The organism is Variovorax cryoconiti (assembly GCF_051216395.1).
GTDB lineage: Bacteria > Pseudomonadota > Gammaproteobacteria > Burkholderiales > Burkholderiaceae_C > Variovorax.
Map to the genome: position 1 here is coordinate 838,549 of NZ_JBPJZI010000002.1, position 53,909 is coordinate 892,457.

At 69.0% G+C, this 53,909-nt stretch carries 59 protein-coding genes (2 of these 59 only partly in view); 36 read left to right on the forward strand and 23 right to left on the reverse strand.

Annotated features, from left to right (window positions below; all coding sequences use genetic code 11):
- A protein-coding gene (locus ACSFA2_RS08705; RefSeq protein WP_435454906.1) for a PAS-domain containing protein crosses the window boundary here: on the forward strand, window positions 1–448 show its end. 1,340 nt of this gene lie to the left of the window's left edge; 448 of the gene's 1,788 nt are visible here — the last part of the coding sequence; its start codon lies beyond the left edge, outside the window; it ends in the stop codon at window positions 446–448.
- A gap of 4 nt (window positions 449–452) precedes the next feature.
- On the opposite strand, the gene ACSFA2_RS08710 is transcribed toward ACSFA2_RS08705, so the two are convergent.
- A complete protein-coding gene (locus tag ACSFA2_RS08710) occupies window positions 453–893 on the reverse strand; it encodes an OsmC family peroxiredoxin (RefSeq protein ID WP_435454907.1) in 441 nt (146 codons plus the stop codon).
- A 204-nt stretch (window positions 894–1,097) separates the two neighbouring features.
- Between ACSFA2_RS08710 and ACSFA2_RS08715 the strand changes: the two genes are divergently transcribed.
- Both ACSFA2_RS08715 and ACSFA2_RS08720 read left to right on the forward strand, forming a co-directional pair.
- Window positions 1,098–2,792 (forward strand): long-chain fatty acid--CoA ligase, encoded by a 1,695-nt coding sequence (locus ACSFA2_RS08715; RefSeq protein WP_435454908.1) that lies wholly within the window; start codon window positions 1,098–1,100, stop codon window positions 2,790–2,792.
- Between the two features lie 62 nt (window positions 2,793–2,854).
- The gene (locus ACSFA2_RS08720) at window positions 2,855–3,112 is read left to right on the forward strand and encodes a hypothetical protein (protein ID WP_435454909.1); all 258 of its coding nucleotides are present in this window, start codon (window positions 2,855–2,857) and stop codon (window positions 3,110–3,112) included.
- A gap of 3 nt (window positions 3,113–3,115) precedes the next feature.
- On the opposite strand, the gene ACSFA2_RS08725 is transcribed toward ACSFA2_RS08720, so the two are convergent.
- Entirely contained in the window at window positions 3,116–4,027 is a 912-nt protein-coding gene (locus ACSFA2_RS08725; protein ID WP_435454910.1) for a LysR family transcriptional regulator, read from the reverse strand.
- A 152-nt stretch (window positions 4,028–4,179) separates the two neighbouring features.
- Here ACSFA2_RS08725 and ACSFA2_RS08730 point away from each other — a divergent pair, with 152 nt between their 5' ends.
- Window positions 4,180–5,265 carry an alkene reductase gene (locus ACSFA2_RS08730; RefSeq protein WP_435454911.1) on the forward strand — a complete coding sequence of 362 codons (1,086 nt, stop codon included), beginning with the start codon at window positions 4,180–4,182 and terminating at the stop codon, window positions 5,263–5,265.
- 34 nt (window positions 5,266–5,299) lie between these two features.
- A complete protein-coding gene (locus ACSFA2_RS08735) occupies window positions 5,300–6,313 on the forward strand; it encodes an aldo/keto reductase (protein WP_435454912.1) in 1,014 nt (337 codons plus the stop codon).
- A gap of 7 nt (window positions 6,314–6,320) precedes the next feature.
- On the opposite strand, the gene ACSFA2_RS08740 is transcribed toward ACSFA2_RS08735, so the two are convergent.
- Together ACSFA2_RS08740 and ACSFA2_RS08745 are read right to left on the reverse strand one after the other, a co-directional pair.
- Window positions 6,321–7,295, reverse strand: a complete 975-nt coding sequence (locus tag ACSFA2_RS08740) for a Bug family tripartite tricarboxylate transporter substrate binding protein (RefSeq protein WP_435454913.1) — start codon at window positions 7,293–7,295, stop codon at window positions 6,321–6,323.
- 86 nt (window positions 7,296–7,381) lie between these two features.
- Window positions 7,382–8,713, reverse strand: coding sequence for an NAD(P)/FAD-dependent oxidoreductase (locus tag ACSFA2_RS08745; RefSeq protein WP_435454914.1), 1,332 nt, complete (start codon window positions 8,711–8,713; stop codon window positions 7,382–7,384).
- 118 nt (window positions 8,714–8,831) lie between these two features.
- Between ACSFA2_RS08745 and egtB the strand changes: the two genes are divergently transcribed.
- The 5 genes from egtB to ACSFA2_RS08770 all read left to right on the forward strand — a co-directional run bounded on the left by egtB (window position 8,832) and on the right by ACSFA2_RS08770 (window position 12,740).
- The gene (gene egtB, locus ACSFA2_RS08750; protein ID WP_435454915.1) at window positions 8,832–10,082 is read left to right on the forward strand and encodes an ergothioneine biosynthesis protein EgtB; all 1,251 of its coding nucleotides are present in this window, start codon (window positions 8,832–8,834) and stop codon (window positions 10,080–10,082) included.
- Window positions 10,083–11,075, forward strand: a complete 993-nt coding sequence (gene egtD, locus ACSFA2_RS08755) for an L-histidine N(alpha)-methyltransferase (protein WP_435454916.1) — start codon at window positions 10,083–10,085, stop codon at window positions 11,073–11,075.
- 96 nt (window positions 11,076–11,171) lie between these two features.
- On the forward strand, window positions 11,172–11,453 hold the full coding sequence (locus ACSFA2_RS08760) for a DUF427 domain-containing protein (RefSeq protein WP_286648504.1): 282 nt from the start codon (window positions 11,172–11,174) through the stop codon (window positions 11,451–11,453).
- The gene (locus ACSFA2_RS08765) at window positions 11,450–12,190 is read left to right on the forward strand and encodes a 2OG-Fe dioxygenase family protein (protein WP_435454917.1); all 741 of its coding nucleotides are present in this window, start codon (window positions 11,450–11,452) and stop codon (window positions 12,188–12,190) included. Before ACSFA2_RS08760 ends, ACSFA2_RS08765 begins: the two co-directional genes overlap by 4 nt.
- A 109-nt stretch (window positions 12,191–12,299) precedes the next feature.
- A complete protein-coding gene (locus tag ACSFA2_RS08770; RefSeq protein WP_286648502.1) occupies window positions 12,300–12,740 on the forward strand; it encodes a universal stress protein in 441 nt (146 codons plus the stop codon).
- Here ACSFA2_RS08770 and ACSFA2_RS08775 read toward each other — a convergent pair whose 3' ends face one another.
- A complete protein-coding gene (locus ACSFA2_RS08775) occupies window positions 12,741–13,427 on the reverse strand; it encodes an RluA family pseudouridine synthase (protein ID WP_435454918.1) in 687 nt (228 codons plus the stop codon).
- Window positions 13,428–13,448: 21 nt separating this feature from the next.
- On the opposite strand from ACSFA2_RS08775, the gene ACSFA2_RS08780 reads away from it, so the two are divergent.
- Complete coding sequence (locus tag ACSFA2_RS08780) at window positions 13,449–14,690, forward strand: MFS transporter (protein ID WP_435454919.1); 1,242 nt, start codon at window positions 13,449–13,451, stop codon at window positions 14,688–14,690.
- On the opposite strand, the gene ACSFA2_RS08785 is transcribed toward ACSFA2_RS08780, so the two are convergent.
- Genes ACSFA2_RS08785 through ACSFA2_RS08795 form a run of 3 tightly spaced genes read right to left on the reverse strand, consistent with a single transcriptional unit; the run spans window position 14,687 to window position 15,413 of the window.
- Window positions 14,687–14,974: a 2Fe-2S iron-sulfur cluster-binding protein gene (locus ACSFA2_RS08785; protein ID WP_435454920.1), complete on the reverse strand. Its 288-nt coding sequence runs from the start codon at window positions 14,972–14,974 to the stop codon at window positions 14,687–14,689. The genes ACSFA2_RS08780 and ACSFA2_RS08785 overlap by 4 nt on opposite strands.
- Window positions 14,975–14,979: 5 nt before the next feature.
- Complete coding sequence (locus ACSFA2_RS08790) at window positions 14,980–15,267, reverse strand: VF530 family protein (protein ID WP_435454921.1); 288 nt, start codon at window positions 15,265–15,267, stop codon at window positions 14,980–14,982.
- Complete coding sequence (locus tag ACSFA2_RS08795; protein ID WP_435454922.1) at window positions 15,264–15,413, reverse strand: hypothetical protein; 150 nt, start codon at window positions 15,411–15,413, stop codon at window positions 15,264–15,266. The genes ACSFA2_RS08790 and ACSFA2_RS08795 overlap by 4 nt, the downstream gene beginning before the upstream one ends.
- Before the next feature lie 88 nt (window positions 15,414–15,501).
- On the opposite strand from ACSFA2_RS08795, the gene ACSFA2_RS08800 reads away from it, so the two are divergent.
- Complete coding sequence (locus ACSFA2_RS08800) at window positions 15,502–16,020, forward strand: GNAT family N-acetyltransferase (protein ID WP_435454923.1); 519 nt, start codon at window positions 15,502–15,504, stop codon at window positions 16,018–16,020.
- 112 nt (window positions 16,021–16,132) lie between these two features.
- A complete protein-coding gene (locus tag ACSFA2_RS08805; protein ID WP_435454924.1) occupies window positions 16,133–17,035 on the forward strand; it encodes a DUF808 domain-containing protein in 903 nt (300 codons plus the stop codon).
- Here ACSFA2_RS08805 and ACSFA2_RS08810 read toward each other — a convergent pair.
- The gene (locus ACSFA2_RS08810) at window positions 17,032–17,253 is read right to left on the reverse strand and encodes a hypothetical protein (protein ID WP_435454925.1); all 222 of its coding nucleotides are present in this window, start codon (window positions 17,251–17,253) and stop codon (window positions 17,032–17,034) included. The two genes, ACSFA2_RS08805 and ACSFA2_RS08810, sit on opposite strands and share 4 nt — an antisense overlap.
- A gap of 40 nt (window positions 17,254–17,293) precedes the next feature.
- Between ACSFA2_RS08810 and ACSFA2_RS08815 the strand changes: the two genes are divergently transcribed.
- Window positions 17,294–17,695, forward strand: coding sequence for a hypothetical protein (locus ACSFA2_RS08815; protein ID WP_435454926.1), 402 nt, complete (start codon window positions 17,294–17,296; stop codon window positions 17,693–17,695).
- A gap of 29 nt (window positions 17,696–17,724) precedes the next feature.
- Here ACSFA2_RS08815 and ACSFA2_RS08820 read toward each other — a convergent pair whose 3' ends face one another.
- Window positions 17,725–18,819 carry a M14 family metallopeptidase gene (locus ACSFA2_RS08820; RefSeq protein ID WP_435454927.1) on the reverse strand — a complete coding sequence of 365 codons (1,095 nt, stop codon included), beginning with the start codon at window positions 18,817–18,819 and terminating at the stop codon, window positions 17,725–17,727.
- 41 nt (window positions 18,820–18,860) lie between these two features.
- Complete coding sequence (locus ACSFA2_RS08825; RefSeq protein ID WP_435454928.1) at window positions 18,861–19,226, reverse strand: hypothetical protein; 366 nt, start codon at window positions 19,224–19,226, stop codon at window positions 18,861–18,863.
- A 92-nt stretch (window positions 19,227–19,318) separates the two neighbouring features.
- On the opposite strand from ACSFA2_RS08825, the gene ACSFA2_RS08830 reads away from it, so the two are divergent.
- From ACSFA2_RS08830 to ACSFA2_RS08845, 4 genes are all read left to right on the forward strand, one after another.
- A complete protein-coding gene (locus tag ACSFA2_RS08830; RefSeq protein WP_435454929.1) occupies window positions 19,319–19,984 on the forward strand; it encodes an alpha/beta hydrolase in 666 nt (221 codons plus the stop codon).
- Between the two features lie 95 nt (window positions 19,985–20,079).
- Window positions 20,080–21,636: a glutamate--cysteine ligase gene (gene gshA / locus ACSFA2_RS08835; RefSeq protein ID WP_435454930.1), complete on the forward strand. Its 1,557-nt coding sequence runs from the start codon at window positions 20,080–20,082 to the stop codon at window positions 21,634–21,636.
- A gap of 150 nt (window positions 21,637–21,786) precedes the next feature.
- Window positions 21,787–22,173 (forward strand): response regulator, encoded by a 387-nt coding sequence (locus ACSFA2_RS08840; protein WP_435454931.1) that lies wholly within the window; start codon window positions 21,787–21,789, stop codon window positions 22,171–22,173.
- Window positions 22,174–22,265: 92 nt separating this feature from the next.
- On the forward strand, window positions 22,266–23,183 hold the full coding sequence (locus ACSFA2_RS08845; protein ID WP_435454932.1) for an SDR family NAD(P)-dependent oxidoreductase: 918 nt from the start codon (window positions 22,266–22,268) through the stop codon (window positions 23,181–23,183).
- Here the strand turns inward: ACSFA2_RS08845 and ACSFA2_RS08850 are convergent.
- Window positions 23,180–25,366 (reverse strand): hypothetical protein, encoded by a 2,187-nt coding sequence (locus tag ACSFA2_RS08850; RefSeq protein WP_435454933.1) that lies wholly within the window; start codon window positions 25,364–25,366, stop codon window positions 23,180–23,182. The two genes, ACSFA2_RS08845 and ACSFA2_RS08850, sit on opposite strands and share 4 nt — an antisense overlap.
- A gap of 163 nt (window positions 25,367–25,529) precedes the next feature.
- Between ACSFA2_RS08850 and ACSFA2_RS08855 the strand changes: the two genes are divergently transcribed.
- The gene (locus ACSFA2_RS08855; RefSeq protein ID WP_435454934.1) at window positions 25,530–26,393 is read left to right on the forward strand and encodes a D-amino acid aminotransferase; all 864 of its coding nucleotides are present in this window, start codon (window positions 25,530–25,532) and stop codon (window positions 26,391–26,393) included.
- On the opposite strand, the gene ACSFA2_RS08860 is transcribed toward ACSFA2_RS08855, so the two are convergent.
- Window positions 26,394–26,825, reverse strand: coding sequence for a CBS domain-containing protein (locus tag ACSFA2_RS08860; RefSeq protein WP_435454935.1), 432 nt, complete (start codon window positions 26,823–26,825; stop codon window positions 26,394–26,396).
- Between the two features lie 187 nt (window positions 26,826–27,012).
- Between ACSFA2_RS08860 and ACSFA2_RS08865 the strand changes: the two genes are divergently transcribed.
- The 3 genes from ACSFA2_RS08865 (at window position 27,013) to ylqF (ending at window position 29,997) form a co-directional block, all read left to right on the forward strand.
- A complete protein-coding gene (locus ACSFA2_RS08865; RefSeq protein ID WP_435454936.1) occupies window positions 27,013–27,822 on the forward strand; it encodes an oxygen-binding di-iron domain-containing protein in 810 nt (269 codons plus the stop codon).
- Window positions 27,823–27,956: 134 nt separating this feature from the next.
- Window positions 27,957–28,928 (forward strand): OmpA family protein, encoded by a 972-nt coding sequence (locus tag ACSFA2_RS08870; protein ID WP_435454937.1) that lies wholly within the window; start codon window positions 27,957–27,959, stop codon window positions 28,926–28,928.
- Between the two features lie 115 nt (window positions 28,929–29,043).
- Window positions 29,044–29,997 carry a ribosome biogenesis GTPase YlqF gene (gene ylqF, locus ACSFA2_RS08875; protein WP_435454938.1) on the forward strand — a complete coding sequence of 318 codons (954 nt, stop codon included), beginning with the start codon at window positions 29,044–29,046 and terminating at the stop codon, window positions 29,995–29,997.
- 6 nt (window positions 29,998–30,003) lie between these two features.
- On the opposite strand, the gene ACSFA2_RS08880 is transcribed toward ylqF, so the two are convergent.
- Window positions 30,004–30,222 carry a hypothetical protein gene (locus ACSFA2_RS08880; RefSeq protein ID WP_435454939.1) on the reverse strand — a complete coding sequence of 73 codons (219 nt, stop codon included), beginning with the start codon at window positions 30,220–30,222 and terminating at the stop codon, window positions 30,004–30,006.
- 162 nt (window positions 30,223–30,384) lie between these two features.
- On the opposite strand from ACSFA2_RS08880, the gene ACSFA2_RS08885 reads away from it, so the two are divergent.
- From ACSFA2_RS08885 to ACSFA2_RS08920, 8 genes are all read left to right on the forward strand, one after another.
- Window positions 30,385–31,320: a M14 family metallopeptidase gene (locus ACSFA2_RS08885; RefSeq protein ID WP_435454940.1), complete on the forward strand. Its 936-nt coding sequence runs from the start codon at window positions 30,385–30,387 to the stop codon at window positions 31,318–31,320.
- Between the two features lie 169 nt (window positions 31,321–31,489).
- A complete protein-coding gene (locus tag ACSFA2_RS08890) occupies window positions 31,490–33,100 on the forward strand; it encodes an ABC transporter substrate-binding protein (protein ID WP_435454941.1) in 1,611 nt (536 codons plus the stop codon).
- 4 nt (window positions 33,101–33,104) lie between these two features.
- Window positions 33,105–34,082 (forward strand): ABC transporter permease, encoded by a 978-nt coding sequence (locus ACSFA2_RS08895; protein ID WP_435454942.1) that lies wholly within the window; start codon window positions 33,105–33,107, stop codon window positions 34,080–34,082.
- 53 nt (window positions 34,083–34,135) lie between these two features.
- Window positions 34,136–35,047, forward strand: a complete 912-nt coding sequence (locus ACSFA2_RS08900) for an ABC transporter permease (RefSeq protein ID WP_435455009.1) — start codon at window positions 34,136–34,138, stop codon at window positions 35,045–35,047.
- 8 nt (window positions 35,048–35,055) lie between these two features.
- The gene (locus ACSFA2_RS08905; protein WP_435454943.1) at window positions 35,056–36,051 is read left to right on the forward strand and encodes an ABC transporter ATP-binding protein; all 996 of its coding nucleotides are present in this window, start codon (window positions 35,056–35,058) and stop codon (window positions 36,049–36,051) included.
- 7 nt (window positions 36,052–36,058) lie between these two features.
- Window positions 36,059–37,096 carry an ABC transporter ATP-binding protein gene (locus ACSFA2_RS08910; RefSeq protein WP_435454944.1) on the forward strand — a complete coding sequence of 346 codons (1,038 nt, stop codon included), beginning with the start codon at window positions 36,059–36,061 and terminating at the stop codon, window positions 37,094–37,096.
- Window positions 37,093–37,986: an N-formylglutamate amidohydrolase gene (locus ACSFA2_RS08915; protein ID WP_435454945.1), complete on the forward strand. Its 894-nt coding sequence runs from the start codon at window positions 37,093–37,095 to the stop codon at window positions 37,984–37,986. The genes ACSFA2_RS08910 and ACSFA2_RS08915 overlap by 4 nt, the downstream gene beginning before the upstream one ends.
- Window positions 37,983–39,188: a M20 aminoacylase family protein gene (locus tag ACSFA2_RS08920; protein ID WP_435454946.1), complete on the forward strand. Its 1,206-nt coding sequence runs from the start codon at window positions 37,983–37,985 to the stop codon at window positions 39,186–39,188. Before ACSFA2_RS08915 ends, ACSFA2_RS08920 begins: the two co-directional genes overlap by 4 nt.
- 3 nt (window positions 39,189–39,191) lie before the next feature.
- Here ACSFA2_RS08920 and ACSFA2_RS08925 read toward each other — a convergent pair whose 3' ends face one another.
- From ACSFA2_RS08925 to ACSFA2_RS08940, 4 genes are all read right to left on the reverse strand, one after another.
- Window positions 39,192–41,489, reverse strand: a complete 2,298-nt coding sequence (locus ACSFA2_RS08925; RefSeq protein ID WP_435455010.1) for a TonB-dependent siderophore receptor — start codon at window positions 41,487–41,489, stop codon at window positions 39,192–39,194.
- A 232-nt stretch (window positions 41,490–41,721) separates the two neighbouring features.
- Complete coding sequence (locus tag ACSFA2_RS08930; protein ID WP_435454947.1) at window positions 41,722–42,858, reverse strand: FecR family protein; 1,137 nt, start codon at window positions 42,856–42,858, stop codon at window positions 41,722–41,724.
- Entirely contained in the window at window positions 42,855–43,448 is a 594-nt protein-coding gene (locus ACSFA2_RS08935; RefSeq protein WP_435454948.1) for an RNA polymerase sigma factor, read from the reverse strand. Before ACSFA2_RS08935 ends, ACSFA2_RS08930 begins: the two co-directional genes overlap by 4 nt.
- A gap of 168 nt (window positions 43,449–43,616) precedes the next feature.
- Window positions 43,617–44,609, reverse strand: a complete 993-nt coding sequence (locus ACSFA2_RS08940; RefSeq protein WP_435454949.1) for a LysR family transcriptional regulator — start codon at window positions 44,607–44,609, stop codon at window positions 43,617–43,619.
- Between the two features lie 114 nt (window positions 44,610–44,723).
- Here ACSFA2_RS08940 and ACSFA2_RS08945 point away from each other — a divergent pair, with 114 nt between their 5' ends.
- Window positions 44,724–45,950 carry an MFS transporter gene (locus ACSFA2_RS08945; protein ID WP_435454950.1) on the forward strand — a complete coding sequence of 409 codons (1,227 nt, stop codon included), beginning with the start codon at window positions 44,724–44,726 and terminating at the stop codon, window positions 45,948–45,950.
- A 13-nt stretch (window positions 45,951–45,963) separates the two neighbouring features.
- Here the strand turns inward: ACSFA2_RS08945 and ACSFA2_RS08950 are convergent, their stop codons facing one another.
- Both ACSFA2_RS08950 and ACSFA2_RS08955 read right to left on the reverse strand, forming a co-directional pair.
- Complete coding sequence (locus tag ACSFA2_RS08950) at window positions 45,964–47,097, reverse strand: NHL repeat-containing protein (protein ID WP_435454951.1); 1,134 nt, start codon at window positions 47,095–47,097, stop codon at window positions 45,964–45,966.
- Between the two features lie 103 nt (window positions 47,098–47,200).
- Window positions 47,201–48,088: a peptidoglycan DD-metalloendopeptidase family protein gene (locus tag ACSFA2_RS08955; protein ID WP_435454952.1), complete on the reverse strand. Its 888-nt coding sequence runs from the start codon at window positions 48,086–48,088 to the stop codon at window positions 47,201–47,203.
- Between the two features lie 75 nt (window positions 48,089–48,163).
- Here ACSFA2_RS08955 and ACSFA2_RS08960 point away from each other — a divergent pair, with 75 nt between their 5' ends.
- Window positions 48,164–48,748, forward strand: coding sequence for a hypothetical protein (locus ACSFA2_RS08960; protein WP_435454953.1), 585 nt, complete (start codon window positions 48,164–48,166; stop codon window positions 48,746–48,748).
- A 4-nt stretch (window positions 48,749–48,752) separates the two neighbouring features.
- Here ACSFA2_RS08960 and ACSFA2_RS08965 read toward each other — a convergent pair whose 3' ends face one another.
- From ACSFA2_RS08965 to ACSFA2_RS08975, 3 genes are all read right to left on the reverse strand, one after another.
- Entirely contained in the window at window positions 48,753–49,301 is a 549-nt protein-coding gene (locus tag ACSFA2_RS08965) for a pseudouridine synthase (protein WP_435454954.1), read from the reverse strand.
- A 28-nt stretch (window positions 49,302–49,329) separates the two neighbouring features.
- Window positions 49,330–49,830, reverse strand: a complete 501-nt coding sequence (locus ACSFA2_RS08970; RefSeq protein WP_435454955.1) for a hypothetical protein — start codon at window positions 49,828–49,830, stop codon at window positions 49,330–49,332.
- Window positions 49,831–49,925: 95 nt separating this feature from the next.
- Window positions 49,926–50,612, reverse strand: a complete 687-nt coding sequence (locus ACSFA2_RS08975) for a GntR family transcriptional regulator (RefSeq protein ID WP_435454956.1) — start codon at window positions 50,610–50,612, stop codon at window positions 49,926–49,928.
- Window positions 50,613–50,838: 226 nt separating this feature from the next.
- On the opposite strand from ACSFA2_RS08975, the gene ACSFA2_RS08980 reads away from it, so the two are divergent.
- The 4 genes in view from ACSFA2_RS08980 to ACSFA2_RS08995 are tightly spaced (at most 7 nt apart) and all read left to right on the forward strand, a layout consistent with a single transcriptional unit that may run on beyond the window.
- Window positions 50,839–51,582 (forward strand): DUF969 domain-containing protein, encoded by a 744-nt coding sequence (locus ACSFA2_RS08980; protein WP_435454957.1) that lies wholly within the window; start codon window positions 50,839–50,841, stop codon window positions 51,580–51,582.
- 2 nt (window positions 51,583–51,584) lie between these two features.
- Window positions 51,585–52,541 (forward strand): DUF979 domain-containing protein, encoded by a 957-nt coding sequence (locus ACSFA2_RS08985; protein WP_435454958.1) that lies wholly within the window; start codon window positions 51,585–51,587, stop codon window positions 52,539–52,541.
- 7 nt (window positions 52,542–52,548) lie between these two features.
- Window positions 52,549–53,316 carry a LamB/YcsF family protein gene (locus ACSFA2_RS08990; RefSeq protein WP_435454959.1) on the forward strand — a complete coding sequence of 256 codons (768 nt, stop codon included), beginning with the start codon at window positions 52,549–52,551 and terminating at the stop codon, window positions 53,314–53,316.
- Window positions 53,316–53,909, forward strand: the beginning of a protein-coding gene (locus tag ACSFA2_RS08995; RefSeq protein ID WP_435455011.1) for a 5-oxoprolinase subunit B/C family protein. 996 nt of this gene lie beyond the right edge of the window; 594 of the gene's 1,590 nt are visible here — the first part of the coding sequence; the start codon lies at window positions 53,316–53,318; its stop codon lies beyond the right edge, outside the window. The genes ACSFA2_RS08990 and ACSFA2_RS08995 overlap by 1 nt, the downstream gene beginning before the upstream one ends.

Below are 53,909 nucleotides of genomic sequence, written 5' to 3' on the forward strand. Positions count from 1 at the left end.
GCACGCAGGGCGCCTGGGCGCGGCACCCTTTGCGGTCCACTACATCGACATCGACAACTTCAAGCCGATCAACGACCGGTTCGGCCACGCCGTGGGTGACAAGGTGCTGGCGATGGTGGCCGACCGCATGCGGCAGAGCGCCGAGAACGGCGAGGTCCTGGCCCGCCTGGGAGGCGACGAGTTCGCGGTGCTGCAGTACTGCGTCCACGAAGCGCCGGCGGCGCGGGACCTGGCCGAGCGCCTGCTGACAGCGCTTGCGGTGCCGATGGAGGTCGAGGGCCATGCGCTGAGCCTTCGCGCATCGATCGGCATCGCGATGTTCCCCGAGGCGGGCGATGAGGCCGAACTGCTCATGCGGCACGCCGACAGCGCGATGTACGCCGCCAAGGCGAACGACGCGGCCAGCGTGCAGCTGTATGCGCGCGGCGCGCCGGTGGTCCGAGGCTGAGGACTCAGGTCTTCAGCGTCGCCTTCAGGGTGACTTCCGGCACGCTGGCCAGCGCCTTCGACAGGGGGCACCCGGCCTTGGCGGCGGCGGCGATGGCCTGGAACTTCGCCTCGTCGATGCCGGGAATGCTGGCGTCGAGTTCCAGCACGATGCGGTCGATCTTGAAGCCCGCGCCGTCCTTGGCCAGCCGCACGGCGGCGCGCGTGTCGATGGCCGTGGCGGCCAGGCCTTCAGCCTCCAGCGCGAAGGCGAAGGCCATGGTCAGGCAGGCGGCATGGGCCGCGCCCACGATCTCCTCCGGGTTGGTGCCGGTGCGGTCGTCGCCGAAGCGGCTCGCGAAGCCGTAAGGATAGTCCTTGAGCGCACCGGTCTCGGTGCTGATCTTGCCCTGGCCGGTCTTGCCGGCGCCTTCCCAGTGAACGCTTGCCTTTTTGTCTGCTGCCATGAGGAACTCCTTGGGTGTGATCCCGTGAAAAGGCCTTTCTTTTAGGGCGAAGCGGCCGCTCGGTCTGTCGGCCTGGGGCGCGAATCGGCTCCCCCGTTGGAGGCGGGGCTTGCGCTGCGTCGCCTGCGCGACGGCTTCGGGGCTTCCCCCATGAGCTTCCCCCTCCGCGCGTCGTACCCTTGGCGGCTCTCGTCTGGAGACTCCATGGACCGTCCGCATCACAAGTTCTGGCCCAAGCGCCTGCCCCATGCCATCACCGTGCCGGCGACCTCGCTGTGGCACAACCTCGCCACCACCGCCGCGCGCTATCCGGACAAGGCCGCGCTGGTCTTCTTCGGCACGGTCGTGAGCTACCGGGAGCTGGTGGCGCGCGCGGAACGCCTGGCGGGCACGCTGCATGCGCTGGGCGTGCAGCGCGGCGACCGGGTGGTGCTCGACATGCAGAACTGCCCGCAGCTGGTCATCGCCCATTTCGCGATCCTCCGTGCCAACGCTGTGGTCGTGCCGGTCAACCCGATGAATCGGGCCGAGGAGCTCAAGCACTACATCGTCGACCCCGACGCCAAGGTCGCCCTCACGACCGGCGACCTCGCGCCCGAGCTCGCCAAGGCCAGCGACGCGCTCGAGCCGGCGCAGCGGCTGTCGCACCTGATCGTCACGCAGTTCACCGATGCCTTCGACGCGGACGTGACCGGCGACGAATCGCCCGCGCCAGCCTGGCGCGACTGGCTGCTCACGCGCCACCCGTTGCCCACCCTGGCGGGCGGCAGCGTCATGCACTGGCAGGACGCGCTGGATGCGGGCCATGCGCCGCCCGACCACGTCGTGGGCGCCGACGACATGGCGCTGCTGCCCTACACCAGCGGCACCACCGGTCTGCCCAAGGGTTGCATCCATCACCATTCGAGCCTGATGCACAACGCGGTCGCGGGCCAGCTGTGGGGAGCGGTCTCGCAGGAGGCGGTGGTGCTGGCCGTGGTGCCGATGTTCCACATCACCGGCGTGGTGAGCATGATGCACACCTCGATCTATTCGGGCGCGACCATGGTCATCATGCCGCGCTGGGACCGCGAAGTGGCGGGGCGCCTGATCTCGCTGCGCAAGGTCACGAGCTGGACCAACATCCCGACGATGGTGATCGATCTGATGGGCAGCCCCAACTTCGCCAGCTTCGACCTCAGTAGCCTGACCTACATCGGTGGCGGCGGCGCGGCGATGCCGCAGGCGGTGGCGCAGCGCCTGTTCGAGCAATATGGCCTGCGCTACCAGGAAGGCTACGGCCTGACCGAAACCGCCGCGCCTTCGCATGCCCAGCCCTTCGACCACCCGAAGCAGCAGTGCCTGGGCATCCCCTACATGAGCAGCGATTCGCGCGTGGTCGACCCGGACACGCTCAAGGAACTGGCGGTGGGCGAATCCGGCGAGATCATCACCTGTGGCCCCGAGGTCTTCCAGGGCTACTGGAAGCGACCGGACGCCACGGCCGCGGCCTTCGTCGACTTCGACGGCAAGCGCTACTTCCGCACCGGCGACATGGGCCGGGTCGACGAGGACGGTTACTTCTTCATGACCGACCGGCTCAAGCGGATGATCAATGCCAGCGGCTTCAAGGTCTGGCCGGCCGAGGTCGAATTGCTGATGTTCAAGAACCCGGCGATCCAGGAAGCCTGCGTCATCGGCACCAAGGACGCGTACCGCGGCGAGTCGGTCAAGGCCGTGGTGGTGTTGCGGCCGACGCACCAGGACACGACCGAGCAGCAGATCATCGACTGGTGCCGCGAGAACATGGCGGTCTACAAGATCCCGCGCCAGGTGCAGTTCGTCGACGCACTGCCCAAGAGCGGCGCGGGCAAGGTGATGTGGCGGCTGCTGCAGGAGAAGGAAACGAGCGCGGCCTGAACGCGCCGCCCCGGCGGCGGGGCCGTTGTGCGCTGCGCCAGCCTGCGGAAGAATCGCCCGGCATGATGAAACTCAAGCACAAGACCCTGCGCACCAGGACCGCGCCCGCCGCCGCGACGGGTGCGCAGGCCATCGGCACCATGGCCCTCGGATCGCTCGGCATGGCGGCCCTGGCGGTCGGTGCCGTGGCCATCGGCGCCCTGGCCATCGGCCGACTCTCCATCGGCAGGGCCCGCATCCGGCGGCTGGAGATCGACGAACTCGTCGTGCGGCGGGTCCGGATCGTCGAGTCGAGCTCCGAGCCCGCCGCGGACGCCTAGACCCTAGGGCGCGGCGGCCGACACCTGCTGCGCCACCTCCGCGATCAGGGTGCGCAGCCAGCGGTGCGCCGGGTCGTGGCGATACCGCACGTGCCAGCCCATTTCCACGGGGAAGGTACCGAGGTCGACCGGCGCCGGCAGCACCTTCAGGCGCGGATCGCCGGCGAGGCGGCGGCAGATCAGGTTGGGCAGCGTGGCGCAGTAGTCCGTCACCGCGACCATTTCCGCGACGGCCAGGAAATGCGTCACCGACACCGCCACCTCCCGCCGCAGCCCCTGGCTTTCCAGCGCCTGGAACAGGCCCACGCGCAGGCGACCGGGCGGCAGCATGTTCACATGCCTGAGCTGCTCGTACTGCCGGCGCGAGATCTTCTCGCCGATCGTCGGATGGTCGGCCCGCACGATGCATGAGAGGCCGTCGTCCATCAGGTGCTGGACGATCAGGTTGTCCGGCGGATCGACGATGCGGCCGACCACCAGTGCCGTCGATCCGGACATCACGCCGGTTTCGACCACGTCCGAGCCATAGGGCGTGAGCCGAAGGCCGATGCCCGGCGCCTGTTCGCGCAGGCGCGCCACCAGGGCGGGCATGAGGACGAATTCGACATAGCTGTTGGGCGCCAGGGTGAGCCGCTGCGTCGCCTTCGCCGGGTCGAAGGCCTGCTGCCCGAGGATCAGGTCGTCCAGGCTCGCCAGCGCCGCGGCGATCGTCGGCGCCAGCTCCTGGGCCTTCTGCGTCGGCTGCATGCCGTAGCGCTCGCGGATGAAGAGCGGGTCCTGCAGCATCGTGCGCAGGCGCGTCAGCGCATTCGACAGCGCGGGCTGCGTGATGCCCAGCCGGGTGGCGGCCCGGGTCACGTTGCGCTCCTCCATCAGCGCCAGGAAAACGGGGAGCAGGTTCAGGTCGTAGCGCATCCAGTCATATTGCTGGATGCATATCTGAAATTCAACAAATAAATTTGATGAATGGATGCCGGGCGCCCAAACTCAGCCTCACCCCAGCAAGCCGTCGGGGGTCCGACGGCCTCCCGCTCCCCCTGCATCGCATCGAACGAAAGGAAATCGCCATGTCTACCGAAGCTCTCTTCTCGCCCACCCGACTGGGTGCCATCGACGTCAGGAACCGCATCGCCATGGCGCCGCTCACCCGGTCGCGCGCCGGCATGGACGGCGTGCAGTCGCCGCTGGCGATCGAGTACTACCGGCAGCGCGCATCGGCCGGCCTGATCATCGCGGAGGCGACCAACATCTCGCGCCAGGCGCGCGGCTACGCCTACACGCCCGGCATCCACACCGACGCCCAGGTGACGGCCTGGAAACAGGTCACCGATGCCGTGCACGACGCTGGCGGCCGGATCGTGCTGCAGCTGTGGCACGTCGGGCGCATGTCGCACGTCAGCCTGCAGGAGAACGGCGCCGCACCGGTCGCGCCTTCGGCGCTGCGTGCCGCCGGCAACGTGTTCACCGAGCAGGGCTTCGAGCCGCCGTCGATGCCGCGTGCGCTCGAAACCGCCGAGATCGCGGGCATCGTCGAGGACTACCGCCAGGCCGCCGTCAGGGCCCGGGACGCAGGCTTCGACGGCGTCGAGGTGCATGCCGCCAACGGCTACCTGCTAGAGCAATTCCTGCGCGACAGCACCAACCGTCGCGACGACCGGTACGGCGGCTCCATCGAGAACCGCGCCCGGCTGACGCTGGAGGTGGTCGAGGCGGTCGCCGGCGTGTGGGGCGCCGGCCGCGTGGGCGTGCGCCTCTCGCCGCTGTCCACCGCGATCGGCGACACGCCGCTGGACAGCACGCCGATGCAGACGCATGCCTACCTGGCCCGCCGGCTCGGCGAGATGGAGCTGGCCTACCTGCATGTGGTCGAGGGGCAGCTCCATGGCAACAACGGCGGCGGCGGCGACTTCGACGGCGACGCGCTGCGTACGGCCTTCGGCGGCGCCTACCTCGCGAACAACGGCTACGACCGCCGGAAGGCCCTCGACGCGACAGCCTCGGGCCGGGCTGACATGATCGCTTTCGGCAAGCCCTTCATCGGCAACCCGGACCTGGTCGAGCGCCTGCGCACCGATGCCCCGCTGTTCGACGCGCCCGCGTCGTCCTACTTCGGCGGCGGCGCGCAAGGCTATACCGAGTTCGCCCGCGCCTGACCGACCTTTCCACCCTCGACACAAGGAGCCCACCATGGCACTCAAGGATCTTCTCCCCGGCAAGCTGGGCTTCGGCACGGCGCCGCTGGGCAACATGTTCCGCGACATCCCCGAGGCCGAAGCCCGGGCGACCGTCGATGCCGCGTGGAACGACGGCATCCGCTACTTCGACAACGCGCCTTTCTACGGCGCCGGGCTGGCGGAGATCCGCATGGGCGAGGCGCTGGCCGATCGACCGCGCGACGACTACGTCATCAGCACCAAGGTCGGCCGCCTGATCCTCGACGAGGTGGAGGACGTGAGTGCACGCGACCTGGGCGAGAAGGACGAGGTCTTCAAGCACGGGCGCGCCAACAAGATCGTCAACGACTATTCGGCGGACGCGACGCTGCGATCGATCGAGGACAGTCTGAAGCGCCTGAAGACGGATCGCATCGAGATCGTCTGGGTCCATGACGTCGCCCAGGATTTCTACGGCGACGAATGGCTCAGCGCGTTCGAGAGCGCACGCAAGGGGGCGTTCAAGACGCTCGACCGGCTGCGCGACGAGGGCGTGATCAAGGCCTGGGGCCTGGGCGTCAACCGGGTGGAGCCCATCGAGCTGCTGCTGGCGCTGGACGCACCGCGCCCCGACGGTTTCCTGCTCGCCGGCCGCTACACCTTGCTCGACCACGAGCGCGCGCTGCAACGCGTGATGCCGCAGGTGGTGGAACGCGGGCTGGGCATCGTCGTGGGGGGCCCGTACAGCTCGGGCGCGCTGGTCGGCGGCCCGAACTTCGAATACGCGCCGGCCACGCCGGCCATCCTGGACAAGGTCGCGCGCATCAAGGCGATCGCCGATCGCCATGGCGTCAGCATGAAGGCGGCCGGCCTGCAGTTTTCGCTCGCCAATCCGGCCGTGGCAGCCGTCATTCCGGGGGCCAGCCAGCCGAGCCGCATCGCGGAAGACCGGTCGGCGCTGAACGAGGTGGTGCCGATCGATTTCTGGCGTGAGCTTCGGGCGGCAGGGCTGGTCCACCCGGACGCGCCGCTGCCCGGCAACGCCTGACGCGCGCTCAACTGGCGACGATGCCGGCGCTGCGCACCACCTCGCCGAGCCGGCGCGTCTCGTCGGCGATGAAGGCGCCGAAGTCCTTGCCGTTCAACGGGCGCGGGATGCAGCCGCTGTCGGCGATGCGGGCCGACACGGCGGGGTCGCCGATGGCCGCGAGCGCCTGCTTCTCGAGCAGCGCCTTGCGCGCGGCCGGCACGTTGGCCGGCACCAGCAGGCCGAACCAGCCGACAGTGACGAGGTCGACGCCGGCCTCGCGCAGCGTCGGCACGTTGGCGAAGGCCGCCACGCGCACGTCGCTGGTCACGGCCAGCGCCTTCACCTTGTTGCCGCGCACCAGGCCGGCGGCGGCGGAGATGGTCTGGAACATCACGTCGACGCGGCCGGCCATCAGGTCGGCGTTGGCGGTGCCGGTTTCCTTGTAGGGCACGTGCACCATGTCGAGCCGGGTCGTGTTGCTGAACTGCGCGCCGGCCAGGTGCAGCGAGGTGCCGTTGCCGATCGATGCGAAGTTGACCTGGCCCGGCCGCTTGCGCGCGTAGGCGATGAATTCGTCGACGGTATTCGCGGGCGAGTCGGCCGGCACGATCATCAGGTTGGGCACCGTGGCGATCAGCGCGACGGGCTCGAAGTCGCGCTCCGGCTCGAAGGGCAGCGTGCGAAAGAGAAAGCGGTTGACCGCGAAGGGCACGCCGGTCAGCAGCAGCGTGTAGCCCTCGCGGTCGCCTTGTGCCGCAACCTGCGTGCCGATGTTGCCGCCGGCGCCCGCGCGGTTTTCGACGAGCACCTGCTGCCCCAGCGACTGTGACAACCGTTCGCCGACCGTGCGACCCAGGAAATCGGCGGCACCGGCCGGCGGGAAGGGCACCACCATGCGCAGCGGCCGCGAGGGATAGGCATCCTGCGCGTGCAGCAGGGTCGGCACGGCCAGGGTGGCGGCGCCAGCGGCGAGGAACGAGCGGCGGGTCGAGGCGTGCATCAAGCGTCCTGCGGAGGCGTCAGTGGAGAAGGCCACCGTTCCGCAAGATCTGCGCCACACGCGTCAGCGCGTGGTCAGGTGCACGGCTACGACTCGCCCTTGCCCGCACCGTCCACGTCGGCCACCACGCGCGCATAGCGCCGGAAGCTCCAGTAGGCGCTGGCCCAGTCCATCAGCACGACCAGCCGGTTGCGAAAGCCGATGAGGAAGTAGACGTGCGCGAACAGCCAGAACAGCCACGCGAGCTTGCCGCTGAAGCGCAGCGGGCCGAAGGGCGTGCCCAGGTCGACCACTGCGGAGTTGCGGCCGATGGTCGCGAGATTGCCGTAGTCGGCATAGCGGAACGCCTGGGTCGGTGTGCCGGCGATGCGGTGCAGCACGTTGCTCGCCGCGGTGCGGCCCATCTGCTTGGCGCCGGGCGAGACGCCGGGCACGGGCTTCGGTTCCTGGCCCGGGGCGTGGCTCATGGCGGCGGCGAGGTCGCCCACCACGCTGATCTCCGGATGGCCGGCCAGGCTCAGGTCGGGTTCGACGCGCACGCGTCCGGCGCGGTCGGTTTCGGCGCCGGTGGCCGCGGCCAGCAGCTTGCCGAGGGGCGAGGCCGCCACGCCGGCGGCCCACACCACGCAATGGCTGGCGATGCGCTCGTTGCCGGCCGCGGTCGCGATGTCCAGCCCGGTCGCGTCGATGGCCGTCACTTTGGCACCAAGACGCACTTTGACGCCGAGCCGTTCGAGCTGCTCCTTCGCCTTCTGGCTCAGCCCCTCGGGCATGGCCTGCAGCACCCGTGGGCCGCCCTCGATCAGCAGCACCTCGGCGCTGGCCGGGTCGATGTGGCGGAACTCGCCTTCGAGCGTGTGGCGGGCGATCTCGGCCAGCGTGCCGGCCATCTCGACGCCGGTCGGCCCGCCGCCGATCACGGCGAAGGTCAGAAATGCGCGGCGGCGGGCCGGGTCGGGTTCCTTCTCGGCTGCTTCATACGACATCAGCACGTGCCGGCGGATCGCGAAGGCGTCGGCCAGCGTCTTGAGGCCCGGCGCATGGGCGGCCCAGGCGTCGTTGCCGAAATAGCTGTGGGTGGCGCCGGCCGCGACGATCAGGTGGTCGTAGCCGATGCGCAGGCCGTCGCGCAGCAGCACGGCACGTTCGGCCGGAAGGATGTCGGTCACCTCGCCCATCAGGGTGGTGATGTTGTGCTCCCCGCGGAAGAGCAGGCGCGTGGGCGCGGCGATCGACGGCGCCGCCAGGCCGGCGGTCGCGACCTGGTAGAGCAGCGGCTGGAACAGGTGGTGGTTGGTCTTTTCGATCACCGTCACGTCGACGTCTGCACGTTGTAATCGACGGGCGGCTTCGAGGCCGCCAAAACCACAGCCCACGATGAGGACATGGGGGCGGCGGGCGGGATCGGAAATGGGCATTCGCGCATTATGGTCAGCCGCCCGGCCGGTTGCGACGGGGGAACCGTCCGCGGGCTTGTCCTACGGACGCGGACCCGGCCCATCGACTACAACCACCGCTGCCAAATCTGGAGACCCCATGACGCTTTCCCGGCCGAACCCGCAGGCGCCTCACGCCTTGCGCGACGCCTTCCGGACCGTGCGCAGCGCCAGCCGCGAACTGGCCGCCCCGCTGTCGCCAGAAGACCAGTGCATCCAGTCGATGCCCGATGCCAGCCCGACCAAATGGCACCTGGCCCACACCACCTGGTTCTTCGAGACGGTGCTGTTGCAGCCGCATGCCGACGGCTACCGCGCCTTCGACCCGCGCTTCCAGTACCTGTTCAATTCCTATTACGAGGCGCTGGGCCCGCGCCATCCGCGGCCGCAGCGCGGGCTGCTCACGCGCCCGGCCATCGACGAAGTGCACGCCTATCGGGCACACGTGGATGCCGGGGTCGAGCGCCTGCTCGAGACGGTCGATGACGCGGCCTGGGCGATCATCGAACCCATCCTCACGCTGGGCCTGCATCATGAGCAGCAGCACCAGGAATTGCTGCTCACCGACATCCTGCATGCCTTCTCGTGCAACCCGCTGCTGCCGGCGTACCGTCCGACCGCCAACCCGGCCCTGCGCCTGGCCACGGTGCCACCGGCCATGCAGTGGCGCGCGCAGCCGGGCGGCCACGTGGAAGTCGGGCACGGCGGCGCCGGCTTCGCCTTCGACAACGAGACGCCGCGCCATCGTGCGTTGCTGCGTCCCTATGCCATCGCCGATCGCTTGGTGAGTTGCGGCGACTATGCGCAGTTCATCGCCGACGGCGGCTACCAGCGGCCCGAGCTGTGGCTGTCCGACGGCTGGGCCGCGGTGCAGTCGCAGGGCTGGCGGGCGCCGGCCTACTGGCTGGCGTCGGACGATCCGCGGCTTGCGTTCCAGGGCGGTGCCGCGGCGGGCTGGCAGGTCTTCGGCCTGCATGGCGTGCGGCCGATGGCGCCCGAGGCGCCGGTGTCGCAACTGAGCTTCTACGAAGCGGCGGCGTACGCCGAATGGGTCGGTGCACGCCTGCCGACCGAGTTCGAGTGGGAGGCCGCCTGCGCCGACGAGGGCATGACCGAGATGACCGGCCACGTGTGGCAATGGACGCGCTCCTCCTACGACCCGTACCCCGGCTTCCGCCCGCTGCCCGGCGTGGCCGCCGAGTACAACGGCAAGTTCATGGTCGGGCAGCTGGTGCTGCGCGGCGGCAGCGTCGCTACGCCGGACGGCCACACGCGGCCGAGCTACCGCAACTTCTTCCCGCCGGCCGCACGCTGGCAGTTTTCGGGGCTGCGGCTCGCGAAGGATCTCTGAATGCGCAATCCCGCTTCTCTCCCTGTCGGCCTTCAGCGCGACGACACGCGCACCGCGCCCGCGCTCAGCGAGTTCGGCCGCGAACTGCACGCCGGCCTGTCGCGCCGCGCGAAGAGCATCTCGCCCAAGTTCTTCTACGACGTGGAAGGCTCGGCGCTGTTCGACCGCATCTGCGACCTGCCCGAGTACTACCCGACGCGCACCGAGCTGCACATCCTCACCGAGCGCGCCGGCGACATCGCCGCGCAGATCGGGCCGAACGCCGAGATCATCGAGTTCGGGGCCGGCTCGCTCACCAAGGTGCGGCTGCTGCTCGACGCGCTCGAGACGCCGCGGCGCTACGTGCCCATCGACATTTCCGGCGAGCACCTGGGTGCCGCGGCCGAGCGGCTGCGTGCCGACTACCCGCAGCTCACGGTGCAGCCGGTCGCGGCCGACTACACGATGCCGCTGGTGCTGCCGGCGCCGGGCGAGGGCGCGGGCCGCCGGGTCGGCTTCTTTCCCGGCTCGACGCTCGGCAACTTCACGCCCGACGAGGCACTCGCCTTCCTGCAGCTGTCGGCCCGGCTGCTGCGCGGTGGCGGGCTGCTGCTCGGCGTCGACCTGGTGAAGGACCCGGCCGTGCTGCACGCCGCCTACAACGACGCGCAGGGCGTGACGGCCGCCTTCAACCTCAACCTGCTGCGCCGCGCCAATGCCGAGCTGCAGGCCGACTTCGACCTCGACGGCTTCTCGCACGCCGCCTTCTACAACGCGCCGCTGCAGCGCATCGAGATGCACCTGGTGAGCCGACGCGCGCAGAGCGTGACGCTCGACGGCCGGCGCTTCGACTTCGCCGAAGGCGAGACGATCCACACCGAGTACTCGCACAAGTTCACCGTCGACGGCCTGCGCGCGCTGGCCGAGAAGGCCGGCTTTGCGCCGACGGCCGTGTGGACCGACCCTGCGCGCCTGTTCAGCGTGCACTGGCTTCAGGCGCCGGCGGCACAATAGGGGCCTGCCGCCGCGCGAGGCGCCGGCGGCACCCTTGTAGCACCCTTGAGAAACGCCGACGCGCACCGCGCCGGCCTGGGCATCCGGAGATCTCCCATGAAAGCAACCTGGAACGGCGTCACCATCGCCGAGAGCGACGACACCGTGGTCGTCGAAGGCAACCACTACTTCCCGATGGATTCGCTCAAGCGCGAGCACGTCACCTTTAGCAACCACAAGACCACCTGCCCCTGGAAGGGCTCGGCCAGCTACTACTCGCTGCTGGTCAACGGCGAACTCAACGCCGACGCCGCCTGGTACTACGCCGACCCCAAGCCCGAAGCCGAAGAGGTGAAAGACCGCGTCGCCTTCTGGAAGGGCGTGAAGGTCGAGGCGTGAGCGCCGTTTTTGCGCCTTCGTTCGACCCACCTTCGCGACTCGTCGACGCCCTGCGCCTGCAGGGCTACGCCGTGCTCAGCCCCGAAGGTGTGGCCGAATGGCTCGGTGTGCCGCTCGACGCGCTGGAGGCCCTGCGCGCCGACTGGGACGGTCTCCCGCCCGACGAGTATCTCAAGGACGGCGGCCGCTACCGCCAGCGCCGGCATTCCTGCTTCACGGTCGATGGCGACGCGCTGGCCCCCGTGCCGCATCGCGCGCACTGGCAGCCGGTCGAATACAACGCCCTGCATGGCGGCATGCAGCGCTGGTTCGCGCCGATGGAGCAGGCGACCCTCGCCAACGCGGCCTGGCAGCGCCTGCTGGTGCGCATCGCCGATGCGGCCACGGGCCTGCGCGGCACGCAGCGCTGGTTCGTCGAAGCGCACCAGTTCCGCATCGACACCACGCACGGCATCGGCCGGCCGACGCCCGAGGGCGCGCACCGCGACGGCGTCGATCTGGTGGCGGTGATGCTGGTCGGGCGCCAGGGCATCAAGGGTGGCGAGACGCGCGTGTTCGAGGCCGACGGCCGCCGCGGCGAGCGCTTCACGCTGACCGAGCCCTGGACGCTGATGCTGGTCGACGACGCCCGGGTGATCCACGAGTCGACGCCGATCCAGCCGCTGGTCGAGGGGCAGAGCGGCCACCGCGATACGCTGGTCGTCACCTGCCGGGCCGGCGGCTTCCAGGGCGACTGAACGGGCCGCGCGGGGGCGCCCCCCCGCGTTCTACAACCGGTAACAGGCGGCCGGGTTAAATTGCAGCCCCGGCTCCAGCGCGAGCCCCGTGAACGCAGCGAGGACATCCATGTTCAATCACATCCTGGTGCCGATCGACGGTTCCGAAACGTCGATGTATGCGGTCAGCAAGGCCAGCGGGCTCGCGCTCGCCTTCGGCAGCCGCATCACGCTGATTCATGTGATCGACAACTACCCCTTCATCGGCGTCGGCGCGGACTACGCGCTAGGGCAGAACGAATACCTGGCCGCGGCCACCTCGAGTGCCAATGCCGCGCTCGCCCGCGGCGTGGCGGCACTCGCCGCGGAAGGCTTGCACAGCGACCAGCGTGTGATCGATGGCCACGTGGTGCACGAAGGCATCGTCGACACCGCGGTGGCGCTCGGCGTCGACCTGATCGTGATGGGCTCGCACGGCCGTGCCGGCATCGAGAAGCTGCTGCTCGGCAGCGTGACGCAGCGCGTGCTGCAGGACGCCACCATGCCGGTGATGGTGGTCAAGGGACTCTGATCACGCGGCTCGGGCGTCGTCCCCGAAGCCCGGCGCGCCGAAGCCCGGCGGGCTCTCGAAGCGCACCGCCTCGCCGGTGACCGGGTGGCGCAACTGCAGCACGCTGGCGTGCAACATCAGCCGCGGCGCCCGCCGCTGGTTGTCTTCGTCGCCATACAACGCATCGCCCAGGATCGTGTGGCCGATCGATGCGAGGTGCACGCGCAGCTGGTGCGAGCGCCCGGTGCGCGGCTCCAGCAGCAGCCGGCTGGCACCCAGTGAGCGCAGCGGTTCCAGCACCCGCCATCGCGTGAGGCTCGGCTTGCCGGCCGGGTCGACCTTCTGCAGCGGTCGGCGCGGCCAGTCGGCCATCAGCGGGGCGTCGATCACCGACCAGTGCAGGCTTTCGTCGAGCACGCCGTCGACCACCGCCTCGTAGCGCTTCCACACCTGCTGCGCGGCGAAGGCGTCGCCCAGCGCCCGCTGCACCTCGGGGCTGCGCGCCATCAGCACCAGGCCGCTGGTGGCCATGTCGAGCCGATGGACCACCAGCGCGTCGGGCCAGCGCGCCGCGGCACGCGCGCTCAGGCAGTCCTGCTTGTCCTCGCCGCGGCCCGGCACGCACAGCAGGCCGGCGGGTTTGTCGAGCACCAGCAGGTGGGCGTCCTGGTGGACGACGGTCAGGGCGGGCGCGAGCAGCGTGTTCATGGCTCGGCTATTCTCGACCGGATGTCCGCCGTTCCCGAAGCCTCGCCCACCGCCCCGAATTTTTCCGACCTGACGCGCGAGCGTCCCTTCATGCAGCTGTGGGTCGCACGGCTCTTCGGCACCGCCGCCAGCCAGATGCTGCTGGTGGCCATCGGCTGGCACATGTACGACCTGACCGGCAGCGCCTGGGACCTGGGCCTGGTCGGGCTGTACCAATTCGTGCCGGCGCTGGTGCTGGCGCTGTACGCGGGCCACGTGGTCGACCGGCACCACCGCGGGCGCATCGTCGCGGCCTGTTTCGCGGTGCAGGGCGTGGTCGGGCTGGCGCTGCTGACGGCACATGAACTGCACCACGACTCGCGCGCGCTGTTGCTGGGCCTGTCGGTGGTCCTGGGTGCCGTGCGGGCCTTCCAGATGCCGGCGCAGCAGTCGCTCACGCCGATGCTGGTGCCGCCGCTGATGCTGCCGCGCGCGATGGCCTTCAGCTCGGCCGGCATGCAGGGCGCCATCATCGGCGGCCCGGCGCTGGGCGGCCTGCTGTTCGCGGCCGGCACCGGCGTGGTCTACGGTGCGAGCGTGGCGCTGTTCGTGGTGGGCGGCGTGCTGGTGGCACGCCTGCGCTACCTGCAGCCGGCGCGGGTGCGCGAGCCGGTCACGCTGGCCACGGTGTTCGCGGGCGTGAACTTCATCTGGCGCCGCAAGCCGGTGCTCGGTGCCATCTCGCTCGACCTCTTCGCGGTGCTGCTCGGCGGCGCCGTGGCGCTGCTGCCGATCTACGCCAAGGACATCCTGCACACCGGCGCCTGGGGCATGGGGCTGCTGCGCAGCGCGCCGGCCGTGGGGGCGCTGCTCACGTCGATCTGGCTCACGCGCCAGCCGATCGAGCGGCATGTGGGCCGCACGCTGCTCATCGCGGTGGCCGCCTTCGGGCTGTGCATGGTGGTGTTCGGCGTCTCGCGCAGCTTCACGGTGTCGCTCATCGCGCTGGCGATTTCGGGCGGTGCGGACATGGTGAACGTGGTGATCCGGCAGACGCTGGTGCAGCTCGAGACGCCCGATGAGATGCGCGGCCGCGTGAGCGCGGTCAGCTCGATCTTCATCGGTGCGAGCAACCAACTGGGCGAGTTCGAATCGGGCGCCACCGCGGCGTTGCTGGGGCCGGTAGGCTCGGTGGTGCTGGGCGGTGTCGGCACCATGGCCGTGGCACTTGCTTGGTTCAAGCTCTTCCCGTCGCTGGCGCGACGCGATCGGATCGTCGGTTAGTCCTCGAAGACCGAGAAAGCCGCTGGCACGTCGAGCACGACGTCCGACAGCGGCTCCGCCACGCAGGGCAGGATCCAGCCTTCGGCCTTTTCCTCGGCACTGAGGCCGGGCCAGTCGATGGTGTGGTGCACCTGGCCCGTGCGCAGCCGGCAGAGGCAGGTGCGGCAGGTGCCGTTGCGGCAGGAACTGGGCAGTTCGATGCCGGCGGCGTCGGCGGCGCGCAGCAGCGTCTGGCCGGGGGCGGTGTCGAACTCGAAACCGCGGGGGTCGACGCGCACCCGCATCGGGCTCAACGCGGCGCCGCGCCCTGCGACTGGCGACGCTGGTCGCGCAGCATGAAGAGGTAGAGGCTCTCGACCTTCTCGCGCGCCCAGGGCGTCTTGCGCAGGAACTTCAGGCTCGAGCCCACGCTCGGGTCCTGCCCGAAGCAGCGCAGCGGAATGCGCTCGTTCAGGCCGGCCCAGCCGTATTCCGCCTCCAGCGCTCGCACGATGGCCTCGAGCGTCAGGCCGTGCAGCGGATTGCGCGGCTGGGGGGCTGGCGTCGGCGGGGTGGGCGGAGCGGCGTCGGTCGTCACTTGTTCTTGAGCTTGCCGCGCGGAATCACGGCGGTGGTCATGGTGCGGATCGGCTCGTCGGGGGTCGAAGACGGAACCTTCGGTGGCGAGGTGTCCTTCTTGGGCTTCTTCGTCTCTTTGTTGGCGCGCTGCTGACCTTTGGCCATGGTGGACTCTCCGAGGATGAATGATGAATGTGGCGGCGAGTTTAGCGGGCGGCGACAATACGCGGTTCCATCGAAGAACTCCGAATTCATGTCCCACTACGAAGTCCGTCCCGCCACGATGCGCGACGCCAAAGCCATCGCCGAAATCCACGCCGCCGCGGCCCGCGCGGCCTATGCGGAGATCCTGCCCGAGGACCAGCTCCTGGCCCTGGCGCCGGCCACCCGTGAAGCCAAGTGGCGCGAAGCCATCGAATTCAGCGAGCCGCAGGTGCAGGTGGCCGAACTCGACGGCGACGTCGTCGGCTTCGTCGGCTACGACCGCTCTCGCGACCCCAAGACGCCCTCGACCACCGGCGAGATCTGGGCCATCTACCTCAAGCCCGAGCACTGGGACAAGGGCGCCGGCGTGGCCCTCTGGGATGCCGCACGCGACGGCCTCGAGGAAGAGGGCTGCACCACCGTCACCATCTGGGTGCCGCTGCGCAACGAACGCGCCATGCGCTTCCACGAACTGGCCGGCTTCAAGCGCGAGATGAAGACTGCCAAGACCACTGCCATCGGCACCGTGAAGATCGAAGAGATTCGCCTCAAGCGCAGCGTGAGCTGAACGTTTTTTGCCTGCGCTGCTCGCCGCGGCGTAGGACGGTTGCGGGATTCCCCTGACCCGGGGCTGACCAGCGGCTAAGCTGCGCGGCTTCATCACTCCGACGCCCCGCACCATGGCCGCCAGCCTCTTTCTCCTGCTCGACGACATCGCGACCGTCCTGGACGACGTGTCGGTGCTCACCAAGGTCGCCGCCAAGAAGACCGCCGGCGTGCTGGGCGACGACCTGGCGCTCAACGCCCAGCAGGTCGCCGGCGTCAAGGCCGACCGCGAGTTGCCGGTGGTCTGGGCCGTGTGCAAGGGCTCTTTCGTCAACAAGCTGATCCTGGTGCCCGCCGCCTTGCTCATCGGCAGTTTCCTGCCCTGGGCGATCACGCCGCTCCTGATGATCGGCGGCGCCTTCCTGTGCTTCGAGGGCGTCGAGAAGCTGGCCCACAAGTTCCTGCACAAGGCCGAACACGACGCCGAGGTGACGCAGCACGTGCAGGCCGTGGCCGACCCGGCGGTCGATGTCGTTGCGGCCGAGAAGGCCAAGATCAAGGGCGCCGTGCGCACCGACTTCATCCTGTCGGCCGAGATCATCGTGATCACGCTCGGCACCGTCGGCGGCCAGCCCTTCGGCACCCAGGTGGCGGTGCTGTCGGGCATCGCGATCATCATGACCGTCGGCGTCTACGGGCTGGTGGCGGGCATCGTGAAGCTGGACGACGCCGGCCTCTGGCTGACCCGCCGCGCCAGCGCCGCGCAGCAGGCCTTCGGCCGCGGCATCCTGGCGACCGCGCCCTGGCTCATGAAGGCGCTGTCGGTGGCCGGCACCGCCGCCATGTTCCTGGTGGGCGGCGGCATCCTGGTGCACGGTGTGCCGGCCTTCGGCCATGCGGTCGAGGCCTGGGCGGCCGGTGCGGGGGCCTTGGGCACCGTGGGGTCGATGCTCGTCAACGCGGGCGTCGGCATCGTGGCCGGTGCGGTGGTGCTGGGGGCGGTGGAACTGGTGAAGAAAGCGCTGGGCAAGCGCTAGCGTTGTTGCTTGCCTTTGGCCCGCTGCACCAGGTCGACCACGATGAGCGCGATACCCAGCACCAAGGCGAACCAGCCGACCGTGGCGGCGCCCGCGATCATGTCATGCCAGCCGGACGAGGGCAGGAAGTACGGCGCGACCAGCACCGCGATGCCGATCAGCAGACAGAGGACGCCGCGTTCGGCCATGCGCGGTGCGCGTGAAGGTTGGGATGCCATCGGGCGAGTGTAGGGGCGGCGCATAGGAGAATCGGAACCCATGACCCGAGCCCTTCAGCCCTTGCGCGCCCTCCGGCGCCTTCTCGCACTGGCCGCCTTCGCGGCCGGCGGTGCCGCCGCACAGGACGCGGCCCAGTTCCCGGCGGCCGCCGTGCGTTTCCTCGACGGCGAACTGCCGCGGATGGAAAACGCCGTGAAGGAGCGCGACCGCGACTACTTCGAGGAAGCGATGGGCCGCACCGTGGTCTTTTCAGAGGATTGGGGCTTCAAGACCCACGCCAACCCGGCGCTGGCGCCGTACCGCACCTGCACCGAGGCCGTGTCCGATGTCGTGATCGTCGGCCTGTGCCGCCTGATGCCCAACGGCAGCGAGTGCGACGCGATGCTGGCCAGCCGCTTCGACGCCAACCTGCGTCAGTGCCGGCAGGCGGCGGGCCGCTGAGCGGCCCGTCAGCGCACACCCGCGCGCGCTCAGACCGCCTTCTGCAGGCCCTGCAGCGTCTGCAGCATCACCACCCGGGCCTGGCCGAGCACCATGCCCTTCCATTCGTCGTTGTCGCAGTAGAAGGCATCGCGCAGCTCGCCGCGGATGGCGCGCTGCTGCGCGTCGGGCGCTTCCGGATGGCGGCGCAGCCAGGTGTCGGCGCGCAGCCGGTCGAGCACCTGCAGGTCGGGCAGAGTGCCGAACTCGAGCCCCATCAACGTGGCGCTGGCCTGCGGGCATTCGTCGTAGACGAGGGTCACGACCGGCCCCGTCACATCGGCCGAGGCGGACGTGCCTTCGAAAGGCGCGAACACGTCGGCGCCCCACCACGCCAGCGCGCGCGGCAGGCCGTCGGGCCGGCCGGGGTAGATCTTCTCGCCGTGGCCGTAGGGGCCGAGGCCGGTGTGCACGTCGATCCACGCGATGTGCCTGGCCGCCGCACCGTGCGTGCGCAGGATGGCGCGCATGGTGCGGTTGCTCCACGACGGCGCCGTGCCGCCGTAGAACACGCCGTCGGGCGAGGTGTACTGGCCGGTGGTCACGGCCGCGCGGTAGCCGCGCACGCCGTGCTTCTCGATGTACGCGGCCATTGCGGCTTCGTCGGCCGCGGTCGGTGGCCACTGCGCCGGCAGCACGAAGGGCTCGACATCGGCATAGGCGGCGTTCACCGGCAGCGGCGCGTCGAAGTCGATGTGGTTGCGGTTGAGGTCGATGTTGTCTTCGTTGGTGCGGTGCAGGTGCGAGAAGCCGTGCGGGTTGACCGCGTGCACCAGCAGCAGCGCCACGCCGGCGCGTTCGAGGCGAGCCATCAGGTCGGCGTCGTTCAGCATGGCGACCTGGCAGCCCGAGCCGCAGAAGCCCTCCGGCCCATGCGTGCCCGAGCTGACGATCAACAGCTTGTCGGCGCCCGGCGCGCCAAGGTAGGCGGTGTCCGTGGCCAGCGCCTCGCCCAGCGCGCCGGTATGGCCGTCGAGCGGGAACGATCCGACGGTGGCCCGGCGTTCGCTTGCGGCGTCGAGGAACTTGCGGCGGGCTTCGGCGTAGCTGCCGGAGAAATGACGGGTGGCGTGGGTGCTGTGCATGCGTCGAGTATTGCGCGCCGGTGGTTTTTGCGCCCGCGCGCTCAGCGGCGGCCGCGCAGGCGGTCGGCCATCGCCTGCACGTCGGACTTGCCGCCTACGGCCGCCAGCCGCAGCGGACCATCGCCCATCGCGGCGGCCACGGCGGTGGCCTTCTTGGGGCACAGGCCCAGGCAGGACGACTCGACGATGCGAACACGCGGCCGCTCCCCGCCGAGTGCCTTTTTGAACTCGCCCGGCAGCTTCTTCGCCTTGCGCTTGGACGGGCCGCTGCTGCGCTCGGCGCAGCGGCTGCAGACCAGCAGCAGGGCGTCGAACTTGGGGGCCACGAAGGGCGAGGCCGGGCCGGCCGGGATCGGCGCGGAAGGGGCGGGCGGCGAGTCCGTCGGCAGGATGGGCGTGCGGTTCATGCGGTTCCTCGGGGTGATCGAAGAGGGTAGCCGCCCGGCGTGCGCTATCGTGTCGGTCGGCCACCCGTTCCCACCGACCTTCCTTCGCTGCCATGTCCCTGCTGCCCACCCTCGAGATCGAAACCGCGCCCAACCCCACCGCCACCGTCATCGTGATGCACGGCCTGGGCGCCGACGGCAACGACTTCGTGCCGATCGCCAAGGAACTCGAACTCGGCGACGTCGGCCCGGTGCGCTTCGTCTTCCCCAGCGCGCCGTCGATGCCGGTGACCATCAACGGCGGCTACCCGATGCCCGCCTGGTACGACATCTTCGCGCCCGACCTGGTGCGCCGGGAGGACGAACCCGGCCTGCGCCGCTCGCGCGACGCCATCGAGGCGCTGATCGCCAACGAGAAGTCGCGCGGCATCCCGGCCGAACGCATCGTGCTGGCCGGCTTCTCGCAGGGCTGCGCGATGGCGCTCATGACCGGACTTCGCCATTCGGAGCGGCTGGCCGGCATCGTCGGCCTGTCGGGCTACCTGCCGCTGGCCGCCACGGCCGAGGCCGAGCGCCACCCGGCGAACCAGTCGACGCCGGTGTTCCTGGCCCACGGCACGCAGGACGGCGTGGTGGTGCTGCCGCGCGCTACCGACACCCGCGCGGCGCTGGAACGGCTCGGCTACCCCGTGGAATGGCACGACTACCCGATGGCGCACTCGGTCTGCCTGGAGGAAATCGCCGACCTGGGCGCCTTCCTGCGGCGCGTGCTGGGCTGACCCCGGGCCGGAATTCGGCAGTTTCCCCGCGCCAGCAGCCGTCTGCCGAAAGTGCTACCTTCCAGCCCCACCAAAGACGGACAAGCGATAAGAACATGAGCACATTGCAGGAGCGGCTCGCCGCGCTCTCGCCCGCACGCTTGAGGGGCGTGCGGCGGGGCATCGAGAAGGAAAGCCTGCGCGCGCAGCCCGACGGGCAGCTCGCGCTGACGCCGCACCCGGCGGCGCTGGGCTCGGCGCTCACGCATCCCCACATCACCACCGACTTCAGCGAATCGCAGCTGGAGCTGATCACCGGCGTACACAGCGGCGTCGAAGCGGCACTCGACGAACTGACCCAGGTGCACCAGTTCACCTACCGCGTGCTCAACGAACTGGGCGACGAGCGCATGTGGGTGTCGAGCATGCCCTGCGGCCTGCCGACCGACGAGACGATCCCGATCGGCCGCTACGGCGGCTCCAACGTGGGCCGCGCCAAGAGCGTCTACCGCATGGGCCTCGGTCACCGCTACGGCCGGCGCATGCAGACCATCTCGGGCATTCACTACAACTGGTCGCTGCCCGAGGTGTCGAGCGAACAGTACTTCGCGCTGATCCGCAACTTCCGCCGGCACGCCTTCCTGCTGCTGTACCTGTTCGGCGCGTCGCCGGCGCTGTGCTCGAGCTTCGTGGCCGGCCGGCCGCACGAGCTGCGCCCGATCGGCGACGGCAGCATGCACATGCCCTTCGGCACCTCGCTGCGCATGGGTCGCCTGGGCTACCAGAGCGAGGCGCAGTCGTCGCTGCAGGTGAGCTACAACAGCCTCGAAGGCTATGGCGCGTCGCTGCAGGACGCGCTCACCCGGCCCTGGCCGGCGTACGAGAGCATCGGCATCCAGAACCCCGGTGGCGACTACAACCAGCTGGGTACCACGCTGCTGCAGATCGAGAACGAGTTCTACGGCACGATCCGCCCCAAGCGCGTGATCTACCCCGGCGAGCGCCCGCTGCATGCGCTGCGCGAGCGCGGCGTGGAATACGTCGAGGTGCGCCTGATGGACCTCGACCCCTTCGTGCCGATCGGCATCACGGCGCAGACCATCCGCTTCCTCGACGTCTTCCTGCTGCACTGCCTGCTCAGCGACAGCCCGAACGACACGCCGCAGGAGATCGCCGAGCTGGCCCACAACCAGCACCTGACGGCGGCTCGCGGACGCGAGCCCGGCCTGCAACTGCTGCGCGGTGGCCAGGAGATCGCGCTGACCGAATGGGGCGCCGACCTGGTGGCGCAATGCCGGCCGATCGCCCAGGCGCTCGATGCGGCGCATGGCGGCAGCGCTTACATGCAGTCGCTCGATGCGGCGGTGACCGGCCTGCGCGACGCGCACAGCCTGCCGTCGGCCCGCGTACTGGCGGCGATGGCGGCCGACCACGGCCATTCCTTCACCGATTTCGCACGGGCGCGTTCCGAGGCGGCGCGGCAGGCGTTGTTGACGCAGCCCTTCGCGCCGGAAACGCAAGCCCGCTTCGTCCAGGCCAGCGCCGAGTCGATCGAGGCGCAGAAGGCCATCGAGGCGGCCGACACCATGCCCTTCGAGATCTACCGCCAGCAGTACGTGTCGCCGGCCCGCCTGGGCCTGGGCACGCGGGCGCGCAGCGCGGTCGCAGTCTGAGTTGATCGGGGTGCGCGCATCGCGGCGGGCGCGCCCCGGCGCACGCACCCAGTAGGTGCTCACCTACCCGGATTGGCCGGCATGGCTCACTGCCGGGCGGCGGGCGGCGCAGATGATGGCTTTCAACAAGAACCAGCCACATCCTTCGCCGTGATTCGTTCCTCCAAGCCTTACAAGACCTACCTGGTCGAAGACAACCCCGTGATCCGTGAGAACCTTGTCGGGTTCCTCGAGGACGTGGCCGACACCTTGGTCGTGGCGCACGCAAGCGGCGAGCAGGAGGCCGTGCAGTGGCTCGACGGCCACCGCGACGACTGGGACATGGCCATCGTTGACCTGTTCCTTCAAGAGGGCAATGGCTTCGGCGTGGTCGACGCCTGCCGCAACCGCGCGTCGCACCAGAAGGTCGTCGTGCTGAGCAATTACGCCACGGCCGACATGCGCGAGCGCTCCAGGGCGCTGGGCGCCGACGCCTTTTTCGACAAGTCTGCCGAGATCGACCAGCTGCTCGAATACTTCGAACACGCGCACCGTTAGTTGCGCTCGGGTCGGCGCTGTCTCGCGCGTGCCCGGCGTTGCACGGCCATTGCGGTACAACGGCGGCCCTTGCAACCACGAATTTCAACGAGATGAACGCATCGATCGACTTCAAGGGCCGGGTCGCCATCGTCACGGGCGCGGGTGGCGGGCTCGGCCGGCAGCACGCGCTGGCCCTCGCGGCACGGGGCGCGCGGGTGGTGGTGAACGACCTGGGCGGCGCACGCGATGGCTCGGGCGGGTCGCTGAGTCCGGCCGAGGTTGTCGTCGCCGAGATCCGTGCGGCGGGTGGCGAGGCGATCGCCAATGGCGCCTCGGTCACCGACTTCGCGGCAGTTCAAGCCATGGTGCAGCAGGCGATCGACACCTGGGGCCGCGTGGACGTCTTGGTCAACAACGCCGGCATCCTGCGTGATAAGAGCTTCGCCAAGATGGACCTGGCCGATTTCCGGCTCGTGATGGACGTCCACCTGATGGGCGCGGTGCATTGCACGAAGGCCGTCTGGCCCATCATGACCGAGCAGAAATACGGCCGCATCGTGATGACCACCTCGTCGTCGGGCCTGTACGGCAACTTCGGCCAAAGCAACTACGGTGCGGCCAAGATGGCGTTGGTCGGCCTGATGCAGACGCTGAGCCTCGAAGGCGCCAAGCACGACATCCGCGTCAACTGCCTGGCGCCCACCGCCGCCACCCGCATGACCGAAGACCTGATGCCGCAGGCCGTGCTCGATGCGCTCAGGCCCGAAGCGGTGGTGCCAGCCATGCTGGTGCTGGCCTCGCAGGACGCGCCGAATCGCACCATCCTCTGCGCCGGTGCCGGTGGGTTCGAGGCGGCACACATCACGTTGACACAGGGCGTGTTCGTGGGCATCGGTGACGATGCACCGGAACAGCTGGCCGCGCGCCTGGCCGAGGTGATCGACCGCCAGGGCGACCAGGTGCCGCAGAGCGGCGCCGCCCAGGGCACCGTCGAGATCGCCAAGGCGACCCAGGCCGCAGAACGCTAGGCCGGCGGCGCCGTGACGGCCGGAGGCGTGCGCTGCAGGGCGGGCGGCAACTGTGCATCGACCCAGCCCATGCGCCAGGCCAACACGGCGAGTGCTGCCACAAAGACCAGCCCGGCGATCAGCGTCGCCGTGCCGTGCGTCTCCGCAAAGGGGTCGCGCAGCGCGCGGTGCGCATGCGTCGGCAGTCGCGCGGTCTGCGACAGCGAACCGCCCAGCCGCACGTTCACCCGCATGCGGCCGTTGATGGCCCAGCCACTGGCGTCGAGGATCGGCCCCAGGCTGCGCTGGCGCAGCTTCAGCCAGGCGATCAGCATGCTCGGCCCGGAGATGGCCATGACGATGCCGAGGATCGCGATCGGGATCCACACGCCCAGGTCGACGAACTTGCTGAACACCGCCACCAGCACCGCGCTGATGCTGCCGAGCGCCACGCCGATGGCCGCGACGGTGCCGACGTCGACCCGGCCCGGCAGCTTCACGGCCGGTGCCGGCTTCACGCCCGGGGCGGCAGCCTTGTCCGCGGTCGTGAGGGTGCTGGCGAGAGTGCCGAGCGACCCTTGCGCCAGGGTGTCGCTGGCGGCGGCCCGCTTGGCCACCTGTTCCTCGATGAGCCGCAGGAACTTCTTGTAGGGCGAGAGAAAGGCCTGGGCCACGCTGGTCGGGTTCTCGATCACCTTGGTGATGGTCGCGTCCCAGTCCTGGCCCTGGCGGTCGTAGAAGACACCGTTGCGGCCGACGAAGAGGAAGTCGGTGTCGCCAGCCGTGAAGGCCGATACCACCGTCATCGTCTTGCCCTGGCGCGTGCACAGGCAGTAGGCGAGGTAGGCCTTGGCCAGGCCGGCCAGCGGTGCGTGCCGGGCCGCGTCGGCCACCGCCACGCTGAGGTCGCAGCTGCGACCGTCGAGGTAGAGCCGGCCGGCCTGGAAGATCGCGCCCTCGCGCCGGTAGAAATCCTTGAAGGCCACGAAGTTGTTCACCAGCGTGAGCAGGTCGCGCTTGAAGCGCAGCAGCTTCTCGAGGTCGGCGATGCGCGCGTTGTGCGGCTCGACCCGCTCGTCCTCGTCGATCAGCGCCATCACCGCGCCCTGCAGCGCGAGCGCGTCCTGCACCTGTGCGGCCGACAGTGCGCCGAGCTTCGTCGCCGGCTTGGCCGCGAGCCAGCGCCGGCAGGACGCCACGCGCGCCTGCAGGTCGCGCCAGTCGTCTTCGGTGAGCGCGTCGGTGGTGCCCTCGGCGCGGTTCAGCATCGGCACCACCGCGTCGCGGCGCAGCGCTGCCAGCGCGTCGGCCCATGCCGGATTCACGCCCTGGCGCAACGGCAGCGTGCGGCCCGGCGCGATCGGCGCCAGCGGCAGTTGCGCGATGCTCTCGGCGCCGAGCGCGAGGCTGCCTTGCGCGGCCAGCGCTTCATAGGTTTCTTTCGAGGGATTGAGCGCCGCGATCGACCGCGGGTCGTACGCAGCCACACGGCAGCGCGCGAAGAAGTCGTCGACCTTCTCCCGCACGGCGCCCACGGCCTGGGCCGCCGCCAGCGTCGCGGCGTCGGACGCCGCATCGCTGCCGGCGCCGGCCTGCCAGTCGTGCAGCGCACGGGCTTCGGCGAAGAAGGCCTCGGCCTGCGGGCGGTGAATGCCTTCCAGGCCGGCACGGTCCCTGGTGCTGCCATGCGCCTTCATGATCTGCTGGATCAGGCTTCGCACCGCCTCGTCGTCCGCGCTTTCCGGCGGGATCACGCCGTCGCCGTTGAAGCGCATTGCGGCCAGCAGGTCGCTGCGGTCGGTCACGTCGGCCAGGGTCAGCGTGTCGGCGCCTTCCTTGCCGCGCAGTTGCAGGATGCGGCGCGCCTCGTCGATCAGCGGGGTCTCGCTGCCGTCGCCCGAGGTGATCGCCGACAGTGGCAGGCTGTCGCCGCCCTGCAGCAACAGGTCGGGGTCGGTGAGGTGCCGGCATGCCCAGGCGCAGGCGGCGATGAGTTCCGGGGGACGGATGCGGCCGTCGCGGTCGGTGTCGATCAGGTCGAGCGTGCGCGGGTCGAGTTCGGTGCCGCGGGTGGGGCAGGCCAGCGCCACCCACAGTTTCTGGTCGAGTTCGCCGAGGTGGGCGAGGTCCGCGCCGTTTCGGATGAGCACCTGGTCCACGCCACCGGCGCGAAAGAACTGCCATGCATGGGCGGCGACAGACATCGAGCTAGAACTTTCTTCGGAGGGAATCGGGCGTCGAGTCTTTCGCATCTCGCAGGGCGCGTGCGTAGGCGGTTGGGCCAAAAGCAGGTGCGCGACGGCCGAGCCGGCATCGCGAGGGCACTGCGGGGAGAATCGGGGCCTTCATCTCCCTTTCGGTTTCCGCATGCACGCTCTTCCCGATTCCCTTTGCTACCTCAACGGCGATTACACGCCGCTGGCCGATGCCAAGATTTCCGTGCTCGACCGCGGCTTCATCTTCGGCGACGGCATCTACGAGGTGGTGCCCGTGTACGGGCGCAAGTTCTTCCGTTTCTCGCAGCACCTGGCGCGCCTCGGCCGCAGCCTGGCCAGCGTGCGCATCGCCAATCCGCTGGACGAGGCCGGCTGGCTCGAGCGGGCACGCCGTCTCGTCGCCGAACATCCCGCCGACGACCAGATGCTCTACATCCAGGTGAGCCGCGGCGTGGCGCCGCGCGACCACGTGATGCCCCAGGACGTCGTGCCCACGGTTTTCATGATGACCAACGCCATGAAGCCGCCATCGGCCGCGCTGCTGGCCAAGGGCGTGGCCTGCGTCACCTCGCGCGACTTCCGCTGGGAGCGCGCCGACATCAAGAGCACCTCGCTGCTGGGCAATGTGCTGGCACGCCAGATCTCGGCGGATGTCGGAGCGGTCGAGACGATCCTGTTCCGCGACGGTCTGCTGACCGAGGCGTCGTCGTCGAACGTGTGGGTGGTGCAGGGCGGCGCACTGCTCGGTGCGCCCAAGAGCGAGCATGTGCTCGAAGGCATCCGCTACGACCTGATCCGGGAATTGTGCGAGGCCGAAGGCATTCCCCACGACCTGCGCCCCATCGCCGAGGCCGAGGTCCGCGCCGCCGACGAGCTGCTGCTCAGTTCGGCCAGCAAGGAAATCATGCCGGTGACGCTGCTCGATGGCCAGCCGGTCGGCAGCGGCGCACCCGGCGCTGTCTTCGCACGGCTGCATGCCGCCTACCAGCGCGCGAAGGAAACGCAGTCAATCTGATCAGCTCTGGATGTAGCTCGTCAGTTGCTCGATGGTCTTTTCGTGGTCCGCGATGATGTCGTCCATCAGGTCGCGGATCGACAGCATGCCGACCACCTGGCCGTTGTCGACCACCGGCAAGTGGCGGATGCGCTTCTGGCTCATGAGCGTCATGCAGTCGTGCGTGGGGGTGTCGGGCGTCACGGTGATGACATGGGCCGTCATGATCTCCGCCACCTGCATCGCCTTCGAGTTCTTGCCAAGCAGGGCCACCTTGCGCGTGTAGTCGCGTTCGGAGAAAACGCCCACCAGCCGATCGCCTTCCATCACCACCAGGGCGCCGACTTCGTGCTTGGCCAGCACATGCAGTGCGTCGAAGACGGTGGCGTCGGGGCTGGTGTGCCACAGGCCGGCATTTCGTCGTTGGGCGAGCAGGGCGGAAACGGGTTTCATGAGGTTTCTCCGGACAGTGGGGGGATCGGTGCGCGGGTGCGTCGGACTCATCATAGGGGCGGCCCGGAGTCGGTGGCCAGGTAGACAAATGGGCGAATGGCTTCTGTGCCCTTGATCCCCATCAACCGTTGACGCCGTCGGGCTCTCTACAGTCGGGCCTCTTTCTTCCGACCTTCCAGACCTGCCCGTGCCGATCGAGCTCTACCGCGACCCGCAGCATGCCTGCCTGATGTTCACCGACCTGGTCGGCGCGGATGGCCAGGCGGTGCAGGCGAACCAGTTCCTCATCGTCGACCACGGCACCGGTGCGGTCATCGATCCGGGCGGCAACCTCGCCTTCAACGAGCTGTACCTCGGCATGACGCGCCACTTCAGCCCGCACAAGCTGTCGTACATCGTCGCCTCGCATGCCGATCCGGACATCATCGCCTCGCTCGACCGCTGGCTGACATCGACCCGTGCACAGCTGGTGATCTCGCGCGTGTGGGAACGCTTCGTGCCGCACTTCACCAAGGTCGGCAAGACCGAAGAACGGATCATCGGCGTGCCCGACCTCGGTGGGCGCCTGCCCCTGGGCAACAGCGAACTGTGGCTGCTGCCGGCGCACTTCCTGCACGCCGAGGGCAACTTCCATTTCTACGATCCGGTCAGCCGCATCCTCTTCACCGGCGACCTTGGCGTGTCGATGACCAGCGGCCGCGAGGCCCAGACCCCCGTGCGTGAACTGGCGCCGCACATTCCGCGCATGGAAGCCTTTCATCGCCGCTACATGGTGTCGAACAAGATCCTGCGCCTGTGGGCGCGCATGGCACGCACGCTCGACATCGCGATGCTGGTGCCGCAGCACGGGGCGCCCATCGAGGGCCGGGCGGCCATCACGGACTTCTTCGATTGGGTGGAGTCGCTGATGTGCGGCATCGACCTGTTCGACGACCGGGCCTACCAGGTGCCGACGACGCGGATCGACCCGCGCATCCACCGCACCGACATGTCCTGAGCGCCGGCCGGCGTGCGCAATTCCCGCCTTTGCGGTTCTTTGCGCGAAGCCCTGGGGGCGCTGCGCGTCGGCCTGGGCTATGGTCCGCGCCGCCAGCGGTGCTTCGGCCGCGGCTTCACTCAGGGAGAAACAACATGTTTGATGAACTCATTCGGGATATCGGCGAACGCTTTGCGCTCGGCCCCAAGGCCGGCGAACTCGTGCAGATGCTGCTCGGCGTTATGACCGACCCCGAAACCGACGGCCTGGAGGGTTTTTCCAAGCGCTTCATGCAGGGCGGTTTCGGCGATGTCGTGCAGGGCTGGCTGACGTCGCCCACCGGGGCGACTTCGGCGCCGGCCCTCAGCGCGACGCAGGTGGACACGGTGCTGGGCGGGCCCGACGGACTCCTGGCGCGCATCGCGGCGCGGCTCGGCCTCGATTCGGCGACCGTTGCCAGTGCCGTCGCGCTCGCCGCGCCGGTGATCATGCGGCGCCTGGCCGTCGGCGGCCGCTGGCGCTCGCTCACGCCGACAGAGATCGAGTCGATGCAAGCCGGTGAGTCCGGCCTCGGCGCCCACGCGGCGCCCCGCACGCCGCCTGCGCGTCGCGGCGGGCTTCTGAAGTGGCTGCCATGGCTCCTGCTGCTGCTGGCCCTCCTGTTCTACATCACGCGATGCCAACAACCCGCAACGGATGTTGCCCGGCCTGCGCCGGTGGTGGTGCCGGCCGTCTCCGGTGCCGCGCAGCCGACGACGGTCGAGGCCATTCCTGCCGGCGCGGGTGCGCTCGCATCGTTGATCGATGGGCAGCCGTCGCTCAAGGTGTACTTCGACAGCGGCAAGGCCGAGATCTCGCCGGAGTTCGCCGAGCGCGCCAAGGCACTGGTCGACTACCTGCGCACCCACGCCGATGCCAAGGCGGTGGTGTCGGGCTACAGCGATCCGACCGGCAGTGCGGCGACCAACGCCGCCATGTCGCAGCAGCGCGCGCAGGCCGTGTCGGGCGCCCTCGAGGCCGCCGGCGTGGCCGCGGCGAGCATCGTGCTCGAGAAGCCGGCCGACATCACGGGCACGGGCGACACCAACGCCGAATCGCGGCGCGTCGAGGTGACGATCCGCAAGTAGGGCGACCCCGCCATACAGGACAGGGGCTTCGGCCCCTTTTCTTCATTTGGGGGGCCACCGCAGCGTCACGCACAATGCAGTCCCTTCCGGACGAACGATAGAAAGAGATACACCGATGGCGATCCAGTGGTTCCCCGGTCACATGCACCTGACCAAGAAGGCCATCGGCGAGCGCATCAAGGACATCGACGTGGTGATCGAGCTGCTCGACGCCCGGCTGCCCGCTTCCAGCGCCAACCCGATGCTGGCCGAGCTCACCGGCCACAAGCCCGGCCTGAAGGTGCTCAACAAGCAGGACCTGGCCGACCCCCAACGCACCGTGCAATGGCTGGCGCACTACAACGCGCTGCCCGACACGCGCGCCATCGGCCTGGACGCCAGCCAGACGACGCCGGCCCGGCAACTGGTCGAGGCCTGCCATGCGCTGGCGCCCAACCGCGGCGGCATGGCCAAGCCGATGCGCGTGCTGATCTGTGGGATCCCGAACGTGGGCAAGTCGACACTGATCAACACGCTGGCGGGCGGGCGCAAGGCCAAGACCGGCGACGAGGCCGGCATCACCAAGCTCGAACAGCGCATCACGCTGGCCGACGACTTCTACCTGTGGGACACGCCCGGCATGCTGTGGCCGCGCATCATCGTGGCCAAGAGCGGCTACAACCTGGCGGCGAGCGGCGCGGTGGGGCGCAATGCCTTCGACGACGAGGAGGTCGCGCTGGAACTGCTCGACTATGTCAAGCGGCACTACGCCGCGGGGCTTGCGGCGCGTTTCAAGCTCGACCTCGATGCGGCCACGGTCGCGGCCTTGCAGGACGAAGAACTGCTCGACGCCATCGGCCGAAAGCGTGGTGCGCTGCTGGGCAAGGGCCGCGTCAATCTGCAGAAGGCAGCGGAGATCGTGATGCATGCCTTCCGCGACGGCAGCCTCGGTCGCATCACGCTCGAGACGCCGGAGGAATTCGCGGCCTGGCTGGCGGAGGGCGAGCAGCTCGATGCCGAACGACGCGCCAAGAAGGAGGCGCGGGGTGGCAAGGGCAAGCGTGCACCCGCGGCGGACGCGGGCACGTAGATCACGTCAGGACTTCAGGACGATCTTTCCGGCCTCGACGTACTCGTCGTACTGGATGCGCGGAATGGCCGTGAGGCCGACCACGCCTTTCTCGGCCTCCCAGCTGAGCGTCGCGCTGTCTGGCGCAAGCACCACTTCGACGAGAGTGCCGACCGGGATGACCAGCGGCACGCCGTCTCCCGGCGAATAGCTGACGTGGCCCTGGATGGTGGCGAACTGGCTCATTCTTGGATCCTCCTTCATGGATGAAACGTTGATTGGAAGCGATCCGACCGACCGCGCCTGTCGGAGAAATGGCCGCCTCGGCATGCGACGCCTGTACTTGTAGCAAACTTCGATGGCGCTCCGGCGTTCGTCCGAAAAAAACTTCCACCTTCCTCCCACCCCATGACGCAAGCCCCTCCCGTTCTCGAAGTCCTGCCGCGCGACATCGCCGCCTACCGCGAGGGCAACACCGGCATCGAGTATGTCCACCGCTTCGAGTCGGGCAAGCCGGGCCCGCACGTGCTGATCAACGCCCTGACGCACGGCAACGAGATCTGCGGCATGGTCGCCGCCACGCACCTGCTGGACACCGGCGTGCGCCCGAAGATCGGGACGCTGACCGTGAGCTTCTCGCACATCGAGGCCTACAACGCCTTCAACGCGGACAAGCCCTTCGACAATCGGCAGATCGTGCACAACCTCAACCGCATCTGGTCGGCCGAGATGCTCGACGGCACCGAAGACAGCCCCGAACTGCGCCGCGCGCGCGTGCTGCGCCCGGTGATCGATGCGGCCGACTACATCCTCGACATCCATTCCACCAGCCAGGATGTGGTGCCTTTCTGGGTCTACCCCGCCTACGAGCGGAACGCCGAGGTGGCACTGGCCGTGGGCCTGCCCGCGGTGCACCTGGTCATGCCCAATGGCCTGGGTTCCGGCACGCCGCTGATCCAGTACGGCCACCACGGGGAGACGGACGGGAAGGGCGCAGCCATGGTGGTCGAATGCGGCCAGCATTTCAAGCGGTCGGCCGCCGACCTGGCGACCGCGGTGACGCTGCGTTTCCTCGCGCACTTCGGCCTGATCGACCAGGACCCGACCGCCCCGGCGCCCGGCCCGCAGCGGCGCTTCGAGCTGCTGCAGACGCACATGATCAAGGACGCCAACTTCCACTTCGTGCGCCCGCTGATCGGCTTCGAGACCTTCGCCAAGGGCGAGCTCATCGCCACCAACGGCGACGAGGAAATCCGCTCGCCCTGCGACGACTGCACGATCTTCATGCCGGCGCAGCGGACGATCGTCGGGCGCGAGGCGGTGTACCTCACACGGCCGCTCTGAACGACAGCGCGCCGGTGCGCGCTGTCGAGCGGGTTATCACGGGGTCGCGGCTTCAGCGCACGGGCCTATCCTGACCAAGCGTGCCATGCAATGTGGTGCGCTTCTTGCATGCTCCTGCGCAACGCGCCGAGGCGCTTTTTTTATGACCCAGCCCTGGAGAGATACACCCATGCGAGGCACTGCTTCCACCGTTTCCTTTCGGCCTCCTATCCGCCGCCTGCTGGTTGCCGCCATCGCTGCCGGTGCTGCGTTGTCCGGCGCCGCTTTCGCCCGCGACCTGGTCGTCGCCCTGAAGACCGAGCCCACGTCGATGGACCCGCAGTACCACGCGCTCACGCCCAACATCCAGCTGTCGCAGACGCTGTTCGACCCGATGGTCTGCGTCGACGCCGACCTCAAGCCCGAACCCTGCCTGGCCGAATCCTGGAAGGCCGAAGGCAATGTCTGGACCTTCAAGCTGCGGCCCAACGTCAAGTTCTCCGACGGCTCGCCGATGACCTCGGCCGACGTGCTGTTCACCTTCGACCGCGTGCCCAAGGTGCCCAACAGCCCGTCGTCCTTCAAGATCTATCTGCAGAAGATCGAGAAGGTCGAGGCACCCGATGCGCTGACGGTGCGCATCACCACGACGGAACCGTATCCGCTGCTGCCCATCAACATGGTGGGCCTGCCGATCATGTCGGCCAAGGCGGCCGCGGGCTCGGCGCCCGAAGGCAGGACCACCACCGAACTCAACGCCGGCACGGGGCTGGTCGGCACCGGGCCTTACAAGTTCGTCTCGTGGAAGCGCGGCTCGGAAATCATCTTCGAGCGCAACCCGAACTACTGGGGCAAGGCGCCGGCATGGGACAAGGTCATCTACCGCCCGATCAGCAACCCGGCCGCCCGCACCGCCGCGCTGCTCGCGGGCGACGTCGACCTGGTGGAAGACCCGCCGACCGACGACCTTGAGCGCCTGAAGAAGGAGCCCAAGCTCACGGTCGAGACCAAGGCGTCGAACCGCATCATCTATGTCGCGCTCGACCAGAACGGCGAGACCACGCCCGGCATCACCGACACCAACGGCAAGAACCCGCTGCTCGACAAGCGCGTGCGTGAAGCGCTGTCGCTGGCCATCGATCGGCAGGCGCTCGTCTCGCGCACCATGGGTGGCGTCGCGACGCCGGCCGCGCAGCTGCTGCCCTACCCGATGTTCGGTGCGAGCAAGAACCTGGTGACCGCGGCCAAGCCGAACCCCGAGAAGGCGAAGGCGCTGCTCAAGGAAGCCGGCTACCCGAACGGCTTCACGCTGGTGCTGGGCACGCCCAACGGCCGCTACATCAACGACAGCAAGGTCGCACAGACGCTGGCCGCGATGTGGACGCGCATCGGCGTCAAGACCTCGATCGACGCCAACGCGACGGCCGTGTTTTTCAAGAACCGCGACAGCTACGTCTACAGCGCCTATCTGGCCGGCTGGGGCACGGCGACCGGCGAGATGTCGAACACGCTGAACTCGCTGCTGGTCACGCCCAACAAGGAAAAGGGCGTGGGCACGACCAACCGCAGCCGCTATTCCAACCCCGCCATGGACAAGCTGGTCGAAGAGTCCGCCACGCAGATGGACGACGCCAAGCGCGCTGCCACGCTGGCCAAGGCCAGCGAGGTCGCGATGGCCGATTTCGCGATGCTGCCGATCCACTTCGAGCACTCGGTGTGGGCCATGAAGAAGGACGTGAGCTTCAAGGGTCGCGCCGACCAGCAGACGATGATCCAGTACGCCGTGCCCGCCAAGAAGTAAGCCGGTGCTGGCCTTCATCATCCGCCGCCTGCTGCAGGCGGTGCTCGTCATGGCCGTCATGTCGGGTCTGGTCTTCGTCGGCCTCTACGTCGTCGGCGATCCGGTGTCGATGATGGCGAGCGCCGAAGCCACCGACCTCGAGCGCGACGAGCTTCGCGCCAACTTCGGGCTCGACAAGCCGCTGTGGCAGCAGTACGGCATCTTCATGTCGCATGCGCTGCAGCTGGACTTCGGCAAGAGCTTCCTCACCGGCCAGTCGGCCATGGGGCTCATCCTGGAGCGCATGCCCGCCACACTGGAGCTGGCCGTGGTGTCGATGGGCCTGTCGATGCTCATCGGCGTGCCGCTGGGCATCTGGGCCGGGCTGCGGCCGAACGCGATCAGCACGCGCGGCATCATGACCGGCTCGGTGCTGGGTTTCTCGCTGCCCAACTTCTGGGTCGGGCTGATGCTGATCATGGTGTTTGCGGTGTACCTCGGCTGGCTGCCGGCCAGCGGGCGCGGTGCGACGCGACACATCGGGCCGCTCGACCTGAGCGTGCTCACGCTCGACGGCTGGTCGCGCCTGGTGCTGCCGGCCGTGACCATCGCACTGGCCAAGGCCGCGCTCATCATCCGCGTGACCCGTGCCGCCACGCGCGAGGCACTGCCGATGGACTACATCAAGTTCGCGCGCGCCAAGGGCCTGGGCTGGAGCCGCATCCTGCGCGTGCATCTGCTCAAGAACATCATGATCCCGATCATCACGGTGGGCGGGCTGGAGTTCGGCCAGGTGGTCGCCTTCGCGGTGGTCACCGAAACCATCTTCGCGTGGCCCGGCATGGGCAAGCTGCTGCTCGATTCCATCATCACGCTCGACCGCCCGGTGGTGGTGGCCTACCTTATCCTCATCGTGTTCTTCCTCGTGATGCTGAACCTCGCGGTGGACATCCTCTATTCGGTGCTCGACCCGCGCGTGCGGCTGCAGGGAGCCAAGGCATGAACGACACGACCCTTCAAGTCGCGGGCATTTCGCCCCCCGAGGCCTTGCCCGAGATCATTGCCGAAGGCCCGGTGGCCGCGCTGCCGCCGCCCGAGACGCCGTGGCAGCGCTTCCGCCGCGAGTTCATGGCGAACAAGCTGGCGGTGTTCGGGCTGGTGCTGCTGGCGCTGGCGGTGTTCGTCGCGGTGTTCGCGCCGTGGATCTCTCCGCAGAACCCGTACGACATCGGCAAGCTCGACATCTTCGATTCGAAGCTGCCGCCGGGCAGCCGGGATGCGGCCGACACCATGACCTACTGGCTGGGCACCGACGGCCAGGCGCGCGACCTGCTCTCGGCCATCTTCTACGGTCTGCGCACCAGCCTGATGGTGGGCGGCATTTCGGTGGCTGCGGCGTTGGCCATCGGCAGCGTGGTCGGCCTGGCCGCCGCCTACTTCGGCGGCTGGATCGACGCGCTGCTGATGCGCATCGTCGACATCCAGCTGTCGTTCCCGGCCATCCTCGTCGCGCTGATCCTGCTGGCGATCCTGGGCAAGGGCGTCGACAAGGTGATCATCGCGCTCATCATCGTGCAGTGGGCCTACTTCGCGCGGGCCGCGCGCGGCGCGGCGCTGGTGGAGCGCGCCAAGGAATACGTCGAAGCCGCGCAGTGCATGTCGCTCGGCTGGCCGCGCGTGCTGTTGCGCCACATGCTGCCCAACTGCCTGCCGCCACTGATCGTGATCGCGACCATCGACCTGGCGCACGCCATCGCGCTGGAGTCGACGCTGTCCTTCCTCGGTGTCGGCGTGCCGGTGACCGAGCCGTCTTTGGGCATGCTGATCGCCAACGGCTTCGAGTTCTTGCTGTCGGGCAACTACTGGATCTCGTTCTTCCCGGGCATCGCACTGGCGCTGTCGATCGTGGGTATCAACCTGGTGGGCGACCATCTGCGCGACATCCTGAACCCGCACAACGCGCACTGAGCATGACGATGGAATCCAAGATGTCCAACGCCACGCCCGTGCTCGAGGTGCAGGGCCTGCAGACCCACTTCTTCACCCACGGCGGCGTGGTCAAGGCGGTCGACGGCGTCGACCTGCGCGTGCATGCCGGCGAGATCCTCGGGCTGGTCGGCGAGTCCGGCTCGGGCAAGAGCATCACCGGCTTCTCGGTCATCGGCCTGATCGATGCGCCCGGCCGCATCGCCGGCGGCCACATCCGCTACCTCGGCGAAGAGCTGGTCGGTGCCACGGAGCAGCGGCTGCAGAAGCTGCGCGGCAAGGAGATCGCGATGATCTTCCAGGACCCGATGATGACGCTCAACCCGGTGCTGCGCGTCGACACGCAGATGGTCGAGGCGATCCATGCGCATGAGAAGGTGAGCGCCAAGGCCGCGCTGGCGCGTGCGCGCGATGCGCTCGCGATGGTCGGCATCCCGTCGCCCGAAGAGCGGCTGCAGACCTATCCGCACCAGCTGTCGGGCGGCATGCGCCAGCGCGTGGCGATCGCCATCGCGCTGCTCAACCGGCCCAAGCTGATCATTGCCGACGAGCCGACCACGGCGCTCGACGTGACCATCCAGGCGCAGATCCTCTACGAAGTGCAGAAGCTGTGCCGCGAGACCGGCACCGCGATGATCTGGATCACGCACGATCTGGCCGTGGTGTCGGGCCTGGCCGACCGCATCGCCGTGATGTACGCGGGGCGCATCGTCGAGAGCGGTGCGACGGCCGACGTGATCCGCGCGCCGTCGCACCCGTACACGCGCGGGCTGATCGATTCGATTCCGACGCGCGCCACGCACGGCACGCTGCTGCGGCAGATTCCGGGCATGACGCCGTCGTTGCTGCACCTGCCGCAAGGCTGCGCCTTTAGACCGCGCTGCAGCCATGCGACCGACACCTGCCTGGCCGTGCCGCAGCCCGAACCCGCACCCGCGGGCAAGACGGTGCGCTGCTGGCACATGCTGACGCCCGAGATGGCTTGAACATTCAATGGAAACCCTTCTCGAACAACCGACTCCCGTGACCACTGGCACACCGCTGCTGCAGCTGCAGGGCATCTCCAAGCGCTTCGTGCAGGACATCGACCTGGCCGGGCGCATCGCGAACCTGATGGGCGCGGACAACCGCGCGTCCGTCGTGCACGCCGTGGCCGACGTCGACCTCGAGATCCAACCCGGTGAAGTGATCGGCGTCGTCGGTGAATCCGGCTGCGGCAAGTCGACGCTGGGCCGCGTCATCGCCGGCATCAACCCGCCGACCGAAGGCACCGTCAGCTACCTCGGCAAGCCGATCGCCGACATGAACGCGACCGAGCGCCGCGCCTGGGGCCTGGGCGTGCAGATGATCTTCCAGAATCCGATGGCCTCGCTCAACCCGCGCATGCGGGTGATGGACATCGTGGGCGAAGCGCCGGTGGTGCACGGCCTGGTGAAGGCCAAGGACAAGGCCGAGTACGTCGGCGCGCTGATGCGGCAGGTCGGGCTCGACCCTGATTACGCGCAGCGCTACCCGCACCAGTTCTCGGGCGGGCAGCGACAGCGCATCGGCATCGCGCGCGCACTGGCGCTCAAGCCGCGGCTGATCGTCTGCGACGAAGCCGTGGCCGCGCTCGATGTGTCGATCCAGGCGCAGGTGCTCAACCTGTTCCTGGCGCTGCGCCGCGAGTTTGACCTGACCTATCTCTTCATCAGCCACAACCTCGGCGTGGTGGGGCATGTGTCGGACCGCGTGGTCATCATGTACCTCGGCCGCATCGTCGAAGTGGCACCGACCGAGACCATCTTCAGCGCGCCGAACCATCCGTACACGCAGGCGCTGCTGTCCGAGCTGCCGACGCTCGAAACGACGCGCCGCGCCTACCAGCCGATCAAAGGCGAACTGCCATCCCCCCTGGCGCCACCCCCTGGCTGCGCCTTTCACCCGCGCTGCCCACACGCGATGCCGCGCTGCCAGGTCGAGGCGCCGCTGCTGCGCACGCTGCAGCCCGGCCACACCAGCGCGTGCCACCTCAACGATCTCTCTGCATGACCGCATCGACACCTGTTCTCCCGAGCGTCCCCACGCCGTTCCCGCCCTTCACGCTGCGCTTGCCCGAAGGCGAGCCGGTGCCGCTGATTTGCGATTCGCCGCACAGCGGAACGAAATACCCCGACGACTTCGGCTACGCCGTGCCTTTCGACCTGCTGCGTGCCGGCGAAGACACCGATGTGCATGTGCTGTGGGACGCGCTGCCTTCCGTCGGCGCCACGCTGCTGGCGGCCGAGTTCCCGCGCGCCTACGTCGACCCGAACCGCGACATTGAGGACATCGACGCGGGCATGCTCGCCGGGCCCTGGCCGACGCCACTCAGCCCCAGCGAGAAGACGCGCCTGGGCATCGGCCTGATCTGGCGCGACGCGAAGAAGAACGGCAAGGGCGCCATCTACGACCGCAAGTTGCCGGTGGCCGAGATCCAGAACCGCATCGCGACCTACCACGCGCCGTACCACGCCGCCATGCGCGAACACATCGAGACGGCCTATGCGCGCTTTGGCGCCGTGTGGCACCTGAACCTGCATTCGATGCCCGCCGATTCGTACGAGGCTCTGCAGATCCAGAGCGACCATCCGCTCGCGGACTTCGTGCTGGGCGACCGCGACGGGACCACCGCGGCGCCCGAGTTCACCGCGCTGGTGGCCGAGACGCTGAAGAAGCGCGGCTTCAGCGTGGCCATCAACGACCCGTTCAAGGGCGTCGCGCTGATCGCCCGCCTGGGCCGGCCGGCCGAGCGGCGCCACAGCCTGCAGGTCGAGGTGAACCGCCGCCTCTACATGAACGAAATCACCCGCGAGCGCAGTGCAGGCTTCGATGCCCTGCAAGATGCGCTCAAAGGCGTCTCCCAAGACATCGCCACCTACGTGAAGGACCACCTGAAATGACCGTCATCGCCGACATCGAAGACAAGCACGCCGAGTTCACCGCGCTGCGCCGCGACATCCACGCGCACCCCGAGCTCGCCTTCAAGGAAACGCGCACCTCCGACCTGGTGGCCGAGCGCCTCGCGGCCTTGGGCATCGAGGTGCACCGCGGTCTGGGCACCACAGGTGTCGTCGGCGTGCTGCACGGCACGCGCGGCCCCGGCGAGCGCGCCATCGGCCTGCGCGCCGACATGGACGCGCTGCCCATGCCCGAGCACAACCGCTTCCTGCATGCGTCGAAGAACCCCGGCCGCATGCACGGCTGCGGCCACGACGGCCACACCGCGATGCTGCTGGGCGCGGCGCACTACCTGGCGACGCACCGCGACTTCGAAGGCACCGTCAACTTCATCTTCCAGCCGGCGGAAGAGGGTGGCAACGCCGGCGCCAAGGCCATGATGGACGACGGCCTGTTCGACAAATTCCCGTGCGAAGAGATCTACGGCATCCACAACATGCCGGGCTTCGAGGTCGGCCACTTCGCCTTCCGCAAGGGGCCGACGATGGCGTCGAGCAACCGCTTCGACATCATCGTGCGCGGCACCGGCGGCCACGCGGCGCAACCGCACAAGTCGGTCGACACCATCGTGATCGCGGCGCAGATGGTCGGCGCGCTGCAGACGCTGATCTCGCGCCACAAGAACCCGATCGACGTCGCGGTGGTGAGCGTCACGCAGATCCATGCCGGCGATGCCTACAACGTGCTGCCCGGCGAAGCCGTGATCAAGGGCACCGTGCGCACCTTCAGCACCGAGGTGCTCGACGACATCGAGGCCAACATGCGCCGCATCGCCGAGATGCTGCCGCAGGCGCACGGCGGCACCGGCGAGCTGAAGTTCCACCGCGCCTACCCGCCGCTGGTCAACTGGGACGCGCAGACCGACTTCGCCATGCAGGTCGCCAAGGACACCTTCGGCGCCGACAAGGTCGACGGCAACACGCCGCAGCACGGCGGCGCCGAGGACTTCTCGTTCTACCTGCAGAAGGTGCCGGGCTGCTACCTCTTCGTCGGCAACGGCGGCGGCGGCCACCGTGAAGAGACCTACCACGGCATGGGCCCGTGCGAGCTGCACAACCCGAACTACGACTTCAACGACGCGTTGCTGCCGGTGGGGTCGACCTACTGGGTGCGGCTGGTCGAGGCTTTCTTCGCGCGCGAGTGACGATCAGAAATCGACCGTGGCCGACACCATCAACGTACGCGGCCGGCCCAGGTACAGCCAGCTTCCTGAACCGCTGGCCCAGTAGTCGCGCCCGAGCAGATTCTCGATACCCGCCCTGAGCACGAGGGGCCGGTCCCAGGCCTTGGTGGCATAGCGTGCGCCGACGTCCCAGCGCGTCCAGCCCGGCACACTGCGCGAGTTGGCCGCGTCCAGGTATTGCGAACTGGTCGAGATCATTCGTGCGGTCAAGGTGAGGCCGGGGGCCGAGGGAACGTCGTATTCGCCACCCAGGTTCAGTTGCCAGCGCGACACGTTCGGCGCGAGGTTGCCATCGTTGACGCCGCCATCCGTGTGGGTCAGGCGGCCATCGGTGTAGGCGATGCCTCCGAGCAGGCGGACGCCGCGTGCCAGTTCGCCGAAAAGCCCGAGCTCGGCGCCGCGGTTGCGCTGCTCGCCAGCCACCTGGTACGTGAAACTGCCGTCGGGGTTGCCAACCACCAGCCCGCTGGGCTTCTGAATCTGGAACAGCCCGGCCGTGACCGCGAAGCGACCGAAATCGTATTTCGCACCGACCTCGTACTGCTTGGTCTTGATCGGCGGGAACACCTCGTTGGCGTTCGTCGTTCCGATCGGGGCGGTATCCCCCTTGCTGAGCCCTTCGATGTAGTTGCCGTAGAGGGAAAGGTTCGCCTGCGGCTTGAACAGCACGGCGAGCACCGGTGTGACCGCGCTCTTGTCGTGCGTGGTCATCCCCACACCCGTGCTCGTGTCGTAGTTGATGTACTTCACCTGCTGATGGCGTGCACCGAGCGTCACGGCCACACGATCGTCAAGGAAAGAGACCGTGTCGGAGATTGCCACGGACGGCAGACGCAGTGAATCGGTCATCGGTGGCTTGGAGGAGAAGCCCGCGATCGACGGGGCGGCCACCGAAGGACCGGCGTACATGTTCGTGTCGAAGCTGGCGAACCCGTAGTAGTCCGTCGTGAAGCCATGCTCCTGCTTCAAATAGGCGGCACTGAGGTTGATCTGGTGCTTCACGCCGGCGGTGCGCAGCGTTCCGCGCAGCCCGCCCTGGACCGTCCTGTAATTCTGAAAGTCGGGCCAGTAGTACACCGTGGCTTGCGCGTTGCCCTGGGTGTCGGCCACGATGACGTCCGTGGACAGGTATCGGAACCGGTTGTTGCTACCGCCCGCGGCACCGTAGAGCGTCCAGTCGGGCGCCAGGTCGTACTCCGCCTTGGCCAGAAAATAATCGCTCCTGGTTTTGGAAAACTCCCAGTCCTGCGCCAGTCGCCCGCGAGCACTGGGCGGCCGTGGAATGTCGATGCCGTCGGCGATGCCGAAACCTCCCGCCCCCTGTGGCGCTTCATTGTTCAGGCGCTGGTGGCCAGCATCCAGGGACGCCCGGAGCCGGTCGCCCCGGTAGTCCAGGCCGATGGTTGCCGCACCCAGTTCCACCGACTGCCCGCGCGTGGCGGTGCTGCCGTCGCGGTAGACCCCGTTGAACCGCACACCCCACTGCTTGTCTTCCCCGAAGCGCCGGCTCACGTCGATGTGTCCACCCAGGATGCCGTTAGACAGGTAGGTGCTCGTGAGCCGGGTCAGCGGCTCGTCGCCGGCCCGCTTGGGAACGATGTTGATCGCGCCACCCGCCGCGTCGTAAGGTGCCATGCCATTGAGCAAGGCGTTCGGGCCCTTGAGCACCTCGACCCGCTCGGCGGTCTCGACCGGCAGCGTTCGGCTGGGTGCGATGCCGTAGAGGCCATCGAACAGCACGGAATTCTGGATGGAAAAGCCTCGAATCATGAAGGAGTCGCCGGCACCGGCTGCATTCGTCAGGCCGTAGGAGAGCGTGCGCACCGAAGGATCATTGGCCAGGACGTCCGCGACGGTGATGGCCTGCTGGTTCTCTATCAGTTCGGCGGTGTAGCTCGTGATGCTGAACGGTGTGTCCATCACATCCTTGTTGCCCAGCATGCCGACGCGGCTGCCCCGTGCGACCTGGCCGCCGGCATAGGGCAAGGGCAATTCACCGGTGTCGGCCGTGGCCGTCACCGTGACGGACGGCAGGGTCTGCGCAGCACCGGCGCCCGCACTGCGGATGATGATCGTCCGGCCCTCCGGCTGCGCTTCGAGCCCGCTTCCCGCCAGCAGATGGGCCAGGGCCTGCCCCAGGGTGAACGTCCCTTTGACGGCCGGGGCGGTCTTGCCGGACACCAGCGCCTGGGGAAATGCGATCGGCATGCCGGTCACGGCAGCCAGTTCGTTCAGCGCATCGCCCAGTGGCTGCGCGGCCATGGCCACGGCGACAGTCCTGCTCTCCTGCGCGGGTTGAGCGTGAACGAGAGCCGGTGCCGACAGGGCCATGGCGACGGCAAGGGCAAGCGGGGCGGGACGGAGACGGGACGGGTGCGGGTGACGCATCGGGATGGCTTCCTTGGTCGGGACGGAGATGAAAAAAATTCCACTACCAAGAAAGACGCACGGCCTGGCGATTCGGACACCCCGCGCCCGAACTTTTTCGCCCTCGTCAGCGGGCGCCGACCACGTCCCGGCTGCCGTCGGCGCGGCCGACCAGGGTGACGGGCAGGAGGGATGGCAGCACTTTCGCCAGTTCCTCCGGGTGCGACACCTCGAACGAACCGCCGATGCGCAGATCGGCGATCTTCGGATCCGACACCACCAGCCGGGTGGGGCCGTAGCGTTCCATCTCCCGGATCGCCTCGGCCAGCGGCGTGTTCGAGAAGCGGATCAGTCCCTTGCGCCACAACGCCACGCTGCTGACCGGCACGGCAGCGACCGCTTCGAGCGCGCCGGAAGCGCTCACCCGGACCGACTGCCCCGCGGTGAGCGCGGCCATCGACGTGCTTCGCTCCGGCCTGACCCTGCTTTCGACCAGCACCTTGCCTTCCTCGACCGCGACCTCGACCGCCCGAGGCTGGCCTTCCGGGCCCACGTAGCGCACGGAGAAGCGTGTGCCAACCACGGTGATCCGCGCGGGGCCGGCCGTCACGCGAAAAGGCCTGCCGGCGTCTGGCGAGATGGCGAACATGGCCTGGCCCTCGTCCAGCCGTGCCTCGCGCCGGTCGCGGTACAGCGCGACGTCGGTGCGCGTGACGGCGTCGAGCCTCACTTCGCTGCCGTCGGGCAAGACCGTGTCGAACTGCTGGCCGTGGTTCGTGGCGTAGTGGTTCGCGAAGGTGGGCTGATGCCATTGGTGCCAGCCGACCCCGCCAGCGGCCAGCAGCAGGCAGCAGGCCGCCAGGCCCGTCGCCCCGCGCCCTGCCCAGAATCTCCGCGACGGTGCGCGTTCGGGTCGCGGCGTCGGCCGGGGAGCGGCGGGGTGGGGGCGATGCGCCTGCAGGGGCGCTTGCGGCTCCGAGGGCGCACGCAGGTGCGCGACCGCTTCGGCCGGCAGCTTGCGCACCGCGGCATGGCTGTGGTCCAGCGCTGCGTAGGCGGCCGCATGGGCGGGATCGTCCGACAGCCATTGCTGGAACTGCGCCTCCTCGGCCGCCCCGAGGCCATCTTCGCGCCGGGTGTGCCACTCGGCAGCGGCCGAGAGGGCCGGGTCGAGTGTCCGCATGAAGGCCTCGTGCTCGCGCGCCTCGATCGTGTCATCGATGGGCCTGCCGGCGTGGGGAGCGGTGCGCTTGAATCGACTCATCTTGCATTGTCCAGGACACGTCGGCGGTCGGCGCAGACGGCCTTGCCGCGCGTGACGTACTGCTTGACCATGCTCAGGGAGACGCCCATGCGGTCGGCAATGTCTTGCTTGGACATGTCATCGAAGACATACAGGCTGAACGCTTCGCGACAGCGGGGAGGCAGTGACTCGATGGCCTGAAGATAAGCCCGAACCGCTTCCGTCGATGCATAGACCGCCTCGGGCTGCAGATGCGACGGAGCGATCGGTCGGAGTCCCTCGTCCAATCCGTCGATGTCGTCGGCGTCCCTGACGGCCGCGCGTCGGTCCATGTCCACCTTGGCATGCGTGGCGACCCGTTGCAGCAACGCCGCCGGATGCTGGATGGTCTGGCCGGCTTGCTGCATCGCGAACACGCGCGCGAAGCTCTCCTGCGCAAGGTCTGCCGCCGTATCGCGATCCCTCGTCTTGCGCAGGCAAAAATTCAGCAGGTCACGGTAGTAGCGGGTGAGCACGGTCCAGCCAGGGTCAAGGAACGACGGCTTTCCAAGCGCGCGAGCCCGGCCCGGGAAGGCAAGGCATGCAGGCAGCGCGCTCAGAAGCAGGATCATCCCGATGCACGGCGTGGCGGTGGCTGGCAGGGGCCCGTGGCATGCGCCATGGTGGACCCGGGGAGGCGGCCCCCACACACGTGGGGACCCAGCTCTCTGTGGCATCAGATGAGATCGAAAGAATCCGAAATCTTACCCCGCGCGGGCCAGCCGCAGCGCCGGCGGCCGTCAGTCGGCTGGCGTGAGCCCGGTCGTCACGGCGCCCGGCACCGACTCCCGCATCGCTTCCACGAAACGCCGCAGCTTCGCCGGGTAGTGGCGCGCGTACGGGTACACCAGGTGCATTGGCAGCGGGCTGGCGCGCCATTGCGGCGTCAGGTGCACCAGCCGCCCGGCGGCCAGGTCGTCGGCCACCGCCCAGGCCGACACCACGCTCACGCCCAGGCCCATCAGCGTGGCGTTGCAGGTGGCGTAGAGACTGTCGGTGCTCAGGCGGGGGGTGATCGGCACGCTGTGCCGTTCGCCGCTCTGCACATGGGTCAAGGTGATGTCGGTCCGGTAGAAACTGCGCAGCGCCAGCCAGGGCAGGGCCGCCAGGTCCTTCGCATGCGATGGCGCCGGCCCCTCGCCGAGCACCGACGGCGCCGCCACCACGATGCGCGGCACCTCGGCCAGCTTGATGGCGACCAGTTGCGGGTCGTTCACTTCGCCGACATGGATCGCGCAATCCACCGCGTCGGCGATGAAGTCGGGTGCGCGGTCGTGCAGCAGCCAGTCGACCGACATGCGCGGGTAGCGGCGCAGGTACCCGGCCAGCGGACCGACCAGCACGTTCTGGCCGAAGGCATGCGGCGCCACCACGCGCAGCGTGCCTTCGGGCTCCGCCCCCGCGCCGCGCAGGTCGGATTCGAAGCTGTCCCAGGCGGCGATCAGTTCCTTGGCCCGCGCGAAGCAGCGCTCGCCGTCCTCGGTGAGCTTCATGGCGTGCGTCGAGCGGCTCAAGAGGCGCATGCCCAGCGAGCGCTCGAGCGCCTGCAGACGGCGACTCACCGTCGGCTGGGTGGCGCCCAATTGCGCCGCCGCGGCCGACAGGCTGCCGGCCTCGACGATGCGCACGAAGGTCTGCATCAGCTGGATGCGGTCGCCGACCGTGCCGGGCGGGAAGGGCGGTGCGGGGGCGGCGGACGGTGATGGGGCAACGGGGGCGGTGGAGCGAGGCATTGGATCCTTTGCATGCGCAGAACGTATAAGCATTTTGCACGCGCCACCCCTACCGCACGACGCACTTCTTCCGCACACTCCGACCCGGTCTTTCGAATTCAAGGGTTTACCACTATGTCTCACATTCAAGCCACGCATACACCCGGCGCTCCGGCTGCGGCGCCTGCGCTGCCCGCCTCGCTGGTCCTGCTGCTTGCCACCGGCGCCGGCCTGGCGGTGGCGGCGCTCTACTACTCGCAGCCGATGCTCGGCGTGCTGGGCGCCGACATCGGCGCCTCGGCCCGCGCAGTCGGCTTCGTGCCGACGCTCACGCAGCTCGGCTACGCGCTGGGCATCCTGCTGCTCGCGCCGCTGGGCGACCGCTACGACCGCCGCCGCATCATCCTGATGAAGGCCGCGGTGCTCTGCGTCGCGCTGCTGCTGGCCGGTGCCGCGCCATCGATCGCAGTGCTGCTGGTCGCCAGCCTGGTGATCGGCCTGTCGGCCACGCTGGCGCAGGACATCGTGCCGGCCGCCGCCACGCTGGCGCCGGAGGCGAGCCGCGGCAAGATCGTCGGCACCGTCATGACCGGGCTGCTGCTGGGCATCCTGCTGTCGCGGGTGGTCAGCGGCTTCGTCGCCGAGCATTTCGGCTGGCGCACGATGTTCATCGCCGCCGCGCTGAGCATCGCGCTGATCGGCGCCGCCGCCTGGCGCGGCCTGCCGCGCTTCCGGCCGACCACCCAGCTGAGCTACGGCGCGCTGATGGGCTCGCTGGTCAAGCTGTGGAAGCGCCATGGTGCCCTGCGCCGCGCCACCTTCGCGCAAGCGCTGCTGTCGATCGGCTTCAGCGCCTTCTGGTCGACCCTGGCCGTGATGCTGCACGGCGAGCCCTTTCACCTGGGCAGCGCGGCCGCCGGCGCCTTCGGCCTGGCCGGTGCGGCCGGTGCGCTGGCGGCACCGATCGCCGGACGCATCGCCGACAAGCGCGGCCCCGAACTGGTCACCCGCCTCGGTGCGTCGCTGGTGCTGGCGTCCTTCGCGGTGATGGCGCTCGCGCCGTGGATGCAGCCGCATGCGCAGCTGGGCCTGCTGGTGGTGGGCGCCATCGGCTTCGACCTGGGCATCCAGGCCACGCTGATCGCGCACCAGACCATCGTCTACAGCATCGAGCCGGCCGCTCGCAGCCGCCTCAACGCGGTGCTGTTCGTCGGCATGTTCCTGGGCATGGCGCTCGGCTCGGCGCTCGGTGCGCTGATGCTGGCGCAGTGGGGCTGGATGGCGGTGGTCGGCCTGGCCGCCGCGTCGGCGGCCGGTGCGCTCGCCGTGCGCCTCTGGCCGGGTGCGGCGCAGGCGCACTGAGCCGGGCGGACGTTCAGGGCTGGCGCACGAACTTCTGCGCCCGCTTGCCGGTGTCGACTTCGCCGGCGTACAGATGGCCTTGCGAATCGACAGCCAGGTCGTGCACCCAGTGCAGTTCGCCGGCGTAGCGGCCCGGCCGGCCGGCACTGCCGACCACCGCGCCGGTCTCGCGCAGCAGCGTGAGGATCTGGTTGTTGCGGCCGTCGGCCATGTGCAGAAAGCGCTGTTGCGGGTCGCGCGACAGCACCAGGTCCCACACCGCGCCGTTGCCCGCGGTCAGCGGCTCGACCGAGAACTCCTTGACGTAGCTGCCGTCCTTGCGGAACACCTGCACACGGTTGTTGAGCCGGTCGCACACGTACACCAGCCCGTCACGCGCCACGCGCACGCAGTGCACCGGGCTGCCGAAGGTGGTGAGCTGCGTGGCGGTCGGCGGTGCGGTGCGGCGGCCATCGGGCTGGCCGACCGCGATCGGCGGCTTGCCGTAGGCGCCCCAGTGGCGTTTGTAGGCGCCGGTCTCCGAATCGAACACGATCACGCGGTTGTTGTGGTACCCGTCGGCCACGTACACCTCGCGCGAATCGACGTCGACCTCGACCCCCGCAGCGCGGCCCAGGCGCGTGGTGTCGGCGCTGCCGGTCTGCGGGCCGACCTTGCCGATCTGCAACACGAAGCGGCCCTCGGGCGTGAACTTGAGCACCTGGCCGTCGTTGTTGCCATTGCCGGTGATCCAGACGAAGCCCTTGGCATCGACGTGCATGCCGTGCTCGTTCTCGGGCCAGTTGTAGCCGGCGCCGGCGCCGCCCCAGGCGCGCAACAGCGTGCCGGCGGCATCGAATTCCAGCACCGACGGGGCAGGTAAGCAGCACTTCGACAGCGGCGGGTTGAGCGCCGCGCCGCGCTCGTCCTCGGTCAGCGTCCCCGGGCGCTGCAGCACCCAGATGTGGTCCTGCGCGTCGGTCGCGATGCCGCTGACCTGGCCGAGGATCCAGTTGTTGGGCAGGGGCTTGGGCCAGTTCGGGTCGACGCGGAAGGTCGGCGCCGCCACGTTGCTCGCCGACGTGGCGCAACTCGCCAGGGCGACGATCGCGGCCGTGGTGGCGAGGGCGCGCGCTGCGTGCGCCGCCATGCGTGAAGTGAAGCTCATGTCTCGCGTCTCCTGTTGTTCTCGAGGAGATCGATCATCACGGCGCTTCGGCCGCATCACAACCGGTAGCGCCTTGCGCCGGCTGATCGTTTACCCGGCTTCCTCAGCTTGGGACGAACAGCGCCGGGTCGACCATCGTGCGGTTGAGCATCACGCCCCAGTGCAGGTGCGGCCCGGTCACGCGGCCGGTGGCGCCCACGGCGCAGAAGCGGTCGCCGGTCTGCAGCATGTCGCCGACCTTCACGTCGATGGCGCTCAGGTGGCAGTACATGCTCAGCAGGCCGCGGCCGTGGTCGAGCCACACCGTGCCGCCGTTGAAGAAGTAGTCGCCGGTGTCGATCACGCGGCTGGGCAGCGGGGCGCGCACGGGCGTGCCGGTGCCGGCGGCGATGTCCATGCCGCTGTGCGGATTGCGCGACTGGCCGTTGAACACGCGGCGCAGGCCGAAGGAGCTCGAGCGTCGGCCGGGCACCGGCACCGCCATTTTCAGGTCGGCCGGCAGCGCCTCGGTGAAGGTCGCCATCACGGTTGCCTGGTGGTCGCGCTCGCGCTCGTAGCGTGCCTGGTCGGCGGCCGACAGGTCGACCGTGCCGGGCGCCACCTTCAGGCGCTGCTCGCTGTAGCGCTTGGGGGCGATGGTGTAGCCGACTTCGCGCGGCGGCCGGCCTTCTGCGCGCACCCCAATGTGCGCCGTCCCGGCCGCGGCCGCGAGCGGAATGCCGACCAGCGCGGTCCATTCGATTGCGTCGCCGACGACCAGCAACGGCACGTCGCCGCCGGCAAAGGCTGCCGGCCGCGCCGCGGCCGGACCGAGCGACAGCCGCGCCACGCCGCCGGGCACGGCCAGCGCATGCGGCCACACCTCGGTTGCGGTTGTGGCGGGCGGGGCCGCGTGCACGGAGCGGGCCGGCAGCAAGAGCGCAGCGAGGCTGCCGAGAACGGCGGTGCGGCGAAGGATCGGTGTCGTGGATTGGATGTGCGTGCGGACCATCGGGCGAGTCTAGCGAGCACGCACGCGACAATCGGCCCCCGCGCCTCGAGCGCGGATAAACCAGGGAGAAAACACATGATCCACATCGCAAATTCAGCCACAGCCGCGCCGCTGCCACGCCTGCTCACCCTGCTGGCCACGGCCGGACTGCTGGCCGCCTGCGGCACGCGTACCCCGTCGGCCGAGCCGGCCGAGCCGCCACCGGCGGCAGCCACCGCACAGAACACCCTCGTGATGCCTCCGGTCGCCTACGGCACCACCAGCAAGGGGCTGCGCCTGTCGAAGTCGGACGACAACTGCGACGTGCCGGCGCTGTTGCGCCAGGCGGTCGAAGACCAGATGGAAGAGCCCTTGCTGTACCTGCTCGCGGCACCCACGGCCGGTGCCACGCCGGCGCCGGTGCTCAAGGTCGAAGTGACCGATCTGCTGGCCAACGCCGGCGGCCTGTACGGCGGCCCGAAGATCGTCGAACTGCGCGGCACGCTGCAGCGGCCCGGCACCGCGCCGGTCCACTTCACGGCGCAGCGCCAGATGTTCCTGTACTTCGGCCTGCCGCGCAGCACCTGCAGCATGGTGGGCACGGTGGCGTACAAGCTCGGCGGCGACATCCACGGGTGGTTGAAGAAGCCGGTCGACGGCGCTTTCCTCGGCGAACGCTGAGCCTTCAGCCGGCCCAGGCGCCCGGCGCCAGGCCGTCCAGCGTGTGTGGCCCGATGGCCGCGCGGATCAGCCGCAGCGTCGGGTGCCCGACGGCCGCCGTCATGCGCCGCACCTGGCGGTTGCGGCCTTCCTTGATGGCGAGCTCGATCCAGGTGGTGGGAATGGCCTGGCGCACCCGGATGGGCGGGTCGCGTTCCCACAGGCCGGGCGGCGGGTCGATGCGCTGCGCACGGGCCGGGCGCGTCGGGCCGTCGTTGAGCGTCACGCCATCGCGCAGGGCGGCCAGCGCCGCGTCGTCGGGCATGCCCTCCACCTGCACCCAATACACCTTCTCCATCTTGAAGCGCGGATCGGCGATCTGCGCCTGCAGCTGGCCGTCGTCGGTCAGCAGCAGCAGGCCTTCGCTGTCGGCGTCGAGGCGGCCGGCGACGTACACGCCGGGCAGGTCGATGAAGTCCTTGAGCCCCTGCCAGCGGCCTTCGGGCGTGAACTGGCTGAGCACGCCGTAGGGCTTGTTGAAGCGGAGGAGGCGGGGAGCGACGGAAGACACCATGGGGCGCCGAGGATAGCGCCCGCCGGCTTCACGCGAGCTTCTGATCCTCGCGTTTCGCCTCTTCCATCGCCTCCGGTTCCAGTTCCTCGGCCGAGCGGTTCAGGTGGATGAAGACGCCCCAGCCCGCCAGCATCAAGCCAACGGCGGAGAAGACGGCCGCCGCATGGAGCATCAGTTCCGGCTTCTCGCGCGCCTTGAAGGTTGCGACCAGCGCCTCGACCGCGATGGCGACGACGATCACCACCAGAAAGCGCGACAGGAAGCGCCGCACCCGCGTCGGCGCGCTGATGTGGGCATCGCGGATCACTTCTTCCTCGGTGATCGTCTGCGAGATCTGCAGTGCGACGACCGCGGCGGCCAGCAGGCCCATCGCCTCGATGATGGCTTCACCGGCCGTGGTGTCGATGCTGCCCACCACCGCCATCCAGCCGTTGTGCGCCGCCACCACCATGAGCGCGATGCCGGCCGCGGCGAACAGCAGCGCCATCAGCGCATGGATGAGGGAGTACAGGCGCAGGAAGTGTTTCATCGGGAGATGCGGCTTGGAGCGAGAGCAGGCGTGCAGGATTCTGGCGCGCCGCACCGGCCCGGCCTGTCAGCCGGGGGCGCGAAGCGCGCAGAGCATCAGAGGTCCCAACCGGCGTCGTTGATGTGCCGGGCATAGACCGCCAGCACGATGCGTTCGGAGTGCACCAGGTAGTCGTTGAGCGCCGCGGCACCGCGGGCGAACTCGCCAGCTTCGGTCAGTTCGAGGATGTTCCGGTTCATGTCGACGTACGGCGCGTGCAGGAACTCCGGGTCGCGCAGCAGGCCGAAGGCCAGCCGCAGTTCGGCCAGTACCGACTCGAACAGCAGGTTGAGGCGTTCGCTGTCGGCCAGCTCGACCACCGCCCGGTGGAACTTCATGTTGGCGGTGCCCACGCCCAGCCAATCGCCGACGTCCCGGCAGCGCAGGGCGGTCTCCACCGCCTCGCGCATTTTCTTCTTGGCCGGATGGCGCGGGTAGGCCTGGGCCAGCGCCTGGCACTCGATGAGCCGCCGCACCCGGTAGATGTCGATGATCGCCGCGATGCTCGGGATGGCGACGAACACGCCGCGGTTGGGTGAATGCTTGACCAGCCCCTCCTTGGTCAGCATGCGGAACACCTCGCGCAGCGTGTTGCGCGAGATGCCCAGGCTGTCGCTCAAGGCCTGTTCCGACAGCCGCTGGCCGGGCGCGAATTCGCCCTGCGTGATCTTCTGGCGCAGCTGCTCGGCCGTCCGCTCGCTGAGGGTTTGCGTCGCGGCGATGGGCGAATCGGGGAGGGTCATGGCAAGCGGGCTCAAAGGGGAAAGAGGCGCCGTGGTTGTAGCAGGTTCTGTTCCTCGATCGCCCCTGGATGCTCAACAACTGCCGGGTTTTCACCTAGAAATTGGCACGCAATGTGCTTACAGAAAATCATGAATTGTTCAACAATTCATGCTGTTTGAGCCATTCATATGTTCGTATGGTTCAGTCAATCCTAAGAAATCATCCCAACACCTAGGAGTTACCGCCGTGCCTACCGAGATCAATCTGTGGCCCTTGCTGGGGGTCGCCGTCATCATTGCGGGCTTCGTCCTGCGCTTCAATCCGATGCTGGTGGTGATCGTCACCGCCATCGTCACCGCCTTCGCGGCGCACTTCCCGGTGGAGAAGATCCTCGCGACCATCGGCACCGGTTTCATCAAGACGCGCAACCTGCCGCTGATCATCCTGCTGCCTCTGGCGGTGATCGGCCTGCTCGAGCGGCACGGGCTGCGCCAGCATGCGCAGCGCTGGATCAGCAGCATCAAGTCCGCGACTTCGGGCCGCTTGTTGATCGTCTACCTCGGCGCGCGCCAGCTGACCGCCGCCGTCGGCCTCACCAGCCTGGGCGGGCACCCGCAAATGGTGCGGCCGCTGCTCGCGCCGATGGCCGAAGGTGCGGCCGAGGCCCGTTTCGGTGCGCTGCCGGAGAAGGTCCGCCACAAGCTGCGCGCCTATGCCGCTGCCACCGACAACGTCGGCCTGTTCTTCGGCGAAGACATCTTCGTGGCCTTCGGCGCCATCGTGCTGATGACCACCTTCCTGCGTGAAGCAGGCATCGACATCGAGCCGATCCACGTCGCGCTGTGGGGCATCCCGACGGCGATCTGCGCCTTCGTCATCCATGCCTGGCGCCTGCGCCGGCTGGACGGCTGGCTCGCGCGTGAACTGGCCGGGGCCACGCCGGCGGCGCCCGCAGCCAGCACCGCCAACCCCGCCGTGAAGGGCGCCTGACCATGACGCTCACCATCACGCACCTGTATTACCTCGTCGGCGCCATCCTCGCCATCACCGCGGTGATGACGCTGACCGACAAGCAGCATTCCAGGCGCTACTCGAGCGCCTTCTTCTGGGGCCTCTATTCGCTCGTGTTTCTCGTCGGCGACCAGCTGCCGCCCGTGTGGGTCGGTGTGGGCGTCGTCGTGATGGCGCTGATCGCGGCCTTCGGCGGCGTGGGCATCGGCCACCATGTGCCGCGCTCGGTCGAGCAGTACGCGGCCAGCGCCAAGCGGCTGGGCAACAAGCTCTTCATCCCGGCGCTGGCGATTCCAGTCGTGACGATGATCGGCACGCTGTCGGCCTCGCACCTCGTCATCGGCGGCACGCCGTTGCTCGACCCGAAGAACACCACGCTGGTGAGTCTGGGCATCGGCTGCATCGTGGCGCTGGCGCTGGCCTGCAAGATGACGAACGAGACGCCGGTGCAGGGCATCCGCGAATCGCGTCGCCTCACCGACGCCCTGGGCTGGGCGCTGGTGCTGCCGCAGATGCTCGGCATGCTGGGCCTGGTGTTCTCCGACGCCGGCGTGGGCAAGGCCGTGGCGCACATCACCACCAGCTACATCAACATGGACGTGCGCTTCTTCGCCGTCGTGGTGTACGTGGTCGGCATGGCGCTCTTCACCGTCATCATGGGCAACGGCTTCGCGGCCTTCCCGGTGATGACGGGCGGCGTGGGCATCCCGGTGCTGGTCGGCATGTACCACGGCAACCCAGCCGTGATGGCGGCCGTCGGAATGCTCTCGGGCTACTGTGGCACGCTGCTCACGCCGATGGCCGCCAACTTCAACATCGTGCCCGCGGCGCTGCTCGAGCTGCCCGACAAGAACGCGGTGATTCGCGCGCAGGTGCCCACGGCGCTCGCGCTGCTGACCTGCAACGTGTTCATCCTGTACTTCCTGATGTTCCGTTGAGGCCCGAATGAAGATGGACCTGAACAGCGACCTGGGCGAAAGCCTGGGCGCGTGGCGCATGGGCGACGACGACGCGATGCTCGGCATCGTGAGCAGCGCCAATGTGGCGTGCGGCTTCCACGCCGGCGATGCAGCCGGCATCCTGCAGACGCTGCGCCGCGCGGCCGAGCGCGGCGTGGCGGTCGGCGCGCATGTGGCCTACCCCGACCTCGCCGGCTTCGGCCGCCGCGCCATGGACGTGGCCAGCGCCGACCTGCAGGCCGACGTGATCTACCAGATCGGCGCGCTCAAGGGCCTGGCTGCGGCGGCCGGCACCACGGTGCGTTACGTCAAGCCGCACGGCGCCCTCTACAACACCATCGCGCACGACGAGCGCCAGGCGCGTGACGTGATCGCCGCCATCCGCGCGATCGACCCGTCGCTGGTGCTGGTCGGCCTGGCCGGCTCGCCGCTGCTCGGCTGGGCCCAGGCCAGTGGCCTGCACACCGTGGCCGAAGCCTTCGCCGACCGCGCCTACCTGCCCGACGGCTCGCTGGTTTCGCGCCGTGAGAAGGGCGCCGTGCTGCACGACGCGCACGAGGTGGCCGAGCGCATGCTGCGCCTTGCGACCAAGGGTGTCGTCACTGCCATCGACGGCAGCACCGTGCGCCTGCAGGCCGAGTCGGTCTGCGTGCACGGCGACAGCCCCGGCGCGGTCGAGTTGGCGCGCCAGGTGCGCGCATTGCTCGAACGCTCGGGCGTGGCGATTTGTGCCTTCGTGGAGGCGGGCCGATGATGCGCTTCCTGCACGTCAACCTCGACGCGCTGCTGGTCGAACTCGACGACCTGCCGCAGACGCTGGCGCTCTTGGCATCGCTGCAGGCCGAGCCCATCGACGGCATCGACGAACTGGTGCCGGCCGCGCGCACGATCATGGTCCGCTTCCGGCCGACCACCGTCACGCACGACGCCCTGGTCGAACGCATCGGGCGACGCAGCCTCGCCGGGCCGGTCGAACGTGCGAGCACGCGCGTCGAGATCCCGGTCGACTACGACGGCGAAGACTTGGGCGACGTCGCGCAGATGCTCGGCATCTCGCGCGACGAAGTCATCCGCCGCCACACCGGCAGCGACTACACCGTCGCCTTCACCGGCTTCGCGCCCGGCTTCGCCTACCTGAGCGGCGGCCATCCGAGCCTCGATGTGCCGCGCCGCACCACGCCGCGCACGCGCATCCCCGCGGGCGCGGTCGGGCTGGCCGGCCGGTTCAGCGGCGTCTACCCGCAGGCCAGCCCCGGAGGCTGGCAGATCATCGGCGTGACCACGACGCCGATGTGGGACCTGGGCCGCGACGTGCCTGCCTTGCTGCAGCCGGGCTTCACCGTGCGC

Bases quoted from the DNA above. Each gene is read 5' to 3' on its own strand.
- ACSFA2_RS08710 (WP_435454907.1), bottom strand. From the start codon at position 893: ATGGCAGCAGACAAAAAGGCAAGCGTTCACTGGGAAGGCGCCGGCAAG.
- ACSFA2_RS08715 (WP_435454908.1), top strand. From the start codon at position 1,098: ATGGACCGTCCGCATCACAAGTTCTGGCCCAAGCGCCTGCCCCATGCC.
- ACSFA2_RS08720 (WP_435454909.1), top strand. From the start codon at position 2,855: ATGATGAAACTCAAGCACAAGACCCTGCGCACCAGGACCGCGCCCGCC.
- ACSFA2_RS08725 (WP_435454910.1), bottom strand. From the start codon at position 4,027: ATGCGCTACGACCTGAACCTGCTCCCCGTTTTCCTGGCGCTGATGGAG.
- ACSFA2_RS08730 (WP_435454911.1), top strand. From the start codon at position 4,180: ATGTCTACCGAAGCTCTCTTCTCGCCCACCCGACTGGGTGCCATCGAC.
- ACSFA2_RS08735 (WP_435454912.1), top strand. From the start codon at position 5,300: ATGGCACTCAAGGATCTTCTCCCCGGCAAGCTGGGCTTCGGCACGGCG.
- ACSFA2_RS08740 (WP_435454913.1), bottom strand. From the start codon at position 7,295: ATGCACGCCTCGACCCGCCGCTCGTTCCTCGCCGCTGGCGCCGCCACC.
- ACSFA2_RS08745 (WP_435454914.1), bottom strand. From the start codon at position 8,713: ATGCCCATTTCCGATCCCGCCCGCCGCCCCCATGTCCTCATCGTGGGC.
- egtB (WP_435454915.1), top strand. From the start codon at position 8,832: ATGACGCTTTCCCGGCCGAACCCGCAGGCGCCTCACGCCTTGCGCGAC.
- egtD (WP_435454916.1), top strand. From the start codon at position 10,083: ATGCGCAATCCCGCTTCTCTCCCTGTCGGCCTTCAGCGCGACGACACG.
- ACSFA2_RS08760 (WP_286648504.1), top strand. From the start codon at position 11,172: ATGAAAGCAACCTGGAACGGCGTCACCATCGCCGAGAGCGACGACACC.
- ACSFA2_RS08770 (WP_286648502.1), top strand. From the start codon at position 12,300: ATGTTCAATCACATCCTGGTGCCGATCGACGGTTCCGAAACGTCGATG.
- ACSFA2_RS08775 (WP_435454918.1), bottom strand. From the start codon at position 13,427: ATGAACACGCTGCTCGCGCCCGCCCTGACCGTCGTCCACCAGGACGCC.
- ACSFA2_RS08780 (WP_435454919.1), top strand. From the start codon at position 13,449: ATGTCCGCCGTTCCCGAAGCCTCGCCCACCGCCCCGAATTTTTCCGAC.
- ACSFA2_RS08785 (WP_435454920.1), bottom strand. From the start codon at position 14,974: ATGCGGGTGCGCGTCGACCCCCGCGGTTTCGAGTTCGACACCGCCCCC.
- ACSFA2_RS08795 (WP_435454922.1), bottom strand. From the start codon at position 15,413: ATGGCCAAAGGTCAGCAGCGCGCCAACAAAGAGACGAAGAAGCCCAAG.
- ACSFA2_RS08800 (WP_435454923.1), top strand. From the start codon at position 15,502: ATGTCCCACTACGAAGTCCGTCCCGCCACGATGCGCGACGCCAAAGCC.
- ACSFA2_RS08805 (WP_435454924.1), top strand. From the start codon at position 16,133: ATGGCCGCCAGCCTCTTTCTCCTGCTCGACGACATCGCGACCGTCCTG.
- ACSFA2_RS08810 (WP_435454925.1), bottom strand. From the start codon at position 17,253: ATGGCATCCCAACCTTCACGCGCACCGCGCATGGCCGAACGCGGCGTC.
- ACSFA2_RS08815 (WP_435454926.1), top strand. From the start codon at position 17,294: ATGACCCGAGCCCTTCAGCCCTTGCGCGCCCTCCGGCGCCTTCTCGCA.
- ACSFA2_RS08820 (WP_435454927.1), bottom strand. From the start codon at position 18,819: ATGCACAGCACCCACGCCACCCGTCATTTCTCCGGCAGCTACGCCGAA.
- ACSFA2_RS08825 (WP_435454928.1), bottom strand. From the start codon at position 19,226: ATGAACCGCACGCCCATCCTGCCGACGGACTCGCCGCCCGCCCCTTCC.
- ACSFA2_RS08830 (WP_435454929.1), top strand. From the start codon at position 19,319: ATGTCCCTGCTGCCCACCCTCGAGATCGAAACCGCGCCCAACCCCACC.
- gshA (WP_435454930.1), top strand. From the start codon at position 20,080: ATGAGCACATTGCAGGAGCGGCTCGCCGCGCTCTCGCCCGCACGCTTG.
- ACSFA2_RS08845 (WP_435454932.1), top strand. From the start codon at position 22,266: ATGAACGCATCGATCGACTTCAAGGGCCGGGTCGCCATCGTCACGGGC.
- ACSFA2_RS08850 (WP_435454933.1), bottom strand. From the start codon at position 25,366: ATGTCTGTCGCCGCCCATGCATGGCAGTTCTTTCGCGCCGGTGGCGTG.
- ACSFA2_RS08855 (WP_435454934.1), top strand. From the start codon at position 25,530: ATGCACGCTCTTCCCGATTCCCTTTGCTACCTCAACGGCGATTACACG.
- ACSFA2_RS08860 (WP_435454935.1), bottom strand. From the start codon at position 26,825: ATGAAACCCGTTTCCGCCCTGCTCGCCCAACGACGAAATGCCGGCCTG.
- ACSFA2_RS08870 (WP_435454937.1), top strand. From the start codon at position 27,957: ATGTTTGATGAACTCATTCGGGATATCGGCGAACGCTTTGCGCTCGGC.
- ylqF (WP_435454938.1), top strand. From the start codon at position 29,044: ATGGCGATCCAGTGGTTCCCCGGTCACATGCACCTGACCAAGAAGGCC.
- ACSFA2_RS08880 (WP_435454939.1), bottom strand. From the start codon at position 30,222: ATGAGCCAGTTCGCCACCATCCAGGGCCACGTCAGCTATTCGCCGGGA.
- ACSFA2_RS08885 (WP_435454940.1), top strand. From the start codon at position 30,385: ATGACGCAAGCCCCTCCCGTTCTCGAAGTCCTGCCGCGCGACATCGCC.
- ACSFA2_RS08890 (WP_435454941.1), top strand. From the start codon at position 31,490: ATGCGAGGCACTGCTTCCACCGTTTCCTTTCGGCCTCCTATCCGCCGC.
- ACSFA2_RS08905 (WP_435454943.1), top strand. From the start codon at position 35,056: ATGGAATCCAAGATGTCCAACGCCACGCCCGTGCTCGAGGTGCAGGGC.
- ACSFA2_RS08910 (WP_435454944.1), top strand. From the start codon at position 36,059: ATGGAAACCCTTCTCGAACAACCGACTCCCGTGACCACTGGCACACCG.
- ACSFA2_RS08915 (WP_435454945.1), top strand. From the start codon at position 37,093: ATGACCGCATCGACACCTGTTCTCCCGAGCGTCCCCACGCCGTTCCCG.
- ACSFA2_RS08920 (WP_435454946.1), top strand. From the start codon at position 37,983: ATGACCGTCATCGCCGACATCGAAGACAAGCACGCCGAGTTCACCGCG.
- ACSFA2_RS08925 (WP_435455010.1), bottom strand. From the start codon at position 41,489: ATGGCCGCGCAGCCACTGGGCGATGCGCTGAACGAACTGGCTGCCGTG.
- ACSFA2_RS08930 (WP_435454947.1), bottom strand. From the start codon at position 42,858: ATGAGTCGATTCAAGCGCACCGCTCCCCACGCCGGCAGGCCCATCGAT.
- ACSFA2_RS08935 (WP_435454948.1), bottom strand. From the start codon at position 43,448: ATGATCCTGCTTCTGAGCGCGCTGCCTGCATGCCTTGCCTTCCCGGGC.
- ACSFA2_RS08940 (WP_435454949.1), bottom strand. From the start codon at position 44,609: ATGCCTCGCTCCACCGCCCCCGTTGCCCCATCACCGTCCGCCGCCCCC.
- ACSFA2_RS08945 (WP_435454950.1), top strand. From the start codon at position 44,724: ATGTCTCACATTCAAGCCACGCATACACCCGGCGCTCCGGCTGCGGCG.
- ACSFA2_RS08950 (WP_435454951.1), bottom strand. From the start codon at position 47,097: ATGAGCTTCACTTCACGCATGGCGGCGCACGCAGCGCGCGCCCTCGCC.
- ACSFA2_RS08955 (WP_435454952.1), bottom strand. From the start codon at position 48,088: ATGGTCCGCACGCACATCCAATCCACGACACCGATCCTTCGCCGCACC.
- ACSFA2_RS08960 (WP_435454953.1), top strand. From the start codon at position 48,164: ATGATCCACATCGCAAATTCAGCCACAGCCGCGCCGCTGCCACGCCTG.
- ACSFA2_RS08965 (WP_435454954.1), bottom strand. From the start codon at position 49,301: ATGGTGTCTTCCGTCGCTCCCCGCCTCCTCCGCTTCAACAAGCCCTAC.
- ACSFA2_RS08970 (WP_435454955.1), bottom strand. From the start codon at position 49,830: ATGAAACACTTCCTGCGCCTGTACTCCCTCATCCATGCGCTGATGGCG.
- ACSFA2_RS08975 (WP_435454956.1), bottom strand. From the start codon at position 50,612: ATGACCCTCCCCGATTCGCCCATCGCCGCGACGCAAACCCTCAGCGAG.
- ACSFA2_RS08985 (WP_435454958.1), top strand. From the start codon at position 51,585: ATGACGCTCACCATCACGCACCTGTATTACCTCGTCGGCGCCATCCTC.
- ACSFA2_RS08990 (WP_435454959.1), top strand. From the start codon at position 52,549: ATGAAGATGGACCTGAACAGCGACCTGGGCGAAAGCCTGGGCGCGTGG.